Annotated in this window: 52 protein-coding genes (1 of these 52 only partly in view); 30 read left to right on the top strand and 22 right to left on the bottom strand. The window is 68.1% G+C overall.

Features of this window, described 5'->3' with window-relative positions; all coding sequences use genetic code 11:
• Positions 1-202: 202 nt before the first annotated feature.
• Positions 203-865 (top strand): hypothetical protein, encoded by a 663-nt coding sequence (locus HTY53_RS09735; protein ID WP_174106278.1) that lies wholly within the window; start codon positions 203-205, stop codon positions 863-865.
• A 76-nt stretch (positions 866-941) separates the two neighbouring features.
• Here HTY53_RS09735 and HTY53_RS09730 read toward each other — a convergent pair whose 3' ends face one another.
• Together HTY53_RS09730 and HTY53_RS09725 are read right to left on the bottom strand one after the other, a co-directional pair.
• A complete protein-coding gene (locus HTY53_RS09730) occupies positions 942-2,204 on the bottom strand; it encodes a glycosyltransferase WbuB (protein ID WP_174106277.1) in 1,263 nt (420 codons plus the stop codon).
• A 25-nt stretch (positions 2,205-2,229) separates the two neighbouring features.
• The gene (locus HTY53_RS09725; protein ID WP_174106276.1) at positions 2,230-3,231 is read right to left on the bottom strand and encodes a GDP-L-fucose synthase family protein; all 1,002 of its coding nucleotides are present in this window, start codon (positions 3,229-3,231) and stop codon (positions 2,230-2,232) included.
• A 311-nt stretch (positions 3,232-3,542) separates the two neighbouring features.
• Between HTY53_RS09725 and HTY53_RS09720 the strand changes: the two genes are divergently transcribed.
• From HTY53_RS09720 to HTY53_RS09710, 3 genes are read left to right on the top strand one after another with little or no spacing between them, the layout of a single operon-like run.
• On the top strand, positions 3,543-4,817 hold the full coding sequence (locus tag HTY53_RS09720; protein ID WP_174106275.1) for a hypothetical protein: 1,275 nt from the start codon (positions 3,543-3,545) through the stop codon (positions 4,815-4,817).
• Positions 4,814-5,617, top strand: coding sequence for a glycosyltransferase family 2 protein (locus tag HTY53_RS09715; RefSeq protein ID WP_174106274.1), 804 nt, complete (start codon positions 4,814-4,816; stop codon positions 5,615-5,617). The genes HTY53_RS09720 and HTY53_RS09715 overlap by 4 nt, the downstream gene beginning before the upstream one ends.
• Positions 5,614-6,288, top strand: a complete 675-nt coding sequence (locus tag HTY53_RS09710; protein WP_174106273.1) for an acyltransferase — start codon at positions 5,614-5,616, stop codon at positions 6,286-6,288. Before HTY53_RS09715 ends, HTY53_RS09710 begins: the two co-directional genes overlap by 4 nt.
• A gap of 140 nt (positions 6,289-6,428) precedes the next feature.
• Here HTY53_RS09710 and HTY53_RS09705 read toward each other — a convergent pair whose 3' ends face one another.
• The 9 genes from HTY53_RS09705 to HTY53_RS09670 form a co-directional block, all read right to left on the bottom strand.
• The gene (locus HTY53_RS09705) at positions 6,429-7,721 is read right to left on the bottom strand and encodes a lipopolysaccharide biosynthesis protein (protein ID WP_174106272.1); all 1,293 of its coding nucleotides are present in this window, start codon (positions 7,719-7,721) and stop codon (positions 6,429-6,431) included.
• A 130-nt stretch (positions 7,722-7,851) separates the two neighbouring features.
• Entirely contained in the window at positions 7,852-9,078 is a 1,227-nt protein-coding gene (gene gmd, locus HTY53_RS09700; RefSeq protein ID WP_174106271.1) for a GDP-mannose 4,6-dehydratase, read from the bottom strand.
• A complete protein-coding gene (locus tag HTY53_RS09695) occupies positions 9,065-10,489 on the bottom strand; it encodes a mannose-1-phosphate guanylyltransferase/mannose-6-phosphate isomerase (protein WP_174106270.1) in 1,425 nt (474 codons plus the stop codon). The genes gmd and HTY53_RS09695 overlap by 14 nt, the downstream gene beginning before the upstream one ends.
• A 273-nt stretch (positions 10,490-10,762) precedes the next feature.
• Positions 10,763-11,098: a YXWGXW repeat-containing protein gene (locus HTY53_RS09690; RefSeq protein WP_174106269.1), complete on the bottom strand. Its 336-nt coding sequence runs from the start codon at positions 11,096-11,098 to the stop codon at positions 10,763-10,765.
• A gap of 87 nt (positions 11,099-11,185) precedes the next feature.
• Positions 11,186-11,314: a hypothetical protein gene (locus HTY53_RS24905; protein WP_023263369.1), complete on the bottom strand. Its 129-nt coding sequence runs from the start codon at positions 11,312-11,314 to the stop codon at positions 11,186-11,188.
• 429 nt (positions 11,315-11,743) lie between these two features.
• Positions 11,744-12,163 carry a type II toxin-antitoxin system VapC family toxin gene (locus HTY53_RS09685; RefSeq protein ID WP_174106268.1) on the bottom strand — a complete coding sequence of 140 codons (420 nt, stop codon included), beginning with the start codon at positions 12,161-12,163 and terminating at the stop codon, positions 11,744-11,746.
• Complete coding sequence (locus HTY53_RS09680) at positions 12,160-12,414, bottom strand: FitA-like ribbon-helix-helix domain-containing protein (RefSeq protein WP_053823294.1); 255 nt, start codon at positions 12,412-12,414, stop codon at positions 12,160-12,162. Before HTY53_RS09680 ends, HTY53_RS09685 begins: the two co-directional genes overlap by 4 nt.
• Positions 12,415-12,641: 227 nt before the next feature.
• Entirely contained in the window at positions 12,642-13,934 is a 1,293-nt protein-coding gene (locus HTY53_RS09675) for an MFS transporter (protein ID WP_174106267.1), read from the bottom strand.
• Positions 13,935-13,939: 5 nt separating this feature from the next.
• Entirely contained in the window at positions 13,940-14,383 is a 444-nt protein-coding gene (locus HTY53_RS09670) for a nucleoside deaminase (protein ID WP_174106266.1), read from the bottom strand.
• Between the two features lie 124 nt (positions 14,384-14,507).
• On the opposite strand from HTY53_RS09670, the gene HTY53_RS09665 reads away from it, so the two are divergent.
• Positions 14,508-15,374 (top strand): LysR family transcriptional regulator, encoded by an 867-nt coding sequence (locus HTY53_RS09665; RefSeq protein WP_438820942.1) that lies wholly within the window; start codon positions 14,508-14,510, stop codon positions 15,372-15,374.
• A gap of 45 nt (positions 15,375-15,419) precedes the next feature.
• Here HTY53_RS09665 and HTY53_RS09660 read toward each other — a convergent pair whose 3' ends face one another.
• From HTY53_RS09660 to HTY53_RS09650, 3 genes are all read right to left on the bottom strand, one after another.
• On the bottom strand, positions 15,420-16,436 hold the full coding sequence (locus tag HTY53_RS09660; RefSeq protein WP_174106265.1) for an MBL fold metallo-hydrolase: 1,017 nt from the start codon (positions 16,434-16,436) through the stop codon (positions 15,420-15,422).
• A gap of 104 nt (positions 16,437-16,540) precedes the next feature.
• Entirely contained in the window at positions 16,541-17,059 is a 519-nt protein-coding gene (locus HTY53_RS09655) for a MarR family winged helix-turn-helix transcriptional regulator (protein WP_174106264.1), read from the bottom strand.
• 11 nt (positions 17,060-17,070) lie between these two features.
• Entirely contained in the window at positions 17,071-17,427 is a 357-nt protein-coding gene (locus tag HTY53_RS09650) for a hypothetical protein (protein ID WP_174106263.1), read from the bottom strand.
• Here HTY53_RS09650 and HTY53_RS09645 point away from each other — a divergent pair.
• The 13 genes from HTY53_RS09645 (at position 17,426) to HTY53_RS09585 (ending at position 30,631) form a co-directional block, all read left to right on the top strand.
• Entirely contained in the window at positions 17,426-18,709 is a 1,284-nt protein-coding gene (locus tag HTY53_RS09645) for an amidohydrolase/deacetylase family metallohydrolase (protein WP_174106262.1), read from the top strand. The two genes, HTY53_RS09650 and HTY53_RS09645, sit on opposite strands and share 2 nt — an antisense overlap.
• 10 nt (positions 18,710-18,719) lie before the next feature.
• The gene (locus tag HTY53_RS09640; RefSeq protein ID WP_174106261.1) at positions 18,720-21,164 is read left to right on the top strand and encodes a xanthine dehydrogenase family protein molybdopterin-binding subunit; all 2,445 of its coding nucleotides are present in this window, start codon (positions 18,720-18,722) and stop codon (positions 21,162-21,164) included.
• Positions 21,161-21,991, top strand: coding sequence for an FAD binding domain-containing protein (locus HTY53_RS09635; protein WP_174106260.1), 831 nt, complete (start codon positions 21,161-21,163; stop codon positions 21,989-21,991). Before HTY53_RS09640 ends, HTY53_RS09635 begins: the two co-directional genes overlap by 4 nt.
• Positions 21,992-21,999: 8 nt before the next feature.
• Positions 22,000-22,485, top strand: coding sequence for a (2Fe-2S)-binding protein (locus HTY53_RS09630; protein ID WP_238511539.1), 486 nt, complete (start codon positions 22,000-22,002; stop codon positions 22,483-22,485).
• Positions 22,486-22,548: 63 nt separating this feature from the next.
• Complete coding sequence (locus tag HTY53_RS09625) at positions 22,549-23,235, top strand: SRPBCC family protein (protein ID WP_174106258.1); 687 nt, start codon at positions 22,549-22,551, stop codon at positions 23,233-23,235.
• Between the two features lie 58 nt (positions 23,236-23,293).
• Entirely contained in the window at positions 23,294-24,487 is a 1,194-nt protein-coding gene (locus HTY53_RS09620; RefSeq protein WP_174106257.1) for an amino acid ABC transporter substrate-binding protein, read from the top strand.
• A gap of 24 nt (positions 24,488-24,511) precedes the next feature.
• Complete coding sequence (locus tag HTY53_RS09615; RefSeq protein WP_174106256.1) at positions 24,512-25,375, top strand: branched-chain amino acid ABC transporter permease; 864 nt, start codon at positions 24,512-24,514, stop codon at positions 25,373-25,375.
• A complete protein-coding gene (locus HTY53_RS09610; RefSeq protein ID WP_174106255.1) occupies positions 25,372-26,373 on the top strand; it encodes a branched-chain amino acid ABC transporter permease in 1,002 nt (333 codons plus the stop codon). Before HTY53_RS09615 ends, HTY53_RS09610 begins: the two co-directional genes overlap by 4 nt.
• Positions 26,373-27,167 carry an ABC transporter ATP-binding protein gene (locus HTY53_RS09605; RefSeq protein WP_174106254.1) on the top strand — a complete coding sequence of 265 codons (795 nt, stop codon included), beginning with the start codon at positions 26,373-26,375 and terminating at the stop codon, positions 27,165-27,167. The genes HTY53_RS09610 and HTY53_RS09605 overlap by 1 nt, the downstream gene beginning before the upstream one ends.
• Positions 27,164-27,952, top strand: a complete 789-nt coding sequence (locus tag HTY53_RS09600; RefSeq protein WP_174106253.1) for an ABC transporter ATP-binding protein — start codon at positions 27,164-27,166, stop codon at positions 27,950-27,952. Before HTY53_RS09605 ends, HTY53_RS09600 begins: the two co-directional genes overlap by 4 nt.
• 18 nt (positions 27,953-27,970) lie before the next feature.
• A complete protein-coding gene (locus HTY53_RS09595) occupies positions 27,971-29,272 on the top strand; it encodes an oxamate carbamoyltransferase subunit AllG family protein (protein ID WP_174106252.1) in 1,302 nt (433 codons plus the stop codon).
• Between the two features lie 139 nt (positions 29,273-29,411).
• Entirely contained in the window at positions 29,412-30,176 is a 765-nt protein-coding gene (gene folE / locus HTY53_RS09590; protein ID WP_238511531.1) for a GTP cyclohydrolase I, read from the top strand.
• A gap of 11 nt (positions 30,177-30,187) precedes the next feature.
• Complete coding sequence (locus HTY53_RS09585; RefSeq protein WP_174106250.1) at positions 30,188-30,631, top strand: BLUF domain-containing protein; 444 nt, start codon at positions 30,188-30,190, stop codon at positions 30,629-30,631.
• Between the two features lie 108 nt (positions 30,632-30,739).
• Here the strand turns inward: HTY53_RS09585 and HTY53_RS09580 are convergent, their stop codons facing one another.
• Entirely contained in the window at positions 30,740-30,925 is a 186-nt protein-coding gene (locus HTY53_RS09580) for a glycine zipper 2TM domain-containing protein (RefSeq protein WP_053823305.1), read from the bottom strand.
• 262 nt (positions 30,926-31,187) lie between these two features.
• Between HTY53_RS09580 and HTY53_RS09575 the strand changes: the two genes are divergently transcribed.
• The 6 genes from HTY53_RS09575 to HTY53_RS09550 all read left to right on the top strand — a co-directional run bounded on the left by HTY53_RS09575 (position 31,188) and on the right by HTY53_RS09550 (position 37,646).
• On the top strand, positions 31,188-31,808 hold the full coding sequence (locus HTY53_RS09575) for a 2-hydroxychromene-2-carboxylate isomerase (RefSeq protein WP_174106249.1): 621 nt from the start codon (positions 31,188-31,190) through the stop codon (positions 31,806-31,808).
• A gap of 48 nt (positions 31,809-31,856) precedes the next feature.
• Positions 31,857-32,372, top strand: coding sequence for a class IV adenylate cyclase (locus tag HTY53_RS09570; protein WP_174106248.1), 516 nt, complete (start codon positions 31,857-31,859; stop codon positions 32,370-32,372).
• A 526-nt stretch (positions 32,373-32,898) separates the two neighbouring features.
• Positions 32,899-34,077, top strand: a complete 1,179-nt coding sequence (locus HTY53_RS09565; protein ID WP_254599888.1) for an ABC transporter substrate-binding protein — start codon at positions 32,899-32,901, stop codon at positions 34,075-34,077.
• Between the two features lie 100 nt (positions 34,078-34,177).
• A complete protein-coding gene (locus HTY53_RS09560; RefSeq protein ID WP_174106246.1) occupies positions 34,178-36,142 on the top strand; it encodes an ABC transporter permease in 1,965 nt (654 codons plus the stop codon).
• Positions 36,139-36,933, top strand: coding sequence for an ABC transporter ATP-binding protein (locus tag HTY53_RS09555; protein WP_174106245.1), 795 nt, complete (start codon positions 36,139-36,141; stop codon positions 36,931-36,933). The genes HTY53_RS09560 and HTY53_RS09555 overlap by 4 nt, the downstream gene beginning before the upstream one ends.
• Complete coding sequence (locus HTY53_RS09550; protein WP_174106244.1) at positions 36,930-37,646, top strand: ABC transporter ATP-binding protein; 717 nt, start codon at positions 36,930-36,932, stop codon at positions 37,644-37,646. Before HTY53_RS09555 ends, HTY53_RS09550 begins: the two co-directional genes overlap by 4 nt.
• A 67-nt stretch (positions 37,647-37,713) precedes the next feature.
• Here HTY53_RS09550 and HTY53_RS09545 read toward each other — a convergent pair whose 3' ends face one another.
• Entirely contained in the window at positions 37,714-39,900 is a 2,187-nt protein-coding gene (locus HTY53_RS09545; RefSeq protein WP_174106243.1) for a hybrid sensor histidine kinase/response regulator, read from the bottom strand.
• A 176-nt stretch (positions 39,901-40,076) separates the two neighbouring features.
• On the opposite strand from HTY53_RS09545, the gene HTY53_RS09540 reads away from it, so the two are divergent.
• The gene (locus tag HTY53_RS09540; RefSeq protein WP_174106242.1) at positions 40,077-40,571 is read left to right on the top strand and encodes a MarR family winged helix-turn-helix transcriptional regulator; all 495 of its coding nucleotides are present in this window, start codon (positions 40,077-40,079) and stop codon (positions 40,569-40,571) included.
• Positions 40,572-40,583: 12 nt separating this feature from the next.
• Here the strand turns inward: HTY53_RS09540 and HTY53_RS09535 are convergent, their stop codons facing one another.
• On the bottom strand, positions 40,584-42,911 hold the full coding sequence (locus HTY53_RS09535) for a xanthine dehydrogenase family protein molybdopterin-binding subunit (RefSeq protein WP_174106241.1): 2,328 nt from the start codon (positions 42,909-42,911) through the stop codon (positions 40,584-40,586).
• Positions 42,912-43,050: 139 nt separating this feature from the next.
• Between HTY53_RS09535 and HTY53_RS09530 the strand changes: the two genes are divergently transcribed.
• Positions 43,051-43,827 (top strand): TetR/AcrR family transcriptional regulator, encoded by a 777-nt coding sequence (locus HTY53_RS09530; RefSeq protein ID WP_174106240.1) that lies wholly within the window; start codon positions 43,051-43,053, stop codon positions 43,825-43,827.
• A gap of 40 nt (positions 43,828-43,867) precedes the next feature.
• Here HTY53_RS09530 and HTY53_RS09525 read toward each other — a convergent pair whose 3' ends face one another.
• The 4 genes from HTY53_RS09525 to HTY53_RS09510 are packed head-to-tail and all read right to left on the bottom strand — an operon-like array spanning position 43,868 to position 47,226.
• The gene (locus tag HTY53_RS09525) at positions 43,868-44,509 is read right to left on the bottom strand and encodes an N-carbamoylsarcosine amidohydrolase (RefSeq protein WP_174106239.1); all 642 of its coding nucleotides are present in this window, start codon (positions 44,507-44,509) and stop codon (positions 43,868-43,870) included.
• A 1-nt stretch (position 44,510) separates the two neighbouring features.
• Entirely contained in the window at positions 44,511-45,590 is a 1,080-nt protein-coding gene (locus tag HTY53_RS09520) for a 2,5-dihydroxypyridine 5,6-dioxygenase (RefSeq protein WP_174106238.1), read from the bottom strand.
• A gap of 35 nt (positions 45,591-45,625) precedes the next feature.
• On the bottom strand, positions 45,626-46,456 hold the full coding sequence (locus tag HTY53_RS09515; protein ID WP_174106237.1) for an alpha/beta fold hydrolase: 831 nt from the start codon (positions 46,454-46,456) through the stop codon (positions 45,626-45,628).
• A 17-nt stretch (positions 46,457-46,473) separates the two neighbouring features.
• Complete coding sequence (locus HTY53_RS09510; protein ID WP_438820940.1) at positions 46,474-47,226, bottom strand: maleate cis-trans isomerase family protein; 753 nt, start codon at positions 47,224-47,226, stop codon at positions 46,474-46,476.
• Positions 47,227-47,561: 335 nt separating this feature from the next.
• On the opposite strand from HTY53_RS09510, the gene HTY53_RS09505 reads away from it, so the two are divergent.
• From HTY53_RS09505 to HTY53_RS09490, 4 genes are all read left to right on the top strand, one after another.
• Positions 47,562-48,746 carry an FAD-dependent monooxygenase gene (locus HTY53_RS09505; protein WP_174106236.1) on the top strand — a complete coding sequence of 395 codons (1,185 nt, stop codon included), beginning with the start codon at positions 47,562-47,564 and terminating at the stop codon, positions 48,744-48,746.
• Between the two features lie 116 nt (positions 48,747-48,862).
• Positions 48,863-49,372, top strand: a complete 510-nt coding sequence (locus HTY53_RS09500; RefSeq protein WP_174106235.1) for a (2Fe-2S)-binding protein — start codon at positions 48,863-48,865, stop codon at positions 49,370-49,372.
• Positions 49,369-52,416: a c-type cytochrome gene (locus HTY53_RS09495; protein ID WP_174106234.1), complete on the top strand. Its 3,048-nt coding sequence runs from the start codon at positions 49,369-49,371 to the stop codon at positions 52,414-52,416. Before HTY53_RS09500 ends, HTY53_RS09495 begins: the two co-directional genes overlap by 4 nt.
• Positions 52,417-52,589: 173 nt before the next feature.
• Entirely contained in the window at positions 52,590-53,900 is a 1,311-nt protein-coding gene (locus tag HTY53_RS09490) for an MFS transporter (RefSeq protein ID WP_174106233.1), read from the top strand.
• Between the two features lie 50 nt (positions 53,901-53,950).
• On the opposite strand, the gene HTY53_RS09485 is transcribed toward HTY53_RS09490, so the two are convergent.
• A protein-coding gene (locus HTY53_RS09485; protein ID WP_254599883.1) for a hypothetical protein crosses the window boundary here: on the bottom strand, positions 53,951-54,129 show its final stretch. It continues 487 nt past the right edge of the window; 179 of the gene's 666 nt are visible here — the last part of the coding sequence; its start codon lies off the right edge, out of view; it ends in the stop codon at positions 53,951-53,953.

Genomic DNA, 54,129 nt, shown 5'->3' with positions numbered 1-54,129 from the left:
TCCCTGCGCCGCTGGCACCAATGCGGGCTCGGCCCCAAATATGCAAGCCTGTGGAGCAATTTCTGCAAGCGGTGCCGAGCGGCGCAGGGACGGCATGTCGCCGGTGGCCGCCCAACGCCGGCATGCGGCTTGCGTGAAGAGGGCGTAGATCACCGCACCACCGCATCACCACATCACTGCATCGACAGTCAGGAGGGACAGCATGAAACCACGAGATCTGCTGGTGGTGGCCGCGTCGTGCCTCGCGCTGGCCAGCCAGCTCGCGATGGCACAGGGCCGTTCGACCGGCGGCAGCGGCAAGGCCGGTTCGACCGGCATGAGCGATAACGCCGGCGCGCAAGGCACGACCGGGACGGGCGCGACCTCGTCGGGAACCGCTGCCGGTGCGGGTGATGCAAGCGGTCCGGTCAGCGGCGGCGCGCGCGGCGCGGTGGGCCCGGGCCAGGGCGCGCAGTCGAGCGTCCAAGGCGCCGCGCAAGGTGGCGGCGGCGCGCAGGGTGGTGCGCAGGCGGGGGCCGGCGGCTCTCGTCAATCCCGTGCCGGCGATGTCGAGCATGGCGGCAGTCCGACCACCGGCTCGCCGTCGGGCGGGCGGCAGCCGCCCGGCAGCGCGAAGGCGGCGCCCGGCGGCGGTGCGGGCAATACCGGGGGCGGCACCGCGGCCAACCGCGGCGGCGACGCGACCAGCGGCAAGCCGGCAACGGACTCGCGCCGTGCCGGCGGCGTATCGGATTCCACTCAGGGCAGCAGCCGCGCCAGCGCGGGCGGCGGCAAGGCGAGTACGCCGTCCGGTGCGACCAAGGGCAGCGGCACGTCCGATCGCGGCACGGGCGGCGGCGGCGTGACCAGCGGCAGCGACCGGTAAGAATCTCGGACCGCGCGTCAAAGCTCCCAACGTTCGCCAGCGTTAGCCAACGTTCCCCGCGGGTCCGCCCGATCGGCTAATCGGTGCCGACACTGGCGGCCGGCACGCTGACCGCCGTGGCCTCGCCGCACAGCGCCTGCATCGCGGCCTCCCAGCGGCCCAGCACCGCGTCGCGGTCCAGATGCCGCTCGGCCCACGCCCGGCCGGCCTTGCCGAGCGCATCGCGCGCGGCAGGGTCGGCGGCCAGCCCGTCGATTGCTGCGGCCAGCGCGAGGCCGTCGCCGGGCGCCACCACGCGGCCACAGCGCGCCGCCAGCCGGGCCAGCTCGGTGCCGGGATGCGCGGTCGCGATGACAGGCCGCCCGCTGGCCAGCATGCCGGCCAGCTTCGACGGCAGCACCAGATCGGCGGCATCGGCCCGCTGCGGCAGCAGATGCAGATCGGCGGCCGCCAGCAGCGCCGGAAAGCGCGACGCCGGCTGCAGCGGCAGAAAGCGGACCTGGGCCAGCCCGGCACAGGCCTGCTCGAGCGCAGGCCGTCCCGCGCCGTCGCCGCATAGCACGAACCAGATGTCGGGCCGGTCGCGCAGTTGCCGTGCCGCCTCGGCCAACACTTCCAGCCCCTGCTTGTTGCCCATGTTGCCGGAGTACAAGGCCACCGTCGCGTCGGGCGGAATGCCGAGCCGACGGCGATAGAGACTGCCGCGGCCGGGCTGGATCGCGCGCAGGTCGACCCAGTTCGGGATCAGCTGGGTGCGTTCCGCCGGCGCGCCCTTGTCACGCGCGAGCCGCAGCATCGCTTCGGAGATCGTCGAGACGCAGTCGAAGCCCGCCATCGCATGGCGTTCGAGCGCATACGCGAGCCTGCGCAACAGCGGCTGCTTCAGCAGGCCCAGCGCGAACGCCGCATCGACTTCGTAGTCCTGCACATGCAGCCAGGTCTTCGCGCCGGTCCAGCGGCCGAGCAGCAGCGCGGCAGGGCTGCACAGCAGCGGCGGCTCGACCACCATCACCACATCCGGACGCCAGCGCCATTGCGCCAGCAGGCAGGGCAGGCTGCTCAGCGCGAAGCTGGCCAGATGCAGCACACGCTTGAGTCCCGACGGCTGGCGCGGCACCCAGATGGGCGCGCGCCATATCTGCACGCCGTCGTGCTGCTCGCGCCGGTATTGCCACGCGCGATAGCCGGTGCCGACGCGCCAGGCAGGATAGTAGGGCGGCGCCGTGACGACGCGCACCTGGTGGCCGCGCGCCGCGAACCACCGCGCCTGTTCGCCGGTGTACTTGCCGATGCCGGTCAGCTCGGGGGAGTAATTGAGGCAGTACAGGAGGATCTTCATCGGCGCGCGTTCCGGAGCCGCGGGCTCAGCGCAGCGCGACCAGCCGCGGCTGGCGTCGCCCCGGGCTTTCCAGGCGGCCGCTTTGCAGCGCGTCCTGATAGGCCAGCCGCAGGCCGTCGACCAGCGACACGGTCGGCTTCCAGCCGGTCCCCTCGATGCGGCGCGAGTTCAGCCGCTTGCGCGGCGTGCCGTCGGGTTTGCTGGTGTCGAAGCGGATGGCGCCGCGGAAGCCCACCGTGTCGGCGATCAGCTCGGCCAGCACGCGGATGCTGACCTCGTCCGGGCTGCCGACATTGAAGAAGCCCGGCGCGCCGGCGTGGTCGCGGTACTGCTGCTGTGGCAGCGACATCAGATGCACGCAGGCCTGGCCGAGGTCGTCGGCGTAGAGGAACTCGCGCAGCGGCGTGCCGGTGCCCCACACCACCACCTCGCTGGCGCCGCTCTGCCTGGCTTCGTGAAAGCGCCGCAGCAGGCCCGGGATCACGTGGCTGTTCTCGGGGTGGTAGTTGTCGCCGGGACCGTAAAGATTGGTCGGCATCGCGCAGCGGAAGTCGGTGCCGTATTGCCGGTTGTAGCTCTCGCACAGCTTGATGCCGGCGATCTTGGCAATGGCGTACGGCGCATTGGTCGGTTCCAGCGCGCCGGTCAGCAACGCCGCCTCGTCGATGGGCTGCGTGGCGAAGGCCGGATAGATGCAGCTCGAGCCCAGGAACAGCAGGCGCTTGACGCCGGAGCGCCACGACTCGTGGACGACGTTGGCCGCGATCAGCAGGTTTTGCTGAATGAATTCGGCCGGATAGGTGTTGTTCGCATGGATGCCGCCGACGCGCGCCGCGGCGAGATAGACCTCGTCGATGCGCTGCTCGGCGAAGAAGGCGCGTACCTTGGCCTGGTCGCACAGGTCCAGTTCGGCATGCGTGCGGGTGATGACAGTGATGTCCGGACGCGCGCCGAGCGCGCGCACGATGGCGCCGCCGACCATGCCGCGATGGCCGGCAACGAAGATGCGGGTTGGAGGCTGATTCATGGCTGTGACACTGACTGTGGATCGGCGGAGTGGGACACCGGCGTGGCGATCGGGCGATGATCGGGCACACCGGACTGCACCCGGAAGGGCGTGCACTGGACGGACTCTAGCGCGCGCTTGTGCAGCCGACTGTGGGCTGGCGCACATTGGCGGAAGGTGGCGTGCCGCGGTGTGCGCCATCGAACGGAAAACATGCTTACCCCCCGGCATCGTGCGGCCATGCGGGTCCGTGGCTTCGCGGTTGCGGCCTCCCGGTCCGGCGACCGGCCCGCACGGCATACCCGCTCACCGACTCAGAAGGCGGCCACACCATGCAAACCACCTCGACCCTGCCGATCGGCGCCCGCACCAGCCATTCGGCGATGCTGCTGTACCTCGGGCTGGGCGCACTGTGCGCGATCAAGGTCAATGTGATCGGCGAAGTGTATATCGGCGAGTTCATCGCGGCGGCCTACGGCCTGGCCGCGCTGTCGACGCTGCGGATCGAGCGCGGCTATGCGTCGTTCCTTGGGCTGACGCTGATGTGGGCCTTCGCGCAGGCGCTGTCGGACCTGTCCAATGCTACGCCGCTGACGTCGTCGATCAAGGGCGTGCTGGCGCCGGGCGTGTTCTTCCTGACGGTGTTTGCGATCGGCACGCACTTCAGCCAGGGCAGCCCGAAGCGGATCTGGTATTTCCTGATCGGCGCCGCGCTCAGCGAGATCGTCAACCTCAGCCGCGCCCCCACCGAGGAGATGCTGTACAACCCCTGGAAATGGGGCTACGCGATGCCGGTGCTGATGCTGCTGCTGTGCTATCTGTCGATGGTGCGCGCCGGGGCGCTGCGCATCGCGCTGTGCATCCTGGCCTATTGCGCGGTGTCCGTGGTGTTCGACTTCCGCAGCGCGGCCGGTCTGCCGCTGCTGGCGCTGGCGATCTACCTGATGCGCCGCAGCTCGGTGGTGGCGTGGGTGCGCAGCCTCACCCATACGCGCGGCGGCATTCCGCTGCTGTTCGGCGTGCTGGTGCTGGTGATCGCCGCGCTCAACGCGCTGTTCTCGATGATCTTCGCGCACGCGTCGGACTTCAGCTTCCTGACTCCGGAGGCGGCGCACAAGTACACCGTGCAGGCCACCAGCGAGCTGGGCATCCTGTTCGGCGGCCGCTCGGAAATCCTGATCTCGGTGCGCGCCTTCCTCGATGCGCCGCTGCTCGGTCATGGCTCGTGGGCGGTGGACCGCAACGGCTACCAGGACGCCTACAGCGTGCTGGTGTACCAGATGGGCGCTGCGCTCGACGACAAGATCGTCGTCACCGACGACACGCTGATTCCCGCCCACTCCTTCCTGATGGGCGCGCTGATCTGGAGCGGCATCGTCGGCGGCCTCTACTGGATCTGCATGCTGGCGCGCACCCTCTGGCTGTTCGTGCGCAACATGCCGACGATGCCGATCTTCTTCTACGTAGGCACCGCGCAGTTCGTCTGGGACGTGTTCTTCTCGCCGTTCTCGGCCGATCACCGCTGGGAGTCGGCGATGTTCCTCGGCATGCTGTTCGCCTGGCACCATGCCAACGGCTATCGTCAGCCGCTGCGGAGCGTGCGATGAGGTTCAGCGTCGTCACGGTCTCGTTCAACCAGGCGCGGTATCTGGAGCAGGCGATTCGCTCCGTCACGGGCCAGCACGGTTGCGAGCTCGAATACATCGTGGTCGACCCCGGATCGACCGATGGCAGCCGCGACATCATCGCGCGCCATGCGGGATCGATCGATCGCTGCATCCTCGAACCCGACAACGGTCCGGCAGACGGCTTGAACAAGGGCTTCGCGGCGGCCACCGGCGAAATCTTCTGCTATCTGAACTCCGACGATCTGTTCCTGCCCGAGGCGTTCGCCAAGGTCGCAGCGTACTTTCGCCGCTATCCGTCGTGCGACGTGATCTGCGGCAATGGCTACGTGATCGATGGCGAGGGCGCGCTGGTGCGGCGCGTGTATTCCGACCGCTTCGGCCTGCGCCGCGCCGCCTATGGCGCCAGCATCGCGATCCAGCCGTCGACCTTCTTCCGCGCCGAAACCTATCGCGCGGTCGGCGGATTCAATGTCGAGAACCGCTCGAACTGGGATGGCGAACTGGTGATCGACATGGCGCTGGCCGGGGCGACCTTCCGCAATGTGCCGGACTTCCTCAGCTGCTACCGCGTCTACGCCGAATCGATCACCGGTTCGGCGAGGCTGGTGGAGGCGCATCGCCAGTTCGAGCAGCGCATGTTCCGCAAGATTCTGGGGCGCGAGCGGCGCCCGTACGACGATCTGGCATCGGCGTACTACCGCGTCACCAAGCATCTGACCAATCCGCGCGCGACTTATGAACGCGTGGTACGCGGCCCCGTGTTCGGGAGGCAGTCATGATCAGGAAAGTGCTGGCGGCCGTCTCCATCGGCCTGCCGTGGCCGCTGCGGCGGCGGCTGTTGAACCGCTTCTGCGGCGCGCGCATCGACCCCACCGCGCGCATCGGCTGGTCGCTGGTGCTGTGCGACGAGCTCGAGATGGGACCGCACTCGCGCGTGGCGCATCTGACGCTGGTCAAGGGAATCCGCCGGCTCAGCCTGGGCGAGCATGCCATTCTCGGCAGCCTGAACTGGGTGTCGGGATTTCCGCAGGGACTCACCGATTCGCCGCATTTCCGCGATGCCGCCGACCGCGATCCCGCGCTGGTGATCGGGCGGCATGCCGCGATCACCTCGCGCCATATCCTGGACTGCACCGATACCATCACGGTCGGCGCCTATTCAACGGTGGCCGGCTATCGCAGCCAGTTCCTGACGCACAGCGTGTCGATCCGCGAGTCGCGCCAGCGCTGCGCGCCCGTGACGATCGGCGCCTATTGCTTCGTCGGCACCGGCTCGATCCTGCTGCCTGGCGCGGCCCTGCCGGACTACAGCGTGCTGGCCGCCGGCGCGGTGCTCAATCGCAGCATGGCGGCGCCGCACATGCTGTACGGCGGCTGCCCGGCCAAGGCGGTGCAGGAACTGCCCGAGGATCTGGCGTATTTCCAGCGTGAGGAAGGGTATATCGTCTGACCGGTCGTGCCGGGTCGACCGACAGCGCGGATGACGGCGCGGATGACGGCGCGGCCAGCGAAGCCGCGCCGTTTTGCATTCGGCCGTTTTGCATTCGGCCGATCAGCCGACCGGCATGGCGAGCGGTCGCCTCGATGCCGTCACGGCTTGACCAGGGCGCCGGCCAGTCCGTGCCGCGCAAAGCCGTGGATCTGCGGCAGCAGCACCAGCAGGATCAGCAGCTCGGTGGCCAGCACGCCGAACGAGACCGCCGGCTGCCCGAACAGCTTGCCGCCCACCACCGCAATCAGCAGGCCCGCGATATTGGCGCCCAGATAGACCAGCGACAGCCGCGCATGGTTGTTGGTCGAGGTCACCATCACCGAGGCCGTGTGCCACAGCGAGTTGACCACCGCGGCCGCCAGCAGCCAGCTGTAGTCCGGATGGATCGGCGCGATCTTGCCGTGCGTCCACAGCTGGCAGATCCATTCGCCGGCGATGTACAGGAAGACGCCGCAGGCGCTGGCCAGTCCGACGGAGGCCGTCAGCGCGTGGCGAAACAAGGCGCGCAGCGCGGTGGCGTTGCGCTGGCCGTAGAGCCGGCCGATCTCGGGCGACAGCGCCTGGCTGATCAACTGGCCCAGCTGGTAGGGAATGCGCGACAAGGTGCGCATCGCGCTGAAGTAGGCGACGAACGCGGGCCCGAAGATAAAGCCCGCGCACAGCACCATGCCCTGCATATTGAGGGCGTTGCCGATCGGGAAGGCGTTGAGCGCCAGCGCGGGCAGCAGCATCTCGCGCAGTTCGGCGCGCGAGAACGCCGAGACGCCGACGCGGGCCCATTGCGCGAAGGTCATCATGCGCCGGTACATCACGATCACCAGCAGCACGCGAACGATCGCCAGCAGCGTCAGCAGCAGCAGGAAGCCGCCGTCGAACAACAGCACGCCGGCCGCCAGCGCGCCGAACTCGACCAGGCGGAACAGGTTGAACCACATGGTGGCCTCGGCGTAGCGGCCTGCGCTCCAGAACACGCCGTGCGACAGCAGCGCCAGCATATAGGTGGAGACCTGGATCGCGATCATCAGCATCGCCAGCACCGCGGCGCCGCCCGCCAGTCCGGTCCAGCCCTGGATCGCGCTGCCGAAGGCCGCGCCCAGCAGCATCGCGACGGCTGCCAGCACCGCGCCGATCAACAGCAGCAGCACCAGCGCCGACTGGTAGCACACCACTGCCGCGCGCTGATTGCCCGCGGCGATGCTCATATTGATGCGGTTGACCGCCACGCCGGTGAAGCCCAGGTCGGCCAGCCCCAGATAGACCGGCACCGCGATCACCATCAGCCAGGTGCCATAGCGCTCCGGACCCCATGCCGCCAGGAACATCGGCACGCTGAGCAGCTGCGTCACGATGGTGACCGCCTGGCCCAGCGCATTGGCGCCGATTCCGCGCAATATCCGCTCCACGCTCGCCTCTTGTGTTTGCGGCCCCGCTGCCGCAGCAGGCCGGGGCCGTCATGTCATGCGTTCATGCGTTCGGTACATCCCATGCATCCAATGCCTGCATGCGCTCGCCTTCCCCCAATCATTCGTGATGATCGTAGGCCCGAAAGCCCGCCAGCTTGCACAGGGCATCGCGCCGCGCCGCCGCGTAGTCGGCGGCGATCATCTCGCGCACCAGTTCGTCGAAGCTGGTGGTCGGCGACCAGCCCAGCCGCTCGCGCGCCCGGGTGGGATCGCCCAGCAGCGTGTCGACCTCGGTGGGACGGAAGTAGCGCGGATCGACCCGCACGATCACGTCGCCGACCTTGCGGCCTGGCGCCAGTTGCTGTCGGCCGTTGTCGATCGCCGCGATCACGCCGATTTCGTCGACGCCGCTGCCTTCGAAGCGCACCGTGATGCCGAGCTCGGCGGCGGCGCGCTGCACGAACTCGCGCACGCTGTGCTGCTCGCCGGTGGCGATGACGAAGTCCTCGGGCGCCTCCTGCTGCAGCATCATCCACTGCATCTGCACATAGTCGCGCGCATGGCCCCAGTCCCGCAGCGACGACAGGTTGCCCAGATGCAGCGTGTCCTGCAGGCCGAGCGCGATCCGCGCGATGGCGCGCGTGATCTTGCGTGTCACGAAGGTCTCGCCGCGCAGCGGGCTCTCGTGATTGAACAGGATGCCGTTGCAGGCGTACATGCCGTACGCCTCACGGTAGTTCACCGTGATCCAGTAGGCGTAGAGCTTGGCGGCCGCGTACGGGCTGCGCGGATAGAACGGCGTGGTTTCCTTCTGCGGAATCTCCTGCACCAGGCCGTACAGCTCGGAGGTCGAGGCCTGGTAAAAGCGCGTGGTCTTCTCCAGGCCGAGGATCCGGATCGCCTCGAGCAGCCGCAGCGTACCGAGCGCGTCGGTATTCGCGGTGTATTCCGGCTCTTCGAACGACACCTGCACGTGGCTTTGCGCGGCCAGGTTGTAGATCTCGTCCGGCTGCGATTGCTGCACCACGCGCACCATGCTCGCAGTGTCCGTCATGTCGCCATGGTGCAGGATCAGCCGGCGGTCGGGGGCCTGCGGATCCTGGTACAGATGATCGATGCGCTCGGTATTGAACAGCGAGCTGCGCCGCTTGATGCCATGGACCTCGTAGCCCTTGGCAAGCAGCAGTTCGCACAGATAGGCGCCGTCCTGGCCGGTGATCCCGGTGATCAGCGCACGCTTGCGGCGTGCGCCGCTGCCGGCCGCCGCATCGTCGTGCTGCTGCGGCTGGAGTTCGAGATCGCCGGCCGCCAGCGGGCCGAGCGGTTGCAGGTCAAGTGCGCCCATAAATATCTGCCATCCTGATGATGTCGTCTTCGCCAAGGTACGAGCCGGACTGGATCTCGATCAGTTCGAGCGGGATCCGGCCGGGATTTTCCAGACTGTGGGTTTCGCCGATCGGGATATAGGTGGACTGATCCTCGGTCAGCAGGAATTCGACGTCGCCGCGGCGCACGCGCGCGGTGCCGGACACCACCACCCAATGCTCGGCGCGGTGGTGGTGCTTCTGCAGCGACAGCTTGGCGCCGGGTTTGACGCTGATCCGTTTGACCTGATAGCGCTGGCCGTGGTCGACGCTGTCGTACGAGCCCCAGGGCCGGTAGACCTGTCGATGCTGCGTGGCCTCCGGGCGCCCTTGCGCGCGCAGCGTTTCGACCAGTTGCTTGACGTCCTGCGCATGGTTCTTGTGGACGACCAGCACGACGTCGGGCGTCTCCACCACGATCACGTTTTCCAGTCCCGCCACCGCCACCATCCGGTGCGAGGCATGGACGAGGCAATCGCGCGCGCCATGCGTGACCACATTGCCGACCGCCGCGTTGTTGCCTTCGGTCTTGTCGGCCGCCTTCCATACCGCGTCCCACGAGCCGATATCGCTCCAGTCGGCGGCCAGCGGCGCCATGCGTCCGTCGCGCAGATGCTCCATCACCGCATAGTCGATCGAGTCGGACGGGCACGCGCCGAAGGCATCGGCGTCGAGCCGGCAGAAATCCAGATCGGATTTGCCGCGCGCCACCGCCTGTTCGGCGGCGCGCAAGATGTCGGGGGCGAACTGGCGCAGGGCGTCGAGATAGACCGACGCGCGGAACAGGAACATGCCGCTGTTCCAATAGCAATTGCCTTCGCCCAGGAAGTCGGTGGCCTGCTCCAGCGACGGCTTCTCGACGAAGCGTTTGACCGTCATCAGCGCGCCGTCGTTGGTCGGCACCGCCTTGATATAGCCGTAGCCCGTTGCCGGGAAGGTCGGCACCACGCCGAGCGTGGCGACTGCGCCGGCGGCGGCGGCCGCGCTGGCTGCGGCGACCGAGCGCGCGAAGGCGTCATGGTCGCGTACCAGATGGTCCGACGGCAGCACCAGCAGGATCGGATCGTCGCCGCCGGCCTGCGCCTTCAGCGCGGCGACCGCGGCCGCCGGCGCCGTGTTGCGCGCATGCGGTTCGAGCAGGATCGCCGCCGGCTCGCAGCCGATTTCGCGCGCCTGTTCGGCGACGACGAAGCGGTGCGCTTCATTGCTGACCAGGATCGGGGCGCCGACACCCTCGATGCCGCGCACGCGAAGCAGCGTGTCCTGCAGCAAGGTATGTTCGCCCAGCAGACGCAGGAACTGCTTCGGATGGCCGTCCCGCGACAGGGGCCATAACCTCGACCCCGTGCCGCCGCACAGCACGACCGGTACGATTCGATTCTCGCTTGCCATGACGCCTCCAATCGGCCGCTGCGTGCGTACCGATGCGATAGGGTGAAACCGTGAGGGCAAGTGTATCGACCGCTGTGCCGCAGCAATGTTTGATAGGCAACACAGGTTCGCGGCATCGCACCGCAGGTGCTGCCGCAATGACAAAGGGCCGGCGCAGTTGGCCGGCCCTGTGGGGTGAAGGAAGGTTGAAACGGGGGGCGGCTTTGCGTCGCCCAGCGACTCGAAACCCCTGGGTCCCCGCTGGCGCGGGGACGACAGGAGACCCGCTGCGGCTTACCGGAATCGAACCCAATGACCCGGCCGCATCACCCAGCCACGCGGTCCTTGCACCCAGCGCTCGGGCACATACCGGTAGCCGGGGCGTGCGCGTTCCCAATGGCCCGGTTGCCACACATAGCGCGGACCGGCGGCACGCCAGTAGCCCGGCACCCACACCTGTCCCCGGCGTGCGGCCCGTGGCGCTTCGTAGCGCGGCGGCGGGGGCGCAACGTGGCGGTAGCCATGGTCGCGATCGTAGCGAGGGCCGTCATGCGCCTGGGCCGGCGACACGAAGCCGAAGACCGAGCCGGCGGCGAGGGTGGCGAGCGCGAGAATCAGAGGGCGGTTCATCAGGTACTCCTGCTGCGGATAACAAGCTTGGCGTTGCGGTGATGCACTGCGATGCGAATCGCGGCCCTTGGCGCGGCCGCATTTCCATCAATAGCGGTGATGGCGATGGTGATGCCCGTGTCCATGCCCATGCGGGACGACGATGCAGGCCGACAACATGGCGGCGGTGGCGGACAGCAGCACGAGGATGGACAGCGTTCGTTTGGTGCGTTTCATCTCTGAGCTCCTTGGCGGGGCGCGTTGAACATGGCTGCAATGTAGCGGCGCGCTCGCTGCTGCGGCCGTTGCACTTGTAAGGCACTCTCACAACGCCATGGCGTTGCCGCGGCGGCGTCGATCGACGGCCCTTGCCGACGCATCTCCTTGCGTGGCAAGGCTTTTTCGTCGGGATCAGGGCGTGCAGGGGCGACGCGGCGCGTTGCGCGTGCGTAATGCGGCGTTACATCGGAAATGAATGCGGCAGCGCGGCGGCATGCCGATCGGCACGCCGTGCCTGGGATCAAGACTGGATTGAAAGGCGGGGCCGGCTTACGCAGAAACGGGTACGGTCGTGTCCGGCATCACCTCGGTTGTACGCAGAAACGGGTACGCGGGGCGTAGCTGCTTGGTGATCCGTGGCGGATAGTCTGGAATGGCGACTTCAGGTTACGGCCGGTTCCAGGGATTGATGACAGTGAGTCCGGCTGCTTCAAAGGGGCTGGTATCGCGGGTCGCCACGATAAATCCCCTCGACGCGGCAATGGCCGCAATATATCCGTCGGGTGTCGGAAAGCCTTTGCCCGCTGCTCTTGCCTTGACCGCCGATTCCGCATAGTGCCGGGCGGCATCGGTGTCGAACGTTAATATCCGCTCACCGAACAGCGCGATCACGCCGTCCAATGCCTCCGTCAAGCCTTGCTTGCGTCGCCCGTCCGGGAGCGCTCCGATACCGAACAGCAGTTCTGCCAGCGTCACGCTGGAGACATACAAGGTTTCGGCGACCTGATCGTTTAGCCAGGCGCGTACCGCTTCGTTGGGTTCCGGCTTCATCGCCTCGGAGACGACATTCGTGTCGAGTACGATCATTCGAACCTCATTGGCTCCGCTGGCGTTTTATCGCGTCCCTGCTCCAGCACGGCGAAGTCTTCGTTTGTCAGTCCGACTCGGCGACTGATTTCGGCCAAGGCATCACCCAGCCGAACACGTTGCTCCGACATCACGGCGTTCTCCAGTATTTGTCGTACTTCTGCCTCGGTGCTGCGGCCGTGGACCGCGGCGCGCATGCGCAGGGCCCGGTGCACCTCGTCTGGCACATTTCGGATCGTCAGGATAGCCATAGTCACCTCGTGTGAATTGCTTTCATTGACTGCAATCTTACACTTTTGAATGCATCGATGACTGAAGGTTCTACGAAGCGTCTCCGAGGCAGCTTTCCTGGGGCAAGCACCGGGAGGCGAGATTCGTAAATCGGAGATCTATCCGCGATGGTGAAGTGCCGGGTCGACGCGGATGGAGAGGAGATAGAGCTGGGACGAAGCCCTGCGCCTTCGCCCCAGCAAGACCATCAGGCCCGGCCCGGCATCGCCAGCAGATACCGGCGCGGATCGAAACGCGTGGTGGCCAGCATCACCAGCACGACCGCGGCGAGGTGGTACCACCAGGCAGCGGCGAAGCTGCCGGTGGCGTCGTGCAGCACTGCCGCCAGCCACGGGGCGCAGCCGGCCAGCAGGAAGCCGCCGCCCTGCATCAGCGCGCCAAGCGCGGCGGCGTCTTCGGGGCGCGGCAGGTGGTCCAGCGCAACCACCAGGTAGAGGGAGAAGCAGCCGCCCAGGCCGGCGCCGCCGATGATGGCCCATGCGAGCGGCGCGAGATCCGGCCATCCGGCCAGCCCGGCGAAGCCGATCGCCTGCAGGGCGAGCGCGAGCGCCAGCCATGCGCGCCGATCCGGGCTGCGGGCCGCGAGCGTCGGCAGCGCCAGCGCCGCAGCGGCCTGCGCCACCGACATGACGGCGATCAAGCCGCCCGAAGCCGGGCCGCTCCAGCCGCGCTCCTGGTAGTAGGCGGCGAGCCACGCGATCAGCGAGGCATAGCCGCCGTTCATCACGCCGAACGAGGCCATCAGCAGCCAGGTGCGTGGGCGCTTGAGCAGCCGCAGCACCGGAATTGCAGTGGGGCGGTTGGCCTTGGCTCTGGCATCAACGATGTCGGTGGCGTTCGCTCTGGCCCTGGCATCGGCGACGTCGCCGGCAGGAATCGCTGGCTCGACGGCCGCATCGCGCGGCAGCGTCCGCCACGCCAGCAGCCATCCGGCCCATGCCGGCAGCGCCCACACGGCAAGTCCCGCATGCCAGCTGCCGCTCAGGCCGGCAATCCACGGCGTCAGCTGCGCACCGAGCGCGCCGCCCGCCATCAGCGCGGCCGAATAGAGGCCCATCACCATCGCCATCCGCGTCGGAAACTGGCGCTTGACGATCGCGGGCAGCGCCGCCTGCGCGGCCGCCGTCCCGAGGCCGCACAGCGCGGCCGTGGCAATCAGCGCTGTCCCGCCGGGCCAGGCGAGCCGTAACAGCGAACCGATGCCGACCAGCGTCAAGGCGAGCAGCACCGCGCGCCGTTCGCCCAGCCAACTGCGCATGGCCGGTGCGAGGCAGGCACCGACCCCGATCAGCACCATCGGCAGCAGCGTCAGCCACGCCATGCCGCGATAGTCCAGGCCGGTGCTGGCGCGGATCGTCGGAGCCAGCGGGCCGATGCCGGTCAGGAAGGGACGCAGGTTCAGGCCGGCCAGCACGATCGCGGCCAGCGCCCAGCCCGGCGCGGCGATGCTGCGCCTGCCGGTGGAGACTTCAATTGCCATGGACTTCAACGGCCATAGACCGCATCGGCCGTGATACCGACATCGAGCCGGATCAGCGGCAACGGCGGCGGATCGAGCGTCAACCGCAACGCCTGGTAGGTGGCCTCGCTCGACAGGCCGTAGGGCGCGGCGTCGTTGTTGTCGAACGCGTAGTAGACCTCCTGCACGCCGCTGATCACCAGCGCCGCCAGGCACATCGGGCACGGATGGCCGCTGGCATAGATCGCGCAGCCGCGCAGATCCGGGCTCTGCAGGCGCCGGCTGGCGGCACGGATCGCCTCCATTTCGGCGTGGCTGGTCGGGTCGTGGCTGTGGACGATGCCGTTGACGCCGGTGGCGATCAGCTGGCCGTCGCGGGCCAGCACGGCGCCGAAGGGCCGGCCGCCGCGCGCGCGGTTGGCCTGCGCCAGATGCACGGCCTCGCGCAACAGGGATTCGTGGTTGGACATGGGGGATGCCTCGCGAAAAAGAGCCTGCGGGTAGAGGAGCAGACTGTACGCGCGCGCTTGGCAATTGGGAAATTAAATGATGGAATGCGTCGCAGTGACAAATCAAATACCCGCGTTGAACGACATCCTCGATCCTCAGCTGCTGCGCAGCTTCGTCGCCGTGGCCGAGAGCGGCAGCTTCACCCGCGCCGCCGAACGCGTTCATCTGACCCAGTCGACCGTCAGCCAGCAATTGCGCCGGCTCGAGGAGCAGTGCGGCTGCGTGCTGCTGGATCGCGGCGGGCGCTATGTCACGCCGACGCCCGAGGGCGAACGTCTGCTCGGCTATGCGCGCCGGATCCTGCAGCTGTCGGGAGAAGCCGTCGCATTGATCCGCGATAGCGCGGTTCAGGGCGAGATCCGGCTCGGCGTGCCGGAAGACTTCGCGGCGCAGACGCTGACGCCGGTGCTCGCCGATTTCGCCGACGCCTGGCCGGGCGTTCGGCTCGAGGTCACCAGCGGGCTGAGCCACGAGCTATGGCAGGGCTTCCAGGAGGGCGAGTTCGATCTGACGCTGATCAAGCAGCGCGAGGGCAGCGCCGCGGGGCTGGCGAGCTGGCCGGAGCCGCTGTGCTGGATCGACAGCAGGCGGCGGCCGGCCTTCGAGCGCGAGCCGGTGCCGCTGGCCGTCTTCCCCGGCGGCGCCCTGTACCGCGGCGAGATGACGCACGCGATCGAGGCGAGCGGCCGGCGTTGGCGCATCGGCTTCGTCAGCGCCAGCCTGGCCAGCCTGAGCTCGGCGGTAGCCGATGGCTTGGGCATCAGCCTGCTGCCGCGCCGCGTCGTGACGCGCGCGCATCGGGTGCTCGACGAGCCGACGCTGATCGGCGCGGTGCCGCCGGTCGAGCTGAGCCTGCATGTCAGACCGGAGCCGTCGGCACCCGCCCGCGACATGGCGGCGCGGCTGCAGGCGATGTGCGATGCCGTGATGCGACGCGATCAGCGGCGCTGACCGCCGCAGGCGGCGGCGCAATCAGCAGAATGATTCGCCGCGCAATCAGCGATCCGTGCGAATCGGCCCGTACTCGACCGGCACCCAGGTATAGCCGTTGCCGTCGGCACGCACATGGCCGATGCCGGGGAACGGCAGATGCATGCCCGCGACCCACAGCTTGTTGCGCGCGGCATCGTTGAACAGGCGCTTGCGCGTGCGTACCGCCGCGCGGCTGTCCACATCGAACTCGATCGCTACGTCCGGCCGGCGGAACTGTACCGCGTGGTTGTGCACGATATCGCCCCACACCAGCAGGCTCTGCGCCTTGCCGTTCTTTTCCGATCGCAGCAGATAGCCGGTATGGCCCGGTGTGTGCCCATACGCGGCCACCGACGCGATACCCGGCATGAGCTCGTCGCCGGCCTTGAAGGTACGGAAACGGCCGCCCGCCTGATAGGGCGCCACCGCATCGCGCGCCATCTTGAAGTAGGGCTGCGCCTCGGCCGGGGCCTTGTCGGCGATGTCCTGCGACAGCCAGTAGTCGGCGTCCAACTGCGACGCATAGACCGTAGCGGTCGGGAATACCGGCTTGCCGTCGACCGTCAGGCCGCAGGCGTGGTCGCCATGCAGATGGGTCAGCAGCACCGTGTCGATCTGCATCGGGTCGTAGCCGGCCGCGCGCACGTTGTCGACGATCTTGCCCATCGTCGGGCCGAAGCAGCCGCCGGCGCCCGTGTCGATCAGCACCAGGTTTTTGCCCGTGTGGATCAGGAACCCGTTGACCGCAGTTTGTACGCCCGGTGTCGATTCGACGAACATGCGCGCCAGCAGGGTTTGCACCTCGCGCGCGCTGGTGTTGCGCAGCAGCTTCGGGTCCACGTCGATATAGCCGTCATACAGCGCGGTGATCTCGAACTCACCGAGCATCATCCGGTAGTAGCCGGGCACCTGGCTCTGCTGCTGCGCCGGCACGCCTTGCGCGTGGCTCGGCACGCTGGTCAGCGCCCCGCACGACAATGCGGCGGCCAGGGCCAGGGGAACAAAACGACGGCGCGGGACGGCGAAACGGGACGGACTCATGCGGCGCTCCATGCGAAGAACGGTGATTGGCGCAATGACGAGAACAACGGGCCGGAATACGGGCTGCCGCTAATGTATCACTCGTCACATTTTCCCGCAGGCGGTCACTCCGCAGCCGGCAGCCGGTATGGCACGCTGCCGTGCTCGTTGGTCGCCTCGACCAGGCGGATCAGATAGAGCAGGAACCGTTCGCGATCGGCCGGCGGCAAGTGGTCGACGGTGCGATCGTGCGCGCGCTGGACTGCCGCCTCCATCTTCCTGACCAGCGTCTTGCCCTTGCGGGTCAGCTTGACCAGCTTGACCCGCCGGTCCGTCTCGCTTTGCCGCCGCTGCAGCAGTCCCCGCGTCTCCAGCCGGGGAATGACCTCGGCGACCGTGGTGCGCTCCAGCCCCACTTCGAGCGCCACGGTGTTCTGGTCGAGCTCGCCGTGCTGCTCCAGCGCCGTCAACAGGCTGTACTGGACCGGCGTGATGCCGAACGCCTCGGTCTCTTCCAGAAACAGCGAGCAGTGGACCTGATGCAGGCGCCGGATCAGAAAACCGGGGCGTCCGAGCAGCGTGGAGCGATGCCGGGCGGCATCGATCTCCGTCTTGATGGCGATGGGGCGTTTGGTGGTCGTCATGCGGTGTGGTGTCAGAGACCGACGGTTTTTCGCCGTCGGCAGGTTGGCGCCTGGTCGAGCACGAGCCGTTCCAGAGCCGCTTCGATCGCCATTATCGCCGAATAGGTGGCATACCCCGTATTGCACAGCAAAGGGGCACGCTCGCGGCGGACGGCGTCCGTATACGCCGGCTTGCGGTGCGCCGGCACCAGCGTCGCGCACGCCGACCACACCCAGATAAGTGGCATACCCCGTATTTCACCGAACGGCCAGAGAACCGGAAAGCCTTGGCCTGCAACGGTTTGCGGCGAGGTCGCGGCGAGCGCCGACACGCACTGGCAAAGTTCTTGCGTTTTGCAGGCAGCGTTTCCAACCCACGAGGCCAGCATGACTGCAAGCAATCGCGACATCGTTCTACGGCAGGGCCGCGTCATCGATCCGGACGCCGGCATCGACGCGGTGTGCGACGTCTGGATCCGCAACGGGCGCATCGCCGCGGTAGGCGACAGCTCGCTGGCGTTGCCAGCCGAGGCGACCGCTGCCGACGTGATCGATTGCCGCGGCAAGTTGGTGTTGCCGGGCCTGATCGATACGCACGCTCACGTGTACCAGTACGTGACCGGGCGCTTCGGCCTGAACGCGGACATGTGCGGCGTGCAGTCTGGCGTCACCACGTTGATCGATCAGGGCGGCGCGAGCTGCATGACGCTGCCCGGCTTTCGGCACTACGTCGCCGAGCCGGCCAGCAGCCGCATCTATGCCTTCCTGTCGGCCTATCTGGTCGGCGGGCTCGAAGGCCATTACTACGCCGAGCTGTATCGGCCCGAATGCGTCGATGTCGATGCCACGGTGAAGGCGGCGCTCGCCAATGCCGATCTGGTGCGCGGCATCAAGGCTCACGCCGAACTCGGCGGGTTTGCCCGCTGGGGCGTCGAGGTGATGCGCGCCTCGGCCGAGATCGGCCGTCAGACCGGACTGCCGGTCTATGTCCACTTCGGCCAGCTGTGGCCGATGCCAGGCCACGCCGAGCACGAGGTCGATCCCGACACGATCCTCGAGCAGGTGGTCGACATGCTCAAGCCCGGCGATGTGCTGGCGCACCCGTTCAGCCGCCATCCGGGCGGCTTCGTCAACCGCGACGGCACCGTGCACCCGCTGGCGCGCGAAGCCGCCGCGCGCGGCCTGAAGATCGATGTCGGCCACGGTTCGCACTTCAGCTACCGGATGGCGCGCACCGTGCTGCAGGCCGGCATCGTGCCCGATACGCTCGGTGCCGACATGCATGGGTACAACACGCACGTGCCGGCGCCGGCAGGCACGCCGGCCGAGCATCCGGACCAGGACCACATGTTTCTCGGCCGGGTCCGCTTCAGCCTGGTGTCGGCGATGACCAGCATGCTGGCGCTCGGTCTGCCGCTCGATCACGTGGTGCGCATGGCGACCGTCAATGCCGCGCGCATGGCCGGACTGAACGATGGCGCAGGCACGCTGCGCGTAGGCGCCGAGGCCAATGTCTCGGTGCTCGAAGACCTGCGCGGCCGCTGGGTTCTCGCCGACAACGAGGGCACCCAGGTGGTGGCCGAACGGATGCTCGAGCCGGCGTTCTGCCTGCGCGCCGGACAGCGCTTCGACGCCGGCGCGCCGATCCTGCCGGTGGCGCAGGTCGCGTAGGGAGATCGCCATGACGACCCCGTGGGCGAACAAGGACAGCGGCGAGGACAGCGGCAAGGACAGCGGCATCGGCGCGCGGCTGCGCCGCAAGGAGGATGACCGTTTTCTGCGCGGCCGCGGCGACTATGTCGCCAACCTGCGCATGGTCGGCATGCGCGACGTCGCATTCGTGCGCAGTCCGCTGGCGCATGCGCGCATCCGCGGCATCGAAAAGCCCGACGGTCTTGCCGACGCGGTGTTCACGCTGGCCGATCTCGATGGCGTACGCCCGATCGTCGCCAACTCCGGGCTCGCGGGTTTCAAGTCGTCGGCGCAGCCGGTTCTGGCCGACGGCAAGGTGCGCCAGGTTGGCGAGATGATCGCGATGTGCGTGGCGCCGACGCGCGCGCAGGCCGAGGACATCGCCGCCCAGGTCTTCGTCGACTTCGACGAGCTGCCGGCGGTGGTCGACATGCTGGCCGCACGCGCGCCCGGCGCGCCGCTGGTGCACGACCACTGGGGCGACAACGTCTTTCTGGAGACCGCGGTCGGCTTCGATGCCGACAACGAGGCCGCGCTGGCCGCGATCCGCGCCAGCGCGCCTATCCATGTCGCACGCACGCTGCGTACCGCGCGCCAGAGCATGGCGCCGATGGAGGGCCGCGGCGTGGTCGCCTGGTGGGACCGCCGGCTGGCCCAGCTGGTGGTGGTCACCGCGGCGCAGATGCCGCACATCAATCGCACCGGCCTCGCGGGCTGCCTGGGACTCGACGAAGGCCAGGTACGTGTGATCTCGCCCGACGTCGGCGGCGGCTTCGGCTACAAGGGCATCCTGCTGCCGGAAGAGGTCTGCGTCGCGTGGCTGGCGATGCGGCTGGGGCGGCCGGTGCGCTGGATCGAGGATCGGCGCGAGCAGCTGACCGCCAACGCGAACTGCCGCGAGCACGCCTATCGTATCGAGGCCTGGGCCGATCGCGATGGCCGGTTGCTGGCGGTCGATTGCGAGGCCACGGTCGATTCCGGCTGCTATTCGTCGTATCCGTTCTCGGCGTGCCTCGAAGCCGCACAGGTCGGCAGCATCCTGCCCGGACCTTACATGATGGAGCGCTATCGCTGCCGCACCTGGTCGGTGGCGACCAACAAGCCGCCGATCCTGCCGTATCGCGGCGTGGCACGCACCGGCGTCTGCTTCGCGATCGAGAGCGTAATGGACGCGATCGCGGTCGAGGCGGGGCTGGAGCCTCATCAGGTCCGCCTGCGCAATCTGGTGCCGCCCGAGCGTATGCCGTTTGACAACATCACCGGCAAGCACTTCGACAGCGGCGACTATCCCGAATGCGTGCGCCGCGCCGTGGCGGCCATCGATCTGCCAGGCCTGCGTGCGCGCCAGCAGCGCGGCGAGCCAGATGGGCGCCGCATCGGCGTCGGCTTCGCGGTGTTCTGCGAGCAGGGCGCCCATGGCACCTCGGTCTATCACGGCTGGGGCATTCCGATGGTGCCGGGCCGCGAGCCGGCCGTGGTGCGGCTGACACCCGACGGCGTGCTTGAAGTCCGCGCCGGCGTGCATTCGCACGGACAGAGCATGGAAACCACGCTGGCCCAGATCGCGCACGAAGTGCTCGGCGTCGATACCGATCAGGTGCGCGTGCTGCTCGGCGATACCGCGATCACCCCATATTCCACCGGCACCTGGGGCTCGCGCTCGATCGTGATGGCGGGCGGCGCGGTGGGGCAGGCCTGCAAGCAATTGCGCTCGCGCCTGCTGCGCATCGGTGCCCACCTGCTCGGCATGCCGGAGCCGGCGGTGCGCTGGCAAGACGGGGCGGTGGTGGGCGATGGCGGCCGCGTGACGCTGGCCGAGCTGGCCCGGGTCTGGTATCTGCAGCCGCAGAAGTTGCCGGCCGATGTCGATCCGGCCGGCCTCGAAGTCATGACGACCTATCAGGCGACGCGCGACACCGGCACCTTCAGCTACGCCTGCCACGCGGTGGCCGTCGCGGTCGATACCGAGCTCGGCAAGGTCGAACTGCTCGACTACGCGATCGTCGAGGACGGCGGCGTGCTGATCAATCCGATGGTGGTCGACGGCCAGGTCTACGGCGGCGCTGCGCAGGGAATCGGCACCGCGCTGTACGAGGAGATGCGCTACAGCGAAGACGGCCAGCCGCTGGCATCGACGCTGGCCGACTACCTGCTCCCCGGCGCCACCGAAGTGCCGGCGATCCGCATCGACCATATGGAAACGCCGGCGCCCTATACCGAGTTCGGCCAGAAGGGCATCGGCGAAAGCGGCGCGATCGGCTCGCCGGCCGCGATCGTCAACGCGATCAACGACGCGCTGCGGCCGCTCGGCGCCGAACTGCGCGAGTTGCCGGCAAGCCCGCGCGCCATTCTGGCCGCGCTGGAAACGGCGCGTGCCGCACCGGCAAGTCAGTCGAGTGCGATGCCGTCGTCGGCCGAGGAGGTGGCGGCATGAAGCCGGCACCGTTCGACTATCGGCGGCCCGACACCGTGGACTCGGCCGTTGCCGCGCTGGCGGCCGGCGAGGGCTTTGCCAAGGCCGTCGGTGGTGGCCAGTCGCTTGGACCGATGCTGAACCTGCGGCTCGCGCAGCCCACCGAGCTGATCGATCTGCGCGGCATCGCCGCCTTGCGCGGATGCCGCGACGACGGCGCGTCGGTACGGCTCGGCGCGGGCATCACGCATGCCGAGATCGAGGACGGGCGCGTGCCCGACCCCAGCCGCGGCCTGATGCCGTGGGTCGCGCGCGGCATCGCCTATCGGGCCGTGCGCAACCGCGGCACGCTGGGCGGCAGCCTGGCCCATGCCGACCCTGCCGCCGACTGGATCAACGCGATGGCGTTGCTGGACGCCACCTGCATCGTGGCCGGCCCGCGCGGCGAGCGCGAGGTCGCGCAGCGCGACTGGATGGCCGGCGCGTTCACCACGGCGCTGGCCGAAGACGAAGTGCTGCTCGCGGTCAGCATCAAACGGCTGAGCCCCGGCGCGCGCTGGAGCTACTACAAGGTCAACCGCAAGCCGGGCGAATTCGCCGAAGCGATTTGCGGCTTCGTCGACGACGCCGCGCAGGGCTCGCGTCGCGCGGTGATCGGCGCCATCGACGGCGCGCCCTTCGTGATCGACGATGCCGGCGAACTGATCGATCGCTGGGACGAAGCGTTGGCGCATCGCCAGCTGTGCGCGGCCGGGCTCGAACCCGGCACGCACGAATACCAGCTGCACGCGGTCGCGCTGCGGCGTGCCGCGGCCGCGCTGGCGGCCTTTACCGGAGAGGGCGCATGACATCCCCCATGCCTGTCGAACTTCGCGTCAACGGCGAGCGCGTCAGCGCCGCCGTCGAGCCGCGCACGCATCTGGCCGACTTCCTGCGCGAGCAGCTGAACCTGACCGGCACCAATCTCGGCTGCGAGCAGGGCGTCTGCGGCGCCTGCACCTTGCACGTGGACGGCGTGCCGACGCGCTCCTGCACGGTGCTGGCGGTCGGCTGCGCAGGCGCCGAGGTGCGCACCATCGAAGACTTCGATGCCGACCCGGTGATGGCGCAGCTGCGCGAAGCCTTCAGCGCCGAACACGCGCTGCAATGCGGCTATTGCACGCCAGGCATGCTGGCCACCGCGCGCGACATCGTGCTGCGGCTGCCGGATGCCGACGATGCGCGCATCCGCCTCGAGCTTGCCGGCAACCTGTGCCGCTGCACCGGTTACGTCGGTCTGGTGCGGGCGATACGCAACGTGCTCGATGCCCGCAAGGCCGCCGGCGCGGCGAACCGCACCTGATCGGAACCCACGAGAACCGACACGACGCACGCGACCGACGCGATAAAAGAGGCCGATCCCCGCATGGAACTCCAACAGACCTTTCTGCTGCCATTCGCGCGCGACGCGGTATGGCGCTGCTTTCACGATACCGAAGGCGTGGTCGCCTGCCTGCCCGGCGCCTCGCTGTCGGCGCCGCCGCAGGATGGCCGGCTGCCGTTGACGATGACCGTCAAGCTTGGGCCGATCGTCGCGGCATTCGCCGGCGAAGGGGAGATGCGCCTGGACGATGCCGACTATCGCGGCGCGGTGACCGGCACCGGCGCGGACCGCAAGAGCGGCTCGCGCGTCAAGGGCGAGGCGGCATTCTCGCTGCACGACGTCGAGGACGCGTCCGGCCACCCGGCGACGCGCGTCGACATCGCGGTCGACTACGCGATCGCCGGGAGCCTGGCGCAGTTCTCGCGCGGCGGCATCGTCCGGGAACTGGCCGGCCGGCTGACCGAATCCTTTGCCGCGAACTTGCGCCGCAAGCTCGAGGCCGAGGCCGGCCCGGCCGCTCCGGCAGCGCCGACGGTGGCTGCCGTCGCCGTGGCCGAGCCGCCCGCCTTTGTCGAGACGGCGCCTGCGCCGTCGAGGCAGGCGCAGGCCACTGCGCCAGAGAACGCGCCAGAGAACGCGCCAGCCAACGCGCCGCTCGACCTCAGTGCGCTGTTCTGGCCCGCGCTGTGGGCCCGCCTGCGCCAGTGGCTGTCGTTCGGCCGCCGCTGACTTCGCCGTCCCTTCCTTGATTCGCTCCCGCAAGACCTGTCCCCTGACGAGGTATTCCATGACCCCCAAGCTGTTCCGTACCGCGCTGCTGTCCGCGCTCCTGATGGGCGCCACCGCGCTGGCCCACGCCCAGTCCACCATCCGCATCGGCGCGCCGCTGGCGCTGACGGGGGGCCTGGCCGACGAAGGCAAGAAGCAGCAGGTGGCCTACGACATGTGGCTCAAGCGGGTCAATGCCGCCGGCGGCATCAGCGTCGGCGGCACCAGGCGCAAAGTCGAGCTGATCACCTACGACTACCAGTCCGACGAGAAGCGCGCGCAGCAGATGGCGGAGAAGCTGATCACGCAGGACAAGGTCGAATTCCTGACCGCGCCGTTCGGCTCCGGGCATACCAAGGTGGTAGCGGGCGTGGCCGAGCGCTACGGCGTACCGGTGATGGCGTCCGCCGCATCGTCCGAGTCGGTGTTCGACCAGGGCTACAAATACCTGTTTGGCACGCTGGCGCCGAACGGCGGCCTGGTCGACTCGATGATCCGCACCTTCACCGCGCAGATGCCGGCAGTCAAGAAGATCGCAATCCTGGGCCGCGAGGATGTGTTCCCGCGCTCGATGGCCGCGACGATGAAGGCGCATGCCGAGAAGGCCGGCCTCAAGGTCGTCCACAACGAGTATTTCCCGGTGGGCGCGCTCGACCACTCGGCATCGCTGTCGCGCATCAAGGCATCGGGCGCCGACTGGATCTACATCACCGGCTATACCAAGGATCTGATCCTGGTGCGCAAGCAGATGGCCGACCTGGGAACCACCGCGCCGATCATCACGATGATCACCGGGCCGGCCTACCAGGAGTTCATCGACGCGCTGGGCCCGCTGGCCAACAACGTCAGCAGCGCGACCTGGTGGCATCAGTCCTCGCAATACAAGGCCGACGACGTGTTCGGTTCGACCAGGGCCTTCTACGATGAATTCGTCGCGCGCGAAAAGCATGATCCCGACTATGTGCACGCGTCCGCCGCGGCCGCGCTGATCGCCCTGCAGAAGGCCATCGAGAAGGCCGGCACCACCCAGGGCGCCAAGGTGCGCGACGCGCTGGCATCGCTCGAGACGATGACGTTCTACGGCCCGATCAAGTTCGGCCCCAACGGCATGAATGCCGGGCGGGACCTGCCGATCATCCAGGTCCAGTCGGGCAAGGTCGCCGTGCTGTATCCGCAGGCCGTCAAGCAGGCCAACCTCGTCGCCGTGCGCTGACGCGAACTGCCGGAAGCCACCGCCATGAGCCTCTACGCACAAATCGTCGTCAACGGCCTGATGCTTGGCGCGCTGTACGCCTGCATCGCCGTCGGCTTTTCGCTGGTCTGGGGCGTGCTGAACGTCATCAACATGCTGCACGGGTCGTTCATCGTGCTGGGCGGCTATCTGGCCTACTTCGCCTGGCTGCACTGGCAAGTCAGCCCCTTCGTGATGCTGCTGGCGGTGTCGGCGGGGCTGTTCGTGCTGGGCTTTCTGCTGCAGTACGGGCTGGTCAACCGGGTCGTGTCGCAACCGGTGCTGACCACACTGACGCTGACCTTCGGCCTGGACATGATCCTCTACAACCTGATGAACCTGTGGTTCGACGCGACGCCGCGAAGGATCTCCCTGGACCTCGGGCGGCTGGATCTGGGCGGCGTGATCGTGCCGAACGACCGGCTGCTGGCGATGCTGCTGGCGCTGGCGATGACCGGCCTGCTCTATCTGGTGCTGCGCAGCTCGCGCATCGGCCGCGCCATCGTCGCGGTGCGGATGGACCGCGACGCCGCCACGCTGATGGGCATTCGCGTCGGCCGCGTCTACGCGATCACCTTCGGCATCGGCGCGCTGATGGCCGGCGCCTGCGGCGTGCTGATGTCGGTGGTGTTCCCGATCACCACCAATATCACCGGCCTGCTGCTCGGCAAGGCCTTCGTGATCTGCGTGATTGGCGGGCTCGGCACGGTGCCGGGGGCGCTGGTCGGCGGCCTTGCGCTGGGGCTGATCGAGAGCGTGGCGGGCAACTTTCTTGGCGCCCAGAGCGCGATCCTGGTCGGCTCGCTGCTGATGCTGGTGCTGTTGATGACGCGGCCCACCGGGCTGATCGGCAAGCGAGGCTACCAATGAACGTCAAACGTTCCCGTTTCCGCGCGCGCGGCGCCCATCTGCTGTTCGCCGGCGGCGTGCTGCTGCTGGCCGCGATGCCCTTCCTCGCCGACAACTACTTCGTGCGGCTCGCCACCTTCGTCTGCATGTACGGGGCGCTGGCGCTGTCGTGGAACTTCATCGGCGGCTATGCCGGCTATCCCTCGTTCTCGACCGCGGCCTTTGTCGGCCTGGGCAGCTACGTCGGCGGGCTGCTGCAGAACGCGGGCGTGCCGATGGTGCTCGCCTGGCTCGGCGCCACCGTGTTCGTCAGCCTGTTCGCCGCGCTGCTGGGCGGCGCGATCCTGCGGATGAAGGGCCATTACTTCGCGATCGGCTCGATCACGCTGGTCGAGGTGCTGCGCATGGTCGCCTCGCTGTGGGTCGATGTGACCGGCGGCGGTGACGGGCTCAACATCCGCATTCTGAGCGGCGGGCCGGATTTCGCCGGGCGGGTCTTCCTGTACGCGATGCTTGCGGTGATGCTGTGCGCGTGGGCCACCACGCTGGCAGTCGACCGCTCGCGGCTGGGCTTCGGCCTGCGCTGCATCAGCCAGAACGAGGAGGCCGCCGATATGGTGGGCATCGACACCAACCGCTACAAGACCGCGGCCTATACGCTGTCGGCGGTCTATTGCGGCACCGTGGGCGCGATCTACGCGTCGTGGGTCTCGTATATCGCGCCGACCGATGCGTTCGGCATCCTGCTGACGCTGAAGGTGCCGGTGATGGCGATGCTGGGCGGCCTGGGCACCGTCTATGGGCCGCTGGTCGGCGCCACCGCTTTCGTGCTGATGGAGGAAACCATCTGGGCGCGCTTTCTCGATTACCACCAGGCGATTCTCGGCGTGGTGATCGTGCTGCTGATCTTCTTCCTGCCCGGGGGGCTGCTGAAGATCGACTATCGCGGCCGGCTGTCCCGCATCAAGTCGGCAATCGGTTCGCGCGCCGGGCGCGCCGCCGCGACGGAGGTGCGCTGATGGGCAAGCTGCTGGAGGTCCAGGCACTGGACAAGCATTTCGGCGGGCTGCACGCGACCCGCCAGGTCAGCTTCGCGCTGGAGGAAGGCGAGATCGTCGGGCTGATCGGGCCGAATGGCGCGGGCAAGACCACGCTGGTCAATCTGATCACCGGCGTGGTGCGGGCCGACGGCGGCGCCGTCGTGTTCCGCGGACGCAACGTCACGGCGCAGCGCCCTTGGCAGGCGGCGCGCAGCGGCCTGGCGCGGACCTTTCAGATCGTGCAGCCGTTTCCGCAGATGACGGTGCTCGAGAACGTGTGCGCCGGCGCGCTGTTCGCCGGCCACGCGGCCAGCATGGCGCAGGCCGAGCGCGACGCGATGGAGCATCTGGAATTCGTCGGCCTGGCGCACGAGGCCCGGCGCCCGGCCACCGCGCTGACGCTGCCGTCGCGCAAGCGGCTGGAACTCGCCAAGAGCCTGGCGATGCGGCCGCGCCTGCTGTTGCTCGACGAGGTCAATGCGGGGCTGAACAGCGCCGAGATCGACCAGGCGCTGGCGCTGATGCGCGCCATCGCGGCGCGCGGCGTCACCATCCTGCTGATTGAACATCTGATGAAGGTCGTGATGTCGTTGAGCCAGCGCATCCTGGTGTTGCATCAGGGCGAGCTGATCGCGCAGGGCGAGCCGCAGGCGGTCATCCGCGATCCTCGGGTCATCGAGGCTTATCTGGGCAGCAAGTTTGCCGCGCGCCAGGCGGCGCATGGCGCGGGCGCGATGCCCACCACGAACACGACCGCGGAGGCCAGCCGATGAACGTCCAGACCACCGCCGCCAGAGGTGCCCGCGCCAGTGCGGTGCCGACCGGCCTGGCCGCGCCCGCCAACACGCCGCTGCTCGAAATCGCCGGCCTGCGTGCCGGCTACGGCGACGTGCAGGTGCTGTGGGGCATCGACCTGCGGGTCCCGGCCGGCGAGATAACCTGCATCGTCGGCTCCAACGGCGCCGGCAAGTCGACGCTGCTGCGGACCATCTCCGGCATGGTCAAGCCCACCGGCGGCCGGCTGACGTTTGCCGGCAAGGACATGACCGGCGCCAGTCCCGACGCGATGCTGCGCGCCGGCGTCGCGCATGTGCCCGAGGGGCGGCGGCTGTTTCGCGGCCTGTCGATCCGCGACAACCTGCTGCTGGGCGCCTATCTGCGCAGCGACAGCCGTGCCGATATCGAGGCCGATCTGGACTTCGTCTTCACCATGTTTCCGATCCTGAAGACGCGCCAGAAGCAGGATGCCACCACGCTGTCCGGCGGCGAGCAGCAGATGTGCGCGATCGGCCGGGGCATCATGTCGCGCCCGCAGCTGCTGATGATCGACGAGCTGTCGCTGGGGCTGGCCCCGCGCGCCGTCGAGAACCTCGGCGAGGCGCTGCTGCAGATCAACCGCGCCGGGCTGACCATCCTGCTGGTCGAGCAGGACGTGCTGACGGCATTCGAGCTGGCCCGCCATGCCAACGTGGTCGAGACCGGACGCGTGTCGCTCGCCGGGGAAACGCGGCTGCTGGCCGACGATCCGCGCGTGCGGCACGCCTATATGGGCATGTGAGCGCAGGCGAGGGCGGCAATGCAAGCGATCGATCCGAATGAAGAGGCCCACCGGGCCGCCAATGCCCGCGTGCTGGCGCGGCTGACCTCGGTGCAACCCGCCTGGACCGCGGTCAGGCCGGCGCGCGAGGCGCTGGCCCTGGACCTGGACCACCATACGCTGCTGCACGCCGGCCCGCCGTTGACGGACCCGTGCCGGCCACCGAAGCCGTTGCTGGCTTCGGCCGTACTGTGTTGCCTGCACGAGGGCTGGGCCAGCGATGTCGCGGCGGCGGAGCGTTTGATCGCCTCCGGCCGCGTGGCATTGCGGCCCGCCCAGGACTTCGGCGCGGTGACACCGCTCGCGGCGCTGATCTCGCCTTCGTCGGCGCTGGTAGAGGTCGTCGATCTGGCGGCTCCCGACGCGCAGTCCGCTCGGGTCGACCAAGCCGCTGGTGCCCGGGCGTGGTCGCTGCTCGGCAGCGGTGCGGGACCGCAATTGCGCTTCGGCAGCCGGGATCCGGCCATCCTGCCCAGGCTGGCGTGGCGCGACGGCCCGCTGGCGCGCCGGCTGAACGCCGTGCTGGCCGCCGGGCCGCTGCCGTTGCTGCCGCTGGCGGCAGCCGGACTGGCCGGCGGCGACGATCTGCATGCGCGTACCACTGCGGCCAACACGGCCTTGTGCGAGCGGCTGTTGCCGGCGTTGGACGCAAGCCGCGATGGGGCGCGGCACGCCGGGGATGGCGACGACGTGTACGCAGTCGCCCAGATGCTGCGCCAGACGCCGCTGTTCTTTCTGACGGTGTGGATGGCGGCCTGCCATCTGATGCTCGGCCGCGCCGCGGATGGCGGCCGCGATGGGGCCTCGACCCTGGTCGTGGCGCTGGCCGGCAATGGCGAGCGGATCGGCATCCGTCTCGCAGGCCAGCCAGATCGCTGGCATGCCGTGCCGGCGTCCGCGCCCGCCGGGCCGCCGCTGAACACATCGGCGGCCGCGGCCAGCGCCTTGCCGGTGGTGGGCGACAGCGGGGTGATCGACGCGCTGGGCTGCGGCGGACAGGCGCTGTCTGGCGCGCCGGAGATCGCCGACGTGCTGGCGCCCTGGCTGCCGGCCGATTGGCGCCAGCGTCCCGGCGCCTTGCTCGCCGGCCGGCATCCGGGTCTGGCACCGCGAGGGTTGCCCGTGGGTCTCGATGCCGCGAGCGTGGCACCGGGTCGCGAGCCGCTGACCGCGATCGCCATGATCGATGCCGCAGGCGAACTGGGCCTGCTGGGCCGTGGCCTGTTCGTGCCGCCTGCAGAGCTGTTCGCGCGCGCCGTGCGGGACATCGCCGCGGCCTGACGCGGCCTGTGCCTGAAGTTGCGGGCCTTGCCGCCAGAGCCCGCCATCCGCGGGCACCGCCTGTCCGCTTTCCCCCCGCTTGCCGCCACTGAGCCGTCCCCCTATAGTCGGGCCAATGTCCTTCAAATCGGGAAACGGCATGACCAATAGCGATTCCGCTTCGAAACGGCCGGGCGCCGGCGCTGCTGCGCCGGCCGAGGCCGACCCGCGCGGCCAGGCCACGCAGCAGCCGGTATCCGAGCGCATCCGCGCCAGGCTGGTCGCCGCGCGCCAGCGCTTTCACGCCAACGACAATATCTCGCGCTTTATCGAACCGGGCGAGCTCGACCTGTTATCGAAGGAGGTCGAGGGCAAGCTGGCCGACGTGCTGCGCAGTCTGGTGATCGATATCGACAACGATCACAACACGCAGGAGACCGCGCGCCGCGTCGCGAAGATGTACATGAAGGAGATCTTCGCGGGCCGCTATGTGCATGCGCCCAGCGTGACCGAGTTTCCCAATGTCGAGCAGCTCAGCGAACTGATGATCGTCGGTCCGATCCGCGTGCGCAGTGCCTGTTCGCACCATCTGTGCCCGATCATCGGCAAGCTGTGGGTCGGCGTCATGCCCAACCAGCATTCGAATCTGATCGGCCTGTCCAAGTATGCGCGGCTGGCCGAATGGATCATGTGCCGTCCGCAGATTCAGGAAGAAGCGGTCAGCCAGATGGCCGACCTGCTGCAGCAGAAGATGAATCCCGACGGCCTGGCCATCGTGATGGAGGCCGAGCACTTCTGCATGCACTGGCGGGGCGTGCGCGATACCGACGCGAAGATGACCAACAGCGTGATGCGCGGCTCGTTCCTGAAGAACGACAGCCTGCGCCGCGAATTCCTGACCCTGCTCAATCTGAACCGCGGCTGAAGGAGGCCATCATGCTAGTTCGTCTGCTTTACGCCAGCCGCGCACGCCAGCCCGCCGACGAGGATCTGGTCGACACGATTGTCGCCACCAGCATCGAACGCAATCCGGCGCAGGGCATCACCGGCGTGCTGTGCTATGGCAACGGCGTGTTTCTGCAGGCGCTGGAAGGCGCCCGCGCCGAGGTGTCGGCCCTCTATCACCGGATCGCACAGGACCGGCGCCACGAGGACGTGGTGCTGCTGCACTACGAGGAAATTGGCGAGCGGGAGTTCGCCGGCTGGGCGATGGGGCTGGTCGATACCTGCCGCATCAATACCGCGACGCTGCTGAAGTATTTTCCGCGTGCGGAATTCGATCCCTACCGCACCAGCGGACGCGCCTCGCTGGCGCTGCTGGGCGAATTGATCGCGGGCAATGCAGTGGTGGCGCGCAGCGCGGAACGGCCGCGCTATTGATCGGCATTCCGATATGACCGACAGACGCCGTCGTCGCCGCGGACGCGGGGATCCAGCGGCTCCGAGAGGCGCTGGATTCCCGCATGCGCGGCTATGACGGGGTAGCCGTCAGTCCTTGCCGAGTTCGTGGCCGATATAGCCGCCGACGGCCGCGCCGCCGATCGTGCCCCACGGGCTGCCGTCACTGACTTCGTGTCCGATCGCGCCGCCGGCAACCGCGCCGCCCAAGGTACAGCCCTGCATCGAGATGGTCATCGCGCCCGCCGCAACGAGCGTTGCAATCAGCTTCCACATGATGATCTCCTGAGCGGCGTGGTTGCCGCCTGATGCGTCCAGCTTAGGCCCGACCGGACCGGCGTCGATTCCGCCCGGGACTGAATTGCCTGTAGGAAAGGGACGACACCCCGGGCGGCGGCGGTGTCACAACGGCCGCCCCGTTGTGCGCCGCGGCATGCCGCATCGGCATGCCGGCCATGCCGACGCCGCGCTTGAGCGGCACCGGGCCGTACGGGATCATCGTGGCACCGTTCCCACCATTCCCGAACGAGGAGAGACGATGTCCGCGCGGTCCACGCCCACTCTGGAGTTCTGGTTCGAGTTCGGCAGCAACTACAGCTACCTGAGCGCGATGCGGATCGAGCCGCTTGCGGCCCGGCACGGTGTCGCGCTGGTGTGGAAGCCCTTCCTGCTCGGGCCGGTGTTCGCCGCGCACGGCTGGGAGGCCTCCCCCTTCGTGGTGCAGCGCGTCAAGGGCGCCTACGCGATGATCGATACCGCCCGCCAGTGCGCCAAATATGGCCTGCCATGGCGGCAGCCGAGCCAGTTTCCGCGCCGTGCGCTGCTGCCGATGCGTGTGGCCTTGCTCGGTGCCGAAGAGCCCTGGATCGGCGCCTATTGCCGCCGCATCATGCGGATGAATTTCGCCGAGGACCGCGACATCGACAACCCGGAGGCGGTCGGCGAGGCGCTGGCCGAACTGCGTCTGCCGGCCGACGCGCTGCTGTCCGCCGCGGTGCTGCGGCAGAACAAGGAGGCGCTGCGTGCGCAGACCGAACGGGCCCTGCAGCGCGGCATCTTCGGCGCGCCGACGTTCTTCGTCGGCGAACAGATGTTCTGGGGCAACGACCGGCTCGAAGACGCGCTGGCGCTGGCGGTCGAGCAGCACGCGAAAGCCTGATCCGCGCGGAGGGGGGCACGCCGCGACGCGTGCTACCATCCTCGCCCCATGCCGACCAATATCGAAATCAAGGCCCGCGTCGACGACCGCGACGCCCTGGCGCCCCTCGCGGCCGAACTGGCCGACCACGGTCCCGAGCTGCTTGAGCAGGACGACACCTTCTTCCATTGCGGCAATGGCCGGCTCAAGCTGCGCGCGTTTCCGTCGGGGCGGGGCGAGCTGATCTTCTATCGCCGCGCCGACGACAGCGGCCCCAGGGCCAGCCACTACCAGATCGTACCGACTAGCGAGCCGGACCAGCTGCGCGCCGCGCTCTCGGCCGCTTACGGCGAGGCCGGGCGCGTGCGCAAGGCCCGCATCCTCTACCTGGTCGGCCGCACCCGCGTGCATCTGGACCGCGTCGAAGGGCTGGGCGACTTCCTGGAGCTGGAGGTGGTGCTGCGCGATGGCGAAGAGGCCGATCAAGGCGCGGCCGAGGCGCATGCGCTGCTGCGCAAGCTCGGCATCGACGCCAGCCAGCTGGTGCCCACCGCCTATGTCGACCTGCTGCAAGAAAGAGGTTGAGCCGGGCCGGCTTTTCGCAGACGGCTTAATTCCTGCGTCGCTTCCCGGCCCGCCTTGCTGCCTGCCCGTGCCCGCCATGGCGCGCGCCCCCCACCGCTGCCATTCCCGTGAACACCCTGATTTGCACCCGTGTTGATGTAGTACATACTGAACGTCCATTCGGTAAACACTACATCAATGGCGATGCCTCGAAGCTCCGCCGCCCGGCGTTGCGCCGGGCGACGAGCGCGAACCGGATTGACGTGGCATGCTTGCACGGTTCAGCATGGGGCCGTGCCGCTGGCCCGTTCCTTGCGTCGATCCGCCCGTCGTCATTTATGTAGTGAATCCTGAATGAAAACAGTGCGCGGCCCTGCGCCGAAAGGGCGGCCCGCACCAGCACTGTGCCGGCCGGTGCCGGCGCGCCTTGCCGTTCCACCGTCCGTTCCACCGTCCATTCCCGCCATCTGGCGACTCGCTCAGCAAAGGAAGAACGATGCACAACCGAATCCGCCCCCAACGACGACTGCGCCGCGCCACCGCCGCCATGGCAGTCACCGTGTCGGCGCTGCTCGGCAGCGCCGCGGCGCTGGCGCAGAACACCATCAAGATCGGCGAGATCAACAGCTACAAGGCGCAACCGGCGTTTCTCGAGCCGTACAAGCGCGGCTGGGAGATGGCGGTCGAGGAGGTCAATGCGGCGGGCGGCGTGCTCGGCAAGAAGCTGGAAGTGGTGTCGCGCGACGATAACGGCAATCCAGGCGATTCGGTCCGAGTGGCCGAGGAACTGGTGGCGCGCGAACGCGTGGCGCTGCTGTTCGGCGGCTTCCTGTCCAATACCGGCCTCGCGCTGACCGACTATGCCAGGCAGCGGCGCGTGTTCTTCCTGGCCGCCGAGCCGCTGACCGACAAGATCGTCTGGCAGAACGGCAACCGATACACCTACCGGCTGCGCCCGTCGACCTATATGCAGGTCGCGATGCTGGTGCCAGAGGCGGCCAGGCTGAAGAAGAAGCGCTGGGCCATCGTCTATCCCAACTACGAGTACGGCCAGTCGGCGGTTGCCACCTTCAAGAAGCTGCTCAAGCAGGCGCAGCCCGATGTGGAGTTTGTCGCCGAACAGGCGCCGCCGCTGGGCAAGGTCGACGCCGGCTCGGTGGTGCAGGCGCTGGCCGATGCGAGGCCCGATGCGATCTTCAACGTGCTGTTCGCCGCCGACCTGGGCAAGTTCGTGCGCGAGGGCAATACGCGCGGGCTGTTCGAGGGCCGCGAGGTGGTGTCGCTGCTGACCGGCGAACCGGAATACCTCGACCCGTTGCGCAGCGAGGCGCCGAAGAACTGGATCGTCACCGGCTACCCGTGGTACGCGATCGATACACCCGAGAACAAGAAGTTCGTCGAGGCCTATCGCAAGAGGTTCAACGACACGCCGCGCGTCGGCTCGGTGGTCGGCTACGCCGCCGTCAAGTCGATCGCCGCCGGCCTGAAGAAGGCCGGCAGCATCGACAGCGACAAGCTGGCCGCCGCCTTCTCCGGCCTGAATGTCGACACGCCGATGGGGCCGATCGTCTATCGTCCGCAGGACCATCAATCGACGATGGGCGCCTACGTCGGCCGTACCGGCGTGCGCGACGGCAAGGGCGTGATGACGTCGTTCGTCTACGTGGACGGCGCCAAGGTGCAGCCCAGCGATGCCGAAGTGAAGGCGATGCGGCCGGCGCAATAACGGCGATGCAATCAGGGCCGATGCGATCGGGCCGGTGCAACAGGGCCGGTGCAATCAGGCCAATGCACCAGGGCCGGCGCGTCCCGGCTGGAGTCGACACATGACACTGACAAGCTTGCTGGTCCAGTTGCTGAACGGCCTGGCCGAGGCCTCGACGATGTTCCTGGTGGCCGCCGGGCTGTCGCTGATTTTCGGCGTCACGCGCATCGTCAATTTCGCCCACGGCTCGTTTTTCATGCTGGGCATCTACCTGTCCTATACGGTGCTCAGCCGCATCGGCGAGACCGCCGCGGGCTTCTGGGGCGGTGTGCTGGTGTCGGCGCTGCTGGTCGCCGCGATCGGCGCGCTGGTCGAGTGCCTGATCCTGCGGCGCATCTATCAGGCGCCCGAACTGTTCCAGCTGCTGGCGACCTTCGCGCTGGTGCTGGTGATCAAGGACGCGGCGCTGTTCGTCTGGGGCCCCGAGGACCTGTTCGGTCCGCGCGCGCCCGGCCTGAGCGGCGCGGTCCAGGTGCTGGGCCAGCGCTTCCCGCAATACGATCTGGTGCTGATCGCGATCGGCCCGCTGGTGCTCGGGCTGCTGTGGCTGCTGCTGACGCGTACGCGCTGGGGCAAGCTGCTGCGCGCGGCGACGCAGGACCGCGAGATGGTCGGTGCGCTGGGCATCAATCAGGCCTGGCTGTTCACCGGCGTATTCGCGCTCGGCTGCTTCCTGGCCGGGCTTGCCGGCGCGCTGCAGGGCCCGCGCGTCCCGGCCAACCTGGCGCTCGATCTGGAGACCATCGGCAGCGCCTTCGTGGTGGTGGTGGTCGGCGGCATGGGCTCGATTCCCGGCGCTTTCCTCGCCGCGCTGCTGATTGCCGAGATCAAGGCGCTGTGCATTGCGCTCGGTACGGTGTCGTTCGGCGGCGTCGAGATCGCGCTGACCAGGATGACGCTGGTGGTCGAATTTCTGGTGATGGCGGTGATCCTGGTGGTACGTCCCTGGGGCCTGCTCGGCAAGCCGCAGGCGCCCTCGCGCAATGGCGCCGAACTGGAGGCCCCGCTGCGCGCGCCGGGCACGGCGGTCAAGCTCGCCGGGGGACTGACGGTCGCGGCGCTGCTGCTGGTGCCGCTGCTGGCGCAGGCCTATCCGTATCTGACGGTGCTGCTGGTCGAGATCCTGATCGCGGTGCTGTTCGCCGCCAGCCTGCACTTCATCATGGGACCGGGCGGCCTGCATTCGTTTGGCCATGCCGCCTACTTCGGCCTGGGCGCCTATGCGGCCGCGCTGCTGCTGACCAAATGGCAGCTGCCGATGGAGGCCACGCTGCTGCTGGCGCCGCTGGTCGCCTGCGTCGGCGCGGTGGTGTTCGGCTGGTTCTGCGTGCGGCTGTCCGGCACCTATCTGGCGATGCTGACGCTGGCCTTCGCGCAGATCGTCTGGTCGGTGATCTACCAGTGGGACGGTTTCACCGGCGGCAGCAACGGCTTGCTGGGCGTATGGCCCGCGGGTTGGCTGTCCTCGCCGACAGCGTTCTACTATCTGACGATGGGGCTTTGCTGCCTGTGCGTGCTGGCGCTGCGTCGCATCCTGTTTGCACCGTTCGGCTACGCGATGCGGGCCGGCCGCGACTCGTCGCTGCGTGCCGAGGCGATCGGCATCGATGTCAAGCGCGTGCAGTGGGTGGCCTTCGCCATCGCCGGACTGTTCTGCGGCATGGCGGGCGTGCTGTTCGCCTATTCGAAGGGCAGCATCTCGCCCGAGGCGATCAGCGTCGGGCGTTCGGTCGACGGCCTGGTGATGGTGCTGCTCGGCGGCGTGCAGACGCTGGCCGGGCCGCTGGTCGGCGCCTCGGTCTTTACCTGGCTGCACGACACCATCGCGCGCGAAACCGAATACTGGCGCGCGCTGCTGGGCGCCACCATGCTGCTGCTGGTGATCCTGTTCCCGGCCGGCATCGTCGGCTCGCTGCGCAAGCGATTCGTGCACGAGGCCGAGCCAGCGCAGACTCGGACGGCCGCGGCGGCCGCTGGCGCGTCGACGTCTTCGTGGCAATCTCCCTCGCTGAAGGAGCCGGCATGACGCTGCTGCAAGTCAGACATCTCGGCAAGGCCTTCGGCGGCGTCAAGGCCGTCAACGACGTGTCGTTCGATCTGCCGGCCGGTCAGCTGCTGGCGCTGCTCGGGCCCAACGGCGCCGGCAAATCGACCTGCTTCAACATGCTCAACGGCCAACTGAAGCCGGACCAGGGCTCGATCCGATTCGACGGCCACGAGATCGCCGGCATGCGGCCGCGCGATATCTGGCGGCTTGGCGTCGGCCGGACCTTTCAAATCGCCGCAACCTTCGGCTCGATGACGGTGGTCGAGAACGTGCAGATGGCGATCCTGTCGCGCGAGCGCAAGCTGTTCCAGCTGTGGCGTCCGGTGCGCGCGCACCATCGCGACGAGGCGATGGCGCTGCTCGAACAGGTCGGCATGGCGGCCCAGGCAGAACGCGCCTGCGGCGTGCTGGCCTATGGCGACGTCAAGCGCGTCGAGCTTGCCATCGCGCTGGCCAACCGGCCGCGGCTGTTGCTGATGGACGAGCCGACCGCCGGGATGGCCCCCGAAGAGCGCCGGGCCTTGATGGCGCTGACCAGGCAGCTGGTCGTGCGGCACCAGCTGTCGGTGCTGTTCACCGAGCACAGCATGGATGTGGTGTTCGCCTATGCGGACCGCATGATCGTGCTGGCGCGCGGCCAGCTGATCGCCGAGGGCGATGGCGAGGCGATCCGCAATGATCCGAAGGTGCGCGAAGTGTATTTCGGCACCGGCAAGACCTTTGAAAGCCAGCGCAAGCCGGGGCACGCGACACAGGAGGGCATGGCATGAGCGCCGACACGTTGTTGGAAGTGAGCGGGCTCAATGCCTTCTACGGCCGCGCGCATATCCTGTTCGATGTCGGGCTCGAAGTGCGGCGCGGCGAGGTCGTCGCGTTGATGGGCCGCAACGGCGCCGGCAAATCGACCACGATGAAGGCGCTGATGGGCCTGCTCGATCGTGCGCACGGCAGCATCCGCTTCCGTGGGCGCGACCTGGCGCGCGCCAAGCCGTATCAGATCAGCCGCATGGGCATGGGCTTCGTGCCAGAGGACCGGCGCATCTTCACCGACCTGACGGTGATGGAGAACCTCGAGATCGGCAAGCAGCCGCCGCGTCCCGATGCGGTCGAATGGACGCCGGAAAAGCTGTTCTCGCTGTTCCCCAATCTGGGCGAGATGCCGCACCGTCCGGGCGGGCAGATGAGCGGCGGCGAGCAGCAGATGCTGACGGTGTCGCGCACGCTGATGGGCAATCCCTATCTGGTGCTGCTCGACGAGCCGTCCGAAGGCGTGGCGCCGGTCATCGTCGAACAGATGGCCCACATGATCCTGGCGCTCAAGCGCGAGGGCATGTCCATCCTGTTGTCCGAGCAGAACCTGCATTTCGCCGAACTGGTCAGCGATCGCGCCTATGTGCTGGAGAACGGCCATATCCGCTATCACGGCACCATGGCGGAACTCGCCGCCAACGACGAGGTTCGGCGCAGCTATCTGGCGGTATAGGCGGTATCGGCCGTATAGGCCGTATAGGCCGTATAGGGGTGTATCGCGGGTCTGAGGAAGGGCGGCCTCAGCGGCCGGTCTCCTGGATCAGCCGCAGCAGCGCGTCGGGGCTGACCGGCTTGACCAGATGCTGGCCGAAGCCGGCGGCCCTGCTGCGATCGCGGTCGGTGTCCTGGCCGTAGCCGGTCAGCGCGACGAAGCGGCACGGGTGGTCGCCGAGCGACTCGCGCAGACGGCGTACCAGTTCGTAGCCGTCCATCACTGGCAGGCCGATGTCGAGCACGGCGACGTCGGGCGCAAAACGCTCGACGATGCGCAGCGCGGAGACCGGGTCGTAGACCACTGCCACGTGATGGCCATAGGCCTTGAGCAGCTGCGCCAGCGCCTGCACCGAATCGACGTTGTCATCGACCAGCAGCACGCGTTGCGCATCGCCGGCGGCAACGGCGGCGTGTTCGTCGCGATGCGCGGCGGCGACCAGTTCCGCGCTGGCCACCGCGGGCAGCCGGATCGTGAACTCGCTGCCGTGGCCCGGCCCATCGCTGGCGGCGGCGACGCTGCCGCCGTGCAACTCGACCAGATTCTTGACCAGCGCCAGGCCGATGCCCAGCCCGCCCTGCTGCCGGTCGATCTTGCGCGGCCCCTGGTAGAACAGGTCAAACAGATGCGGCAGCATCTCGGCGCCGATGCCGATGCCGTTGTCGCGCACGCGGATCACGATGTCGCCATCGCCATCGCGCTGCGCCGACAGCAGGATATCCCCGCCGATATCGGTGTAACGTGCCGCATTGGTCAGCAGATTGGCGACCGCCTGCGCCAGGCGCACCGGATCGCCCTGCCAGACCAGCGTGCGGTCGACATCCATCGACAGCCGGTGGCTGCGCTGCTCGAGCAGGCGGCTGGCCATCTCGACCGCCTTGGCCAACACGTCGGCAAGCTGGACCGTCTCGACCTTCAACTCGATATTGCCGCGCGTGATGCGCGAGACGTCGAGCAGATCGTCGATCAGCCGCACCAGATGTTCGACCTGGCGCTCGATGATGGCGCGCTCGCGTTCGGTCTCGGTGGAGCCGCGCATGCGCATCAGCTGCAGCGCGGTGACGATCGGCGACAGCGGGTTGCGCAGCTCGTGCCCCAGCATCGCCAGGAACTCGTCCTTGGCCTGGCTGGCGCGTTCCAGTTCGCGCAGCAGCCGCTCGCGCTGCTGCTCCGCGATCTCGCGCGCTACCCGGTCGCTGGCGTCGCGCGTGAAGCAGCGCGTATAGCGCAGCTTGCCGTCTTCGAAGCAACCGTTCGAATGGATCAGCACGGGCTTGATGCTGCCGTCCTTGCAGCGCAGCCGCGCGGGCTGGTCGTACAGCGTGTCGCCGGCTTTCAGACTGTCCAGGATGTGTTCGATCACCGGGGCATCGACGTGGAAGTCGGTGATCGGGCGTCCCACGTATTCGTCGTAGCGGTAGCCGAGCATCTGCAGCTCGGCCTGGTTGGCCCACAGGATGGTGCCGTCGGCCGCCACGCGATGCACGCCCTCGGCGGCGTTGTCGAGGAAGTCGGTCAGTTCGATCTCGCGCCGGCGCAACGTGGACTCGGCCCCCCGCAGGCGCTTGACCTCGTTCTCGAGCGCCAGCGCCTTCTGCTGCCATACCGAGGCGCGCAGATCGGCATCGGCAATCTCCGCGGGTTTGCCCGCGGCGGTCGCGTAGAAGTGGGTGTGGACGTCGCAGACGCAGCGGAAGTGGCGGGCCTGCTCGCTGCTGGCGAAGACGCGGTGCGGATAGGCGCACAGCAGCCGAAAGCCATGCCGCCCGATCAGATCGTTCCAGAGTTCCTCGAGCCGCAGCGCGGCGTCGTGCCGACCCTGCTCGCACAGCAGCGCCACCATCTCGCCAAACGCATGCAGTGGCGGCGAGCGCTGCGCTTCGGCCGCGACCAGCTCACCGACGCTGGCCAGAAAGCGCTGCTCGTCCGGCCATCCGTCGACCATGAAGCGGTCCAGCGTCGCCTGCGCCGGCAGCGCGATCAGATTGCCGGTGTACCACGGCTGCTCGTCGCGACCGGGGCCAAGGCCGCGCAGCAAGGGCAGCAATGCCTCCAGATGCTCCTCGGTGGCGATCAGGATCGCGCTGCCGCCGCAGCGCAAGGCCTCGTCAGCGAACTCCCGCACGTCCGCGATCAGGAGCGAATCCTCGTCGTAGAAGCGGACCAGGTGGGCGGCATCAGGCTTGGCCAGATGCCCCGGGATAACGGCTGACATGGAAACGGTATGGGGGCGCTGCGGCGTGTAGAAGCTGCCATGATACTGCGCCCGTACGGCCGGCCGGTCAAATCGGCCGGCGATGGCCCGCAAATGCCTGTCGCGGCAGCGCCGGTGGGCCGCCACAGCCCCGTATGGTGGCCATGCCCGATATACTCTGCGCAACCCTGCTTCCGATGCCGCCACGCAAAGTGTCCACCTCGTCATCCAACAAGAACAAGACGCCGGTCCCTTCCTACGATTTCACCGATCAGGTCGGCCATTTGTTGCGGCGGGCCTATCAGCGGCATGTGGCGATCTTCCAGCAGACCATTCCCGATTCGCAGCTGACCGCGGCGCAATTCGTCGTGCTGTGTGCGGTCAAGGAACGGCAGTCGTGTTCGCTCAGCGAGATCGTGCGCGCCACCGCGATCGACCAGGCCACGGTGCGCGGCATCATCGAACGGCTGAAGGCGCGCGAGCTGATCGCGGTGTCGCATGACCCCAGCGATCGGCGCAAGGTGGTGGTCACCGTCACGCCCGCCGGGTTGGCGCTGATCGACGAGACCATTCCGTTCGCGCACCAGATCACCGAACAGACCTTCGGCGACCTCAATCCGGCCGAGCGCGTCGCGATCACCTATCTGCTGAAGAAAATGAGCGAGTTCGACGAGCGGGAGTCGGGGGCGTAATCGGCTGCGTTCTCAGGCCGCCTCGGTGGCGCAGGGCACCGTCTTCCGGGACAACGCCGCGCGCACCGATTCCGGCGTGAACGGCGGCCGCCGCAGCCGGATGCCGGTGGCATCGAACAGCGCATTGGCCAGTGCGGGCGCGCCCGGCAGCGAAGCCGATTCGCCGGCGCCCAGCGGCGCCTCGTGCTGCCGCGGCATCAGCACCACCGAAATCGGCGGCAGCTCGGGGAAGGTCAGCAGCGGATAGCTGCCCCATTCGCGACTGGCGACGCCAACGGCGTCGAAGCGCACCTGCTCCTTCAGCGAGCGGCTGAGGGTCTGCACCACATTGCCGTGCACCTGATGGCGGACGCCGTCCGGGTTCACCATCATGCCGGTGTCCTGACCGACCACCACGCGCAGCACGCGGATGTTGCCGCTGTCGGGCTCGACCTCCAGATCGACGACCCACGCCGACCAGGCCGCGCCAAAGCCGGGGAACTTGCTGTGGATATAGCGGGCATAGGCGATGCCGCGGCCGCGCAGCTTGCCGTCCGCAGCCGGGATGCCGCGCGTACCGCGCCCGCCGTCGCGCCAGCCGGCTTCCTGCGCGACCGCGCGCAGCAGGTCCGCGGCCCGATCGTCGGGAAGGTGGCGCAGCCGGAAGGCCAGCGGGTCGGCGCCCGCCTCGTGCGCCAGTTCCTCGATGAAGCATTCGTGCGCGAAGGTATTGGGCAGCGCCGACACGCCGCGCAGCCAGGCGGCGCGGACGATGGCCGGCGTATCGTCGCAGGCGATGTGCGTGCGCGCATAGTCGTAGGGCGGCACCGCGGTGCGGTCGCCCATCTCCAGCATGCGCGGCGCCGGGTCGATCTTGCCGGTGAGCAGCAGCGCGAGCGTGGGCGCGTCGTTGGACGGATAGCGGCTGACGAAGTCGTAGCCGAGCAGCGCGCCGTCGGCACCGAGCGTGCCCTGTACGTCCATCAGCTGCGCCGCGCCCTTCGGCTCCCACAGATGCTCCTGCTCGCGCGACAGCTGCACGCGCACCGGCTGGCCGACCGCGCGCGACAGCAGCACCGCGTCGGCGCAGACATCGTCCGCACAGTTGCGGCCATAACAGCCGGCCGCCTCCATCCGCACGATCTCGATCCGGCTTTCGTCCAGGCCGGTCAGGCGCGACAGGTCGATCCGCAGCACATGCGGGTTCTGCGTGCCGGACCAGACCGTCAGCGCGCTGCCGCGCCCGTCGACGGATCCATCGTCGCGCCACTCGGCCACACCGCAGGAGGGGCCGATCGACGCGTGCATCTGGTAGGGCCACACGTAGCTGCGCTTCAGCGTGGTGGCGGGCTGTTGCTGCTGCGCGGAGGCGGTATCGCCTTCGGTCCGCAGTTCGCGACGTTTGGCGGGATTGGCGCGCAGCGCGGGCTCGGGGTCGTCGAGCGGCGGCAACGGCGGCGCGGCGCGCCATTGCACGCGCAGCCTCCGTGCCGCTTCGATGGCCTGCTCCTCGCGCTGCGCAACCACGCCGACGAAATCGCCGACGATCACGACGTCGATCACGCCAGGCACATCGCGGATCGAATCGCGGTCGACCGAGATCAGGCTGCGTCCGACGAAATCGCCGGCATCGCGTCCCGCATACGGGGGACGAATCACCCGGCCATGGAGCATGCCGGGCACGCGCATGTCATGGACAAAGGTCAGCGCGCCGGTAGCCTTGGCCGGAATATCCACGCGCGGCGCGGCTTTGCCGACCACGCGATAGTCGCTGGCCGGCTTGGTCGCGACGTCGTCGGCCAGCGGCAGCTCGATATGGTCGTCGCCGAGCAGGGCAGCGTAGGGCAGCCCGGCTTCGCCCAGCGTATCCCCGCCGGCCTGACCGATGCGAACGCGGCCCTGGTCTACGACCAGTCTGTCGACGGCTGCGCCCAGCCGCTCGGCGGCGCGCGCCAGCAGGAACGCCCGCGCCTGCGCCGCGGCCCGGCGCAGCGGTTGCGCGGAAATCTGGATGGTCGCGCTGGCAATGGTCGGCCCCTGATTGGGCGTGGCGTCCGTATGCCCCAGCACCATGCGCACCGACGCGAGCGGCACGTCCAGCTCCTCGGCGACGATCTGCGCGAGCGCGGTGCGAATGCCCGTGCCGAGATCGACGTGGCCATTGAAGGCCAGCACCTCGCCATCGGCGCGCACCGCGATGAAGACATCCGGCAGCGCCGGCACATAGTCGGATGCCGCGCCGGGTTGGCCGGGCGCTGGCTTGGGCGCCGCCTGCGCGGCGCGCGTGATCAGCAGCACGCCACGCGCCTGCGCCAGGGCCAGTCTCAGTGCGCGTGGAGAGTCATCGTCGTGCATCGGCATTTCGTTCTTTTCCCTTCGAAGGCGGGCGCGCCGCCATGGCGCTGCAATGGCCTCGCACACCCGGAAAGGCGTGCGGCTGCGGCCACCTTCGACAGTTATACTGGCAGCTTCGCAACGCCAGATCCTCGCAACCGACGACATGACCACCGCGACGGCAAGAACCAGGGCAGCGGCCGGCACGCGGGCCAGGCAAGCCCAGGATACGCGCGCCAAGATCCTCAAGGCGGCCATCAAGGTCTTTGCCGAGCGCGGCTACGACGGTGGGCGGGTCGAGCGCATCTCGTCGCTCGCCAAGACCTACGACCGGATGATCTACTACTACTTCGGCAGCAAGGAAAAGCTGTTCGTCGAAGTGCTCGAGACCATTTACACGCAGCTGAACGAGGCCGAGCAGGCGCTGGAGCTCGATCCGGACAATCCGGTGCGCGCGCTGATGCAGCTGACCGACTTCGTCTGGCACTACTATCTGGACCACCCGGAGTTCGTCGCGATCCTGACCAGCGAAAACATCAGCCAGGGGCGGCATGCGAAGAAGTCGGGCAGGCTGAAGGAAATCTCCAGCTATGCGCTGTCGGTGCTCGACGGGGTGCTCGAGCGCGGCAAGGCCAGCGGCCACTTCCAGCCCGAGGTCCGCGCCCGCGACATCTATCTGGTGATCGCTTCGCTGGGCTACTTCTACAACTCCAACCACCATACGCTGAGTGCGTTCCTGGGCGAGCCGATGATGAGCAAGCCCGCGCTCGAGCACTGGCGCAACGTGATGCAGCACACCGTGCTGAACGCAGTGTGCCGGCCCTCGATTGCCGCGGAGCATGCTGCGACGGCCGAGCCGCCTGCCGCACCGCGCGCAAGCAAGGCCGCGCGCAAGCCGGTACGCAAGACCGCGCAGAACGCTCGCGTGGCGGCGGCCGGTTGAGGCGCGGCGCATCGGCGATCTCCAGCGGTCCGTCGCCGCGCTAGCGGGCCTGCGCCGCGACCGTTGCCGCGATCGCGGCCAGCGCCTCGTCGCGCGGCATCACGGTGGCGTACTTCTGCTCCATGTCGAACAGATTGGCCTGATGCGGGCCCAGCGCGCGGTCGCCGACGCAATCGGACAGCACCAGCGGGCGAAAACCGTACGACATCGCGTCGACCACGCTGGCGCGTACGCAGCCGCTGGTGACGCAGCCCGCCACCAGCAGCGTGCGCACGCCGCGATGCGCGAGCCATGCCGCCAGCGAGGTACCGAAGAACGCCGACGGCACCGTCTTGCGCACCACCAGTTCGCCGTCGCCCGGCGCCAGTTGCGGCACGATCGCGCTGTTGTGGCTGGCCTCCTTCAACGTCAGCATGCCCGGCACCTTCTGCGTGAAGACATTGCGGTCCGCGCCGTCGTCGGCAAAGACGATGCGCGTATGCGCGATCGGCCAACCCTGTTCGCGCGCCGCGGCCAGTAGCGGCCCGGTATTCGCGATCGCCTCGGGGATATTGCCGCCGCCGAACACTTCCGGGTCGGCGAAGCCGTTGACGAAGTCGATGATCAACAGGCCGAACGGCGCGGCGATCTCCAGGGTCGCGCCAAATCCCTGGCGCTGGTACGTCGACACTTCATGCTGCATGTCAGGCTCCGTCGGTTCGATAGTCGAATGCTTGCTGGATCGGGGCGCCGCCATCCATGACGCGGCCCCGTTCCACCACCGTGTCGCCATCGAGCCTGACGGTGCAATGGCGCACCGGAATGTCGATGTGGCAGGCGGTGGTGCGGCTGCCGCCGGCCTCGTTGTTCGGCCCGAACGAGCACAGGAAATTGCCTTCGTAGGCACGTGCGTCCATGCCGATGGTCGCCTCGCGGTCGTACATCGCCAGCGTGGACCAGCGCGCCCGCGGCTGCAGGCCCCAGCCGATGTGCGACATCGCATAGGCCTCCGGGTCGTTGAACGACGCCATGTAGTCGGCGAGCAGCTCGGCATCGAGCTCGCCGTCGATCGACGTGACGTAGCCGTTTTCGACCGTGATGTCGATCGGCGCCTGGATATAGGACTTCATCGGCAGCAGGATGTCGCCGCGGTCGAGCACGATGCGGCCGTTGGTGCCGCCTTCGTTGGGCCAGGTCAGCACGAAGCCGCTGGGCCAGTGGTCCCAGCGGCCCGGTTCGTCGACGAAGCCGTATTCGCTGATTGCCGGGAATTCGCCGAGCGCGCAGCGCAGATCGGTGCCGGCGTCGGAGACGATATGCATCTCGTGTGCCCGCGACAGCCGCGCGGTGGCCGCACGCACACGTGTGCGGTCCGCCTCGGTCGGCACCAGCCGCACCAGCACCTCCGGTGGCTCGACCGCGAGCAGGATCCTGGTGCCGGTGGCGAGGATTTCGTGCTGCTCGGGCGAGAACAGCAGCGTCATCAGGTCGAGCACCAGATCGCTGGCCTTGAGCGCCGCGATGGCCGCCTGGTTTCCGGTCAGCGGCGTGGTGCCCAGATACGCCAGCGAATCGCGGCTCAGTGCCTTCTCCGCATTGACCGGCGGCAGGTCGAGCCGGTTGACGATGGCGCCCATCGACGATGCCGCCAGCAGCGCGGTGCGCATCGTCTGCGGATGCGTGGCGGCGCTGGTCAGCACGGTGACGCTCTGGCCCGGCTGCAGCTTCGACAGCGTCAGCACCTGCTTCCAGGCTTGCGTCAGATCATGATCGCTTACCGGCATGCGTTCTCCTTGATCGGTGAATGTTGGCGGGGCGCTCATGCCTGCAGCGGCGCGCCGAGGAAATCGCCGAAGGCACGATAGAAGCCGTCTTCGTCGTCCCACGGAATCATGTGGCCGGCATCGGGTACATGCGCGACCTGCAGCTGCGGCATCAATCCACGGATCTCCTCGATGTCCTCCGGCCGGATCACGTCGCCGCGGCCGGCCACCATCAGCAGCGCCGGCACGGCGACATGCGGCATGTCCGCATGCACGTCGTCCTGATGGAAACCGTCGAAGCTGGCCACCACGGCGCGCTCGTCGCAGGTGTGCAGCCATTCGGCGCGCAGTCGTAGCTGCGCCTCCGTCCAGGTGGGGCAGAAGGCCCGCATGCCTTCGACATCGATGCCGCGGCGTGCCAGCCGGATCGAATCGACATACCACGGCAGCTGCGAGGGATAGGGCCGGCGGCCGGGGCCGGACACCGGCGGATCGATCATCGCCAGCCGCACCAGACCAGGGGGCCTGGCTCGTGCCGCGCGCAGGCCGATGCGACCGCCCATCGAATGGCCGACCACGCTGTAGCGTTTCAGGCCGAGGGCGTCGGCGAAGGCGATCACGTCGGCCGCCTGCGCATCGAGGCTGTAGTCCAGCGCGTCGCCTGCCGCGGACAGTCCGCGGCCGCGTACATCGAGCACATAGGTATCGAACTGGCGCCCGAAGCGGTCGCCGACGAAGCCCCAGGTAATGGCCGGGCTGGTGATGCCCGGCACGATGATGACCGGGTCGCGCGCATCGCGGCCTTCGCCTGGGCCGCCATAGCGCAGATAGTGTTGGCGGATGCCGTTGGCGAAGACGTTGCCGCCGTAGAGAAAGGATGTCGTCATGGCTGTCCCCGCGCGGCTCAGTACGCGCCTGACAGCAGCGTGCCGCCGCCCGGCACGACAGGTTCGAGGTCCAGCGCCTTCAGCATCGCGTAGGTCGTCGCGATCGCGGCGGTAATGACCGGCTTGCCGGTCATCGCCTCGACCTTTGCCACCACCGGCAGCGAAGGCATCTGCACGCAGGCAGACAGCACGACGGCATCGACATCGCGCGTATTCATCTGCGCGACGATGGCCGGAAGACGATTCGGATCGTGGCGGCCGACCTCGAGGTTGTCGGGAATCTCCAGTGCGCGCCAGTCGACCACCTCGTAGCCCTCGTGCCGGATGTAGTCGACTACCAGCTCGGTCAGCGGTTTCATATAGGGCGCCACCAGCGCAATGCGCTTCGCGCCGATCACCTTCAGCGCGTTGACCAGCGCGCCGGCGCTGGTCACCACGGGCGCGGTGCCGTCGTTCTCGGCGGTGCGCGACTGCAGGCGCTCTTCCGACACGCGGTGATAGCCGCGCCCCATCGACATGATCGCGACCAGGCAGGCATAGCCGAGCACGTCGACCCGCGCATCGCTGAGCTCGACCGCGCAGCGGTCCGACTCGGCATCCATTGCCGCGAGCTCCTCCTTCTTGACGGTCTTCATCCGCATCCGGCTCGAATGAAAGGTGAAGCGTTCCGGCCTGACCAGCTGGCGTGCCGCCAGCATCGCGGGGATCTCGGTTTCCATGGTGGTGTTGGAGCTCGGCACGATCTGGCCGATCCGGAAGACTTTCTGCACTGTCGACTCCGTTTGTCAGTAGAGGGGCGCGTCACGGCAAGCCATCTGCCTTTGCCGGGTCATTGTAGTGTACACACTGTATTACTACAACCTTCTCGCCGACCGTGCCCAATGCACCATTTTAGTAAGTGCTAACCGAATGGAAAACTTGCATGGTGCAGCATTTCACGGCTTTGGCGCATTGCAATGCACGCTTCACTTTCATACCTAGGGATTACACCAAGTCCCACCATTCCAGCTTTACGCACAAAAATATGGCGTGTACACTCAATTTCAATCGCTGGCCTCTGCCGCCGCGAACCGTGTTTGATGGAAGTGATGGCCAGGAGAAAAACGTGCAAGGCAAACCTCGGATCGCCGTGATCGGTGCAGGACTGGGAGGAACGGCCGCGGCCGCGCTGCTGCAGCGTGAAGGTTTCAACGTCAGGCTGTATGAACAGGCCCAGGCGTTCTCGCGACTTGGCGCCGGCATCCATGTCGGACCCAACGTGATGAAGATCATGCGCAGGATCGGCATCGAGGACGGACTCAATGCGATGGGCTGCCATCCGGACTACTGGTACAGCCGCGACTGGAAAACCGGCGAGGTGATCGCGCAGATCCCGCTCGGCGACTACGCGGTGTCCCATTACGGCGCCACCTACCTGACCGTGCACCGCGGCGACTTCCATGCGCTGCTGACGGATGCGGTCGCCCCCGGCACGCTGCTGTTCGACAAGAAGCTGACGCAGGTCGAAGATCTGGGCGATGTGGTGCGGCTGAGCTTTGCCGACGGCACCGTCGAGGAGGCCGATATCGTGATCGGCGCCGATGGCGTCAATTCGAAGATCCGCGAAACGCTGCTGGGTGCAGAGCCGCCCAGGTACACCGGCTATATCGCGCACCGGGCGGTGTTTCCGATCTCGCGCGTCAAGGGCTTCACGCACGATCGCTGTACCAAGTGGTGGTCCGACGATCGCCACATGATGGTCTACTTCGATACCAGCAAGCTCGACGAGATCTACTACGTGACGGGCGTGCCCGAGCCCACGTGGGACATGAGCAAGAGCTGGCAGCCGAGCAGCATCGAGGAGATGCGCGCGGCGTTCGACGGCTGGCACCAGGGCGTGCAGTCGCTGATCGAAGGCACGGTCGAGGTCACCAAGTGGCCGCTGCTGGAGCGCGATCCGCTGCCGCTGTGGAGCCGCGGCCGAATGGTGCTGCTGGGCGATGCCTGCCATCCGATGAAGCCGCATATGGCCCAGGGCGCGGCGATGGCGATCGAGGACGCGGCGATGCTGACGCGCTGCTTCGCAGAGGCCGGGCTTGACGACTTCGGCACGACCTTTGCGTTGTACGAAGCCAACCGCGCCGAGCGCGCCAGCAAGGTGCAACGGGTCTCCCACGAGAACACCTGGCTGCGCACCAACGAGAATCCCGACTGGTGCTTCGGCTACGATGTGTTCGAGGTACCGCTGGTCGAGCCCGCCCGCGCGGCAGCCGGCCCGGCCACCGCGGCCACCGCGGCCGCCGCGGCCTGAGCGAACGCCTTGCGCGGGTTCTCCGGCCCGCCGGCGCGGTCCCGGCCGGCGGTGCCCATCGTGAATCCCGGAGGCGCGGCAACATCGCATTGCCGTCCCCAAGCCAAGCCAGCCCCATGAGCGTGCCTCGTCCCCCCAGCCAGCTCTCGCTGAACGTCAATCGCACCGAACGATCGGTCTGCGTCGACCCCGCGACGCCGCTGCTCTATATCCTGCGCAACGACTTCGAATGCAATGGGCCGAAGTATGGCTGCGGGCTGGGCCAGTGCGGCGCCTGCACGGTGCTGATCGACGGCGTCGCGGCGCGTTCGTGTGTGGTGCCGGTGCGGGCCGCGGTCGGGCATGCGGTGACCACGCTGGAAGGATTGGGGCAGGGCGAGCAACCGGACCCGGTGCAGCAGGCTTTTATCGATGAACAGGCGGCCCAGTGCGGCTACTGCCTGAACGGCATGATCATGACCGCCAGGGCCTTCCTGTCGACGCACCCCGATCCGACCGACGAGCAGATCCGCGAAGCCCTGCGCTTCAATCTGTGCCGCTGCGGCACGCATGTCGAGATCGTCCGCGCGGTCAAGCGTGCCGCGATGTTGCTGCAGCAGGCGCCTTATCAGGTGGAACAGCGATGAACGATCTGGCCAGGGTGCCGGACCGCGGCGAACTCACCGAAGCGGCACGCGCGGCGACGCCGGTCTGCCCGCCGCCCGCACGCGGGCAATGGCTGTTCGGCGAGGTCGTGCGCCCGCACGATCCCCACGGCGCCACGCTGCGCCGCTTCGATGGGGACGCGGCTCGCGCAGTAGCCGATGTGGTCGCGGTGGTATCGCGCGGCAATTTTCTGGCAGTGGTCGCACGATCGCCCGCGCAGGCAGCCGCCGGTGCGGCGGCGTTGCGGCCGGTATGGGCGAAGGTTGGCGGTCGGGCCGACCTGCGCGTTCCGCGCCAGCGTCGCATACTGGCCTCGCGTGGCGATCCGGCATCGGCGCTCGCCAGCGCTGCCTTGCGGCTCGAACGGGACTATCGCTGGCCGCTGGCTGGCATGGCCCCGCCTGCGGCCACCGCGATCGCGGACTGGCGCGAAGGCGAGCTGCGGGTCTGGCTTCCGGACAGCCGCCCCGGTGCGCTGCGCGCAGAACTGGCGAAGCTGCTCGAGATTTCGGAGGCTGCGGTCACGCTGATCCATTGGCACGACGGCGGGCACGACGGCGGGCACGACGGCGCCGATATGGCCGGAGGGCCCGCGCAGGCGAGCGTGTCCCACCATGCCGCCGCCGATGCCGCGCTGCTGGCGCAGGCGGTGGGCGCACCGGTGCTGGTTCGCTTCGATGCCGCGCACTTCGACGACGCAGCTGGCTGGATGACGACGCATATTGCCAGCGCGACGTCGACCGGCGAGCCCGACAGCGATGCCGTCGCCGTCTCCGCCTATCAGGTCACGGCCACGGCGATGCCGGTCCATGTCCGGCCGCTCGCATCGATCCAGACCGGTACGCCGTCCGCCGTGTCGGATGTCGGCACGGACGAAGCTCTCGGGCTGGTGCCGCCATATCGGTTCGACCATCTCGAAGTCGCGTCGACCGACACGGTGCACACGTCCGCCGCTCCCATCGCCGTCACTCCATTGGCAGAGGCCGTCGCGCACGTCTTCGCGCGCGAATCGCATCTGGACGAGGCGGCCGCCATGGCCGGCGTCGACCCGGTAGCCCTGCGCCTGCGTCATCTGCAGGACGAGCGGGGCGCGACACTGGTTCGTCAGGTAGCGCAGCAGGCCGGATGGCAGACCCCTGCCCAGCGCGCGGCCGCTCGCGAACCATCGGCGGGCGTTCGCCGCGGGCGCGGCTTCGCCTATGCCAGCGTGCTGGAGGCCGATGGCGACAAGCCGGCGCACAGCTGGGCGGCGTGGGTTGCCGACGTCGAGGTCGATGCATTCAGCGGCGAAGTCAGCGTGACACGGGTCACGGTGGGCCATGACCGCGCCGCTTCGGCGGCATCGCCCTCGTCCTTCGCATCGCGGGACGCCGCGCCGGCGTTGGAACGGGCGCTGGAGCACGATGTTGCTCAAGCGACGCGGCGATTGACGACCGGCACGCCCTCGTTCCACAACGGGTCCATCGAGTCCGCAGACCCGTCCGCTGTGCCCGCGACGCTTGCTACGTTCGCGCCGGAGGTTCGCGTCGTTGGCGGTCTGACGACGACCGCGGGACTGCGCGGCAGTGCCGCTGCCACCTTGCCCGCCGCCGCCGCAATTGCCAATGCAATCTTCGACGCGACCGGCGTGCGTCTGCGCGAACCGCCGTTCAGCGGCGAACGCATACGGCTCGCGCTCGCCGGAGACCGCGCCGGTGCGGAGCCGTCAAGGCGCAAACGCAATTGGCTGCTCGCGGCCGGCGCCGCGATTGCGGGACTGTGCGCGACCGTGATGCCATGGCGCTCCGCCATCGCTCCGGTTGCTCCGCCGGAGCCGGGCTTTTATTCGGCCGCCACCATCGAACGCGGCCGGCTGGTTGCCGCTGCCGGCGACTGCGCCGTCTGCCACACTGCGCCCAACGGCGCGAAGAATGCCGGCGGGCTGCCGCTCGAGACGCCGTTCGGCACCATCTACAGCACCAATATCACGCCCGATGCCGACACCGGCATCGGCAACTGGTCGTACGCCGCCTTCGAACGCGCGATGCGCGAGGGTATCCATCGCGACGGACGCCGCCTGTACCCCGCCTTCCCCTATACCGCTTTCGCCAGGATCAGCGAGGGCGATATGCGGGCGTTGTACGCCTATCTGATGTCCGCCGAGCCGGTGCGGGCGCCGGCGCCCAAAACCGAGCTGGCCTTCCCCTTCAATCTGCGGCCGCTGATGGCGGGCTGGAACCTGCTGTTCCATCGCAACGAGCCCTTCCAGCCCGACCCGTCGCGCTCCGTGCAATGGAATCGCGGCGCGTATCTGGCCGAAGGGCTGGGACACTGCAGCGCCTGCCATTCGCCCCGCAATGCCTTCGGCGCCGAAAAGGGCGGCCGCGCCTATCTGACCGGCGGACAAGCCGAGGGCTGGGAGGCGCCGGCATTGACTGCGTTGTCGCGCGCGCCGATTCCCTGGACCGAGGAAGACCTGTTCCAGTATTTGCGCACCGGCTATTCCGCGCGCCATGGCGCCGCAGCCGGCCCGATGGCGCCCGTCGTGGACGAGCTCGCGCAACTGCCGGAGAGCGACGTGCGGGCGATCGCGCACTACGTGGCCTCGTTCAATCCGTCCGTGCCCGATGCCGCCACGATCGAACAGCAGGCGCGCGAGCTGCAACAGCGCAGCGCGACACTGGCCCGCACGATGACCGGCACCGCGGACCGGCTCTATCAAAGCGCCTGCGCGGTCTGCCATCAATCGGATCAGGGCGTGCCGATGTTCGGCGTCAAGCCTTCCCTGGCGTTGAACACCAATCTGCATAGCGACAAGCCGGACAACGTGATTCAGGCCGTGCTGAAAGGCATCCCGGCGCCTTCGTCGAATGCGCTGGGCGACATGCCGGGCTTTGCCGACAGCTTCGACGACAGGCAAGTCGCGGAACTGGTGCACTACCTGCGCGCCCGCTTTGCGCCGGACAAGCCGGCGTGGCAGGGCGTCGACCAGGCGATCACACGAATACGTACCAGCGCGGCCACTGGCGCGCACCGCTCGCAATAAAAAGAAAGACGCCGCCCCCTGATCCCCAAGCGTTCACCGACGAATTCCCGATCACGATGTAGCACGCACTGCATCGGACCCAGTCACCCCGACTCCGTACCTTGCGTCATCGACGCCGAGGCGGGGACGGTGTTGGCGCCAGCACCCAAAGGTAGACCAAGCAAGGAGCGAAGATGTCGTATCAGTACCCGCAAGGAACGGCCGGCGCGCTGGCCCCAACGACGGAACCGGATGTCTACCGCAAGGTGACATGGCGCCTGATTCCGTTCTTCTGTCTGTGCTATCTGGCCGCGTATCTGGACCGCATCAACGTCGGTCTGGCCAAGCTGCAGATGCTCGACGACCTGAAGTTCAGCGAGACGGTCTATGGCCTGGGCGCCGGCCTGTTCTTCGTCGGCTATATCCTGTTCGAAGTGCCCAGCAATCTGGTGCTGCAGAAGGTCGGCGCCCGCCTCTGGATCGCCCGCATCATGGTCACCTGGGGGCTGCTGTCGGGCGCCACCATGTTCGTCACCACGCCCACGCAGTTCTATATCGTGCGGTTCCTGCTGGGCGCGGCGGAGGCGGGCTTTCTGCCGGGCGTGCTGCTGTATCTGACCTACTGGTATCCGACCCATCGCCGCAGCAAGATCATCGCGCTGTTCATGATCGGGCTGCCGCTGGCGAGCATGATCGGCAGCCCGATCTCCGGCTGGATCATGACGGCGTTCTCGGGCGTCTATGGCTATGCCGGCTGGCAATGGCTGTTCTTTCTCGAAGCGTTGCCCTCGGTGCTGCTCGGCGTGATGGTGTTCTTCTATCTGCCGAACGACATCGAATCGGCCAAGTGGCTCGATGCCGGCGAGAAACGCACGCTGCAGCGCAATCTGGAAGCCGACGTGCTGGTCGAGAACCATCATTCGCTGAAGGCGGCCTTCACCGACCGCCGCGTCTGGATGCTGGGCGTGATCGACATGTGCCTGCTGATGGGAACGTACTCGATCGGCTTCTGGATGCCGACCATCATCCGCGACTCGGGCGTCGCCAGCCCGCTGCATATCGGGCTGCTGACCGCGATTCCGCATGCGGTGGCGGTGGTGGCCATGCTGATCAACGGCGCGCACTCGGACCGAACGCGCGAACGCCGCTGGCATATCGTGGTGCCGGTGCTGTTCGGCGCGTTCGGGCTGATCGCCAGTACCTTCGTCACGGGCCACACCGGCGCCACGCTCGCTCTGCTGACGCTCGCCAACGTCGGCATCGTGGCAACGTTCCCGGTGTTCTGGTGCCTGCCTTCGACCTTCCTGAGCGGCACCGCCGCCGCGGCCGGGATTGCGCTGGCCTGCTCGATCGCCAATCTGGGCGGGTTTGCGGCGACATATCTGCTGGGGTGGATGAAGGATACGTTCAACAGCCCCAGCGCCGGATTGATTCTGTTCGCCGTTTGCCTGCTGGGAAGCTGCCTGCTGGTGCTGGCGATGCCGGCGAAGACGGTCAATCGATAGGAAGGCCGGGGTATCGCCGAGCCGGGGCCGCGCCTCGGCCGGCGATGCGCCTATTGATCCCGCCGAAGGTCTGCCAGCAGCGATTGGCGCTCGCTTCGCCGCCTGATCTGCTCGGTCTCGATGGTCGCGCCATGCAGTTGCACCTTGTCGCCCGACACCGCCAGCGCGAAGCGGCGCCGCGCACCGATTGGTAGGTCTTCGGAGCCATAGACGCCAACCACCGTGATCG

It is taken from the genome of Cupriavidus gilardii, from assembly GCF_013314895.1.
Lineage (GTDB): Bacteria > Pseudomonadota > Gammaproteobacteria > Burkholderiales > Burkholderiaceae > Cupriavidus > Cupriavidus gilardii_C.
This window is presented reverse-complemented; position numbering and strand designations above follow the sequence as displayed.

What these genes read in the sequence shown, in the direction of transcription:
- HTY53_RS09545 (WP_174106243.1), bottom strand. Translation starts at nt 39,900, where the DNA reads ATGTCAGCCGTTATCCCGGGGCATCTGGCCAAGCCTGATGCCGCCCAC.
- HTY53_RS09670 (WP_174106266.1), bottom strand. Translation starts at nt 14,383, where the DNA reads ATGTCCAACCACGAATCCCTGTTGCGCGAGGCCGTGCATCTGGCGCAG.
- HTY53_RS09575 (WP_174106249.1), top strand. Translation starts at nt 31,188, where the DNA reads ATGTCCGCGCGGTCCACGCCCACTCTGGAGTTCTGGTTCGAGTTCGGC.
- HTY53_RS09635 (WP_174106260.1), top strand. Translation starts at nt 21,161, where the DNA reads ATGAAGCCGGCACCGTTCGACTATCGGCGGCCCGACACCGTGGACTCG.
- HTY53_RS09675 (WP_174106267.1), bottom strand. Translation starts at nt 13,934, where the DNA reads ATGGCAATTGAAGTCTCCACCGGCAGGCGCAGCATCGCCGCGCCGGGC.
- HTY53_RS09550 (WP_174106244.1), top strand. Translation starts at nt 36,930, where the DNA reads ATGAGCGCCGACACGTTGTTGGAAGTGAGCGGGCTCAATGCCTTCTAC.
- HTY53_RS09595 (WP_174106252.1), top strand. Translation starts at nt 27,971, where the DNA reads ATGCAAGCGATCGATCCGAATGAAGAGGCCCACCGGGCCGCCAATGCC.
- HTY53_RS09580 (WP_053823305.1), bottom strand. Translation starts at nt 30,925, where the DNA reads ATGTGGAAGCTGATTGCAACGCTCGTTGCGGCGGGCGCGATGACCATC.
- HTY53_RS09555 (WP_174106245.1), top strand. Translation starts at nt 36,139, where the DNA reads ATGACGCTGCTGCAAGTCAGACATCTCGGCAAGGCCTTCGGCGGCGTC.
- HTY53_RS09620 (WP_174106257.1), top strand. Translation starts at nt 23,294, where the DNA reads ATGACCCCCAAGCTGTTCCGTACCGCGCTGCTGTCCGCGCTCCTGATG.
- HTY53_RS09720 (WP_174106275.1), top strand. Translation starts at nt 3,543, where the DNA reads ATGCAAACCACCTCGACCCTGCCGATCGGCGCCCGCACCAGCCATTCG.
- HTY53_RS09535 (WP_174106241.1), bottom strand. Translation starts at nt 42,911, where the DNA reads ATGCCGATGCACGACGATGACTCTCCACGCGCACTGAGACTGGCCCTG.
- HTY53_RS09525 (WP_174106239.1), bottom strand. Translation starts at nt 44,509, where the DNA reads ATGCAGCATGAAGTGTCGACGTACCAGCGCCAGGGATTTGGCGCGACC.
- HTY53_RS09640 (WP_174106261.1), top strand. Translation starts at nt 18,720, where the DNA reads ATGACGACCCCGTGGGCGAACAAGGACAGCGGCGAGGACAGCGGCAAG.
- folE (WP_238511531.1), top strand. Translation starts at nt 29,412, where the DNA reads ATGACCAATAGCGATTCCGCTTCGAAACGGCCGGGCGCCGGCGCTGCT.
- HTY53_RS09530 (WP_174106240.1), top strand. Translation starts at nt 43,051, where the DNA reads ATGACCACCGCGACGGCAAGAACCAGGGCAGCGGCCGGCACGCGGGCC.
- HTY53_RS09600 (WP_174106253.1), top strand. Translation starts at nt 27,164, where the DNA reads ATGAACGTCCAGACCACCGCCGCCAGAGGTGCCCGCGCCAGTGCGGTG.
- HTY53_RS09615 (WP_174106256.1), top strand. Translation starts at nt 24,512, where the DNA reads ATGAGCCTCTACGCACAAATCGTCGTCAACGGCCTGATGCTTGGCGCG.
- HTY53_RS09490 (WP_174106233.1), top strand. Translation starts at nt 52,590, where the DNA reads ATGTCGTATCAGTACCCGCAAGGAACGGCCGGCGCGCTGGCCCCAACG.
- HTY53_RS09715 (WP_174106274.1), top strand. Translation starts at nt 4,814, where the DNA reads ATGAGGTTCAGCGTCGTCACGGTCTCGTTCAACCAGGCGCGGTATCTG.
- HTY53_RS09735 (WP_174106278.1), top strand. Translation starts at nt 203, where the DNA reads ATGAAACCACGAGATCTGCTGGTGGTGGCCGCGTCGTGCCTCGCGCTG.
- HTY53_RS09625 (WP_174106258.1), top strand. Translation starts at nt 22,549, where the DNA reads ATGGAACTCCAACAGACCTTTCTGCTGCCATTCGCGCGCGACGCGGTA.
- HTY53_RS09565 (WP_254599888.1), top strand. Translation starts at nt 32,899, where the DNA reads ATGGCAGTCACCGTGTCGGCGCTGCTCGGCAGCGCCGCGGCGCTGGCG.
- HTY53_RS09650 (WP_174106263.1), bottom strand. Translation starts at nt 17,427, where the DNA reads ATGCTGGCCTCGTGGGTTGGAAACGCTGCCTGCAAAACGCAAGAACTT.
- HTY53_RS09660 (WP_174106265.1), bottom strand. Translation starts at nt 16,436, where the DNA reads ATGAGTCCGTCCCGTTTCGCCGTCCCGCGCCGTCGTTTTGTTCCCCTG.
- HTY53_RS09680 (WP_053823294.1), bottom strand. Translation starts at nt 12,414, where the DNA reads ATGGCTATCCTGACGATCCGAAATGTGCCAGACGAGGTGCACCGGGCC.
- HTY53_RS09540 (WP_174106242.1), top strand. Translation starts at nt 40,077, where the DNA reads ATGCCGCCACGCAAAGTGTCCACCTCGTCATCCAACAAGAACAAGACG.
- HTY53_RS09610 (WP_174106255.1), top strand. Translation starts at nt 25,372, where the DNA reads ATGAACGTCAAACGTTCCCGTTTCCGCGCGCGCGGCGCCCATCTGCTG.
- HTY53_RS09570 (WP_174106248.1), top strand. Translation starts at nt 31,857, where the DNA reads ATGCCGACCAATATCGAAATCAAGGCCCGCGTCGACGACCGCGACGCC.
- HTY53_RS09605 (WP_174106254.1), top strand. Translation starts at nt 26,373, where the DNA reads ATGGGCAAGCTGCTGGAGGTCCAGGCACTGGACAAGCATTTCGGCGGG.
- HTY53_RS09585 (WP_174106250.1), top strand. Translation starts at nt 30,188, where the DNA reads ATGCTAGTTCGTCTGCTTTACGCCAGCCGCGCACGCCAGCCCGCCGAC.
- HTY53_RS09685 (WP_174106268.1), bottom strand. Translation starts at nt 12,163, where the DNA reads ATGATCGTACTCGACACGAATGTCGTCTCCGAGGCGATGAAGCCGGAA.
- HTY53_RS09655 (WP_174106264.1), bottom strand. Translation starts at nt 17,059, where the DNA reads ATGACGACCACCAAACGCCCCATCGCCATCAAGACGGAGATCGATGCC.
- HTY53_RS09500 (WP_174106235.1), top strand. Translation starts at nt 48,863, where the DNA reads ATGAGCGTGCCTCGTCCCCCCAGCCAGCTCTCGCTGAACGTCAATCGC.
- HTY53_RS09520 (WP_174106238.1), bottom strand. Translation starts at nt 45,590, where the DNA reads ATGCCGGTAAGCGATCATGATCTGACGCAAGCCTGGAAGCAGGTGCTG.
- HTY53_RS09630 (WP_238511539.1), top strand. Translation starts at nt 22,000, where the DNA reads ATGCCTGTCGAACTTCGCGTCAACGGCGAGCGCGTCAGCGCCGCCGTC.
- HTY53_RS09730 (WP_174106277.1), bottom strand. Translation starts at nt 2,204, where the DNA reads ATGAAGATCCTCCTGTACTGCCTCAATTACTCCCCCGAGCTGACCGGC.
- HTY53_RS09560 (WP_174106246.1), top strand. Translation starts at nt 34,178, where the DNA reads ATGACACTGACAAGCTTGCTGGTCCAGTTGCTGAACGGCCTGGCCGAG.
- HTY53_RS09495 (WP_174106234.1), top strand. Translation starts at nt 49,369, where the DNA reads ATGAACGATCTGGCCAGGGTGCCGGACCGCGGCGAACTCACCGAAGCG.
- HTY53_RS09725 (WP_174106276.1), bottom strand. Translation starts at nt 3,231, where the DNA reads ATGAATCAGCCTCCAACCCGCATCTTCGTTGCCGGCCATCGCGGCATG.
- gmd (WP_174106271.1), bottom strand. Translation starts at nt 9,078, where the DNA reads ATGGGCGCACTTGACCTGCAACCGCTCGGCCCGCTGGCGGCCGGCGAT.
- HTY53_RS24905 (WP_023263369.1), bottom strand. Translation starts at nt 11,314, where the DNA reads ATGAAACGCACCAAACGAACGCTGTCCATCCTCGTGCTGCTGTCCGCC.
- HTY53_RS09710 (WP_174106273.1), top strand. Translation starts at nt 5,614, where the DNA reads ATGATCAGGAAAGTGCTGGCGGCCGTCTCCATCGGCCTGCCGTGGCCG.
- HTY53_RS09695 (WP_174106270.1), bottom strand. Translation starts at nt 10,489, where the DNA reads ATGGCAAGCGAGAATCGAATCGTACCGGTCGTGCTGTGCGGCGGCACG.
- HTY53_RS09690 (WP_174106269.1), bottom strand. Translation starts at nt 11,098, where the DNA reads ATGAACCGCCCTCTGATTCTCGCGCTCGCCACCCTCGCCGCCGGCTCG.
- HTY53_RS09645 (WP_174106262.1), top strand. Translation starts at nt 17,426, where the DNA reads ATGACTGCAAGCAATCGCGACATCGTTCTACGGCAGGGCCGCGTCATC.
- HTY53_RS09515 (WP_174106237.1), bottom strand. Translation starts at nt 46,456, where the DNA reads ATGACGACATCCTTTCTCTACGGCGGCAACGTCTTCGCCAACGGCATC.